39 protein-coding genes, 1 tRNA gene, 13 pseudogenes and 2 riboswitches are annotated in these 48,027 nt (G+C 32.6%); of the genes and pseudogenes, 18 read left to right on the top strand and 35 right to left on the bottom strand.

The features are described from left to right. Positions 1-17 precede the first annotated feature (17 nt). The 11 genes and pseudogenes from typA to JCM7501_RS07210 form a co-directional block, all read right to left on the bottom strand. Positions 18-1,841 carry a translational GTPase TypA gene (typA, locus tag JCM7501_RS07265; RefSeq protein WP_012994901.1) on the bottom strand — a complete coding sequence of 608 codons (1,824 nt, stop codon included), beginning with the start codon at positions 1,839-1,841 and terminating at the stop codon, positions 18-20. 117 nt (positions 1,842-1,958) lie between these two features. Beyond that, positions 1,959-2,878, bottom strand: a pseudogene (locus JCM7501_RS07260) (C40 family peptidase). A gap of 5 nt (positions 2,879-2,883) precedes the next feature. After that, a riboswitch (cyclic di-AMP (ydaO/yuaA leader) is annotated at positions 2,884-3,016 on the bottom strand. Positions 3,017-3,175: 159 nt separating this feature from the next. Further along, positions 3,176-3,260: transfer RNA gene (locus JCM7501_RS07255), tRNA-Leu, on the bottom strand. Positions 3,261-4,007: 747 nt separating this feature from the next. Beyond that, positions 4,008-4,259 (bottom strand): hypothetical protein, encoded by a 252-nt coding sequence (locus tag JCM7501_RS07245; protein ID WP_054644832.1) that lies wholly within the window; start codon positions 4,257-4,259, stop codon positions 4,008-4,010. A 91-nt stretch (positions 4,260-4,350) separates the two neighbouring features. Next, positions 4,351-5,934 carry a peptide ABC transporter substrate-binding protein gene (locus JCM7501_RS07240; RefSeq protein WP_028991506.1) on the bottom strand — a complete coding sequence of 528 codons (1,584 nt, stop codon included), beginning with the start codon at positions 5,932-5,934 and terminating at the stop codon, positions 4,351-4,353. Positions 5,935-5,953: 19 nt separating this feature from the next. Further along, the gene (locus JCM7501_RS07235; protein ID WP_012994897.1) at positions 5,954-6,988 is read right to left on the bottom strand and encodes a nicotinate phosphoribosyltransferase; all 1,035 of its coding nucleotides are present in this window, start codon (positions 6,986-6,988) and stop codon (positions 5,954-5,956) included. Between the two features lie 83 nt (positions 6,989-7,071). Further along, positions 7,072-7,626: pseudogene (locus tag JCM7501_RS07230) on the bottom strand (lytic transglycosylase domain-containing protein). Positions 7,627-7,649: 23 nt separating this feature from the next. Next, on the bottom strand, positions 7,650-8,246 hold the full coding sequence (gene coaE / locus JCM7501_RS07225) for a dephospho-CoA kinase (RefSeq protein WP_028991508.1): 597 nt from the start codon (positions 8,244-8,246) through the stop codon (positions 7,650-7,652). 11 nt (positions 8,247-8,257) lie between these two features. Beyond that, positions 8,258-10,876 carry a DNA polymerase I gene (gene polA, locus JCM7501_RS07220; RefSeq protein ID WP_028991509.1) on the bottom strand — a complete coding sequence of 873 codons (2,619 nt, stop codon included), beginning with the start codon at positions 10,874-10,876 and terminating at the stop codon, positions 8,258-8,260. Between the two features lie 150 nt (positions 10,877-11,026). Then, the gene (locus tag JCM7501_RS07215) at positions 11,027-12,052 is read right to left on the bottom strand and encodes a DUF4349 domain-containing protein (RefSeq protein ID WP_256201263.1); all 1,026 of its coding nucleotides are present in this window, start codon (positions 12,050-12,052) and stop codon (positions 11,027-11,029) included. Beyond that, the gene (locus tag JCM7501_RS07210) at positions 12,052-12,627 is read right to left on the bottom strand and encodes an RNA polymerase sigma factor (protein WP_012994892.1); all 576 of its coding nucleotides are present in this window, start codon (positions 12,625-12,627) and stop codon (positions 12,052-12,054) included. The genes JCM7501_RS07215 and JCM7501_RS07210 overlap by 1 nt, the downstream gene beginning before the upstream one ends. 298 nt (positions 12,628-12,925) lie before the next feature. Between JCM7501_RS07210 and JCM7501_RS07205 the strand changes: the two genes are divergently transcribed. Further along, positions 12,926-13,924, top strand: a complete 999-nt coding sequence (locus JCM7501_RS07205; RefSeq protein ID WP_256201262.1) for an amino acid permease — start codon at positions 12,926-12,928, stop codon at positions 13,922-13,924. Further along, positions 13,896-14,246 (top strand): hypothetical protein, encoded by a 351-nt coding sequence (locus tag JCM7501_RS14675; RefSeq protein WP_256201261.1) that lies wholly within the window; start codon positions 13,896-13,898, stop codon positions 14,244-14,246. Before JCM7501_RS07205 ends, JCM7501_RS14675 begins: the two co-directional genes overlap by 29 nt. A gap of 102 nt (positions 14,247-14,348) precedes the next feature. Here JCM7501_RS14675 and JCM7501_RS07200 read toward each other — a convergent pair whose 3' ends face one another. Next, positions 14,349-14,765: a PspC domain-containing protein gene (locus tag JCM7501_RS07200; protein ID WP_012994890.1), complete on the bottom strand. Its 417-nt coding sequence runs from the start codon at positions 14,763-14,765 to the stop codon at positions 14,349-14,351. Positions 14,766-14,797: 32 nt separating this feature from the next. Beyond that, on the bottom strand, positions 14,798-15,079 hold the full coding sequence (locus JCM7501_RS07195; RefSeq protein WP_012994889.1) for a LiaI-LiaF-like domain-containing protein: 282 nt from the start codon (positions 15,077-15,079) through the stop codon (positions 14,798-14,800). Between the two features lie 107 nt (positions 15,080-15,186). On the opposite strand from JCM7501_RS07195, the gene JCM7501_RS07190 reads away from it, so the two are divergent. Next, the gene (locus JCM7501_RS07190) at positions 15,187-16,110 is read left to right on the top strand and encodes a glycosyl hydrolase family 18 protein (RefSeq protein ID WP_012994888.1); all 924 of its coding nucleotides are present in this window, start codon (positions 15,187-15,189) and stop codon (positions 16,108-16,110) included. Positions 16,111-16,187: 77 nt separating this feature from the next. Continuing rightward, positions 16,188-18,325, top strand: a pseudogene (locus JCM7501_RS07185) (YcdB/YcdC domain-containing protein). A 65-nt stretch (positions 18,326-18,390) separates the two neighbouring features. Here the strand turns inward: JCM7501_RS07185 and JCM7501_RS07180 are convergent. From JCM7501_RS07180 to JCM7501_RS07160, 6 genes are all read right to left on the bottom strand, one after another. Then, entirely contained in the window at positions 18,391-19,059 is a 669-nt protein-coding gene (locus tag JCM7501_RS07180; RefSeq protein ID WP_012994886.1) for a hypothetical protein, read from the bottom strand. Then, positions 19,052-19,708 carry an ABC transporter ATP-binding protein gene (locus JCM7501_RS07175; RefSeq protein WP_012994885.1) on the bottom strand — a complete coding sequence of 219 codons (657 nt, stop codon included), beginning with the start codon at positions 19,706-19,708 and terminating at the stop codon, positions 19,052-19,054. Before JCM7501_RS07175 ends, JCM7501_RS07180 begins: the two co-directional genes overlap by 8 nt. A 22-nt stretch (positions 19,709-19,730) precedes the next feature. Further along, entirely contained in the window at positions 19,731-20,117 is a 387-nt protein-coding gene (locus tag JCM7501_RS07170) for a hypothetical protein (protein WP_012994884.1), read from the bottom strand. Positions 20,118-20,163: 46 nt separating this feature from the next. Next, a complete protein-coding gene (locus JCM7501_RS14670; protein ID WP_256201260.1) occupies positions 20,164-20,616 on the bottom strand; it encodes a hypothetical protein in 453 nt (150 codons plus the stop codon). A 131-nt stretch (positions 20,617-20,747) separates the two neighbouring features. Further along, positions 20,748-21,005, bottom strand: coding sequence for a hypothetical protein (locus JCM7501_RS14665; RefSeq protein WP_256201259.1), 258 nt, complete (start codon positions 21,003-21,005; stop codon positions 20,748-20,750). 366 nt (positions 21,006-21,371) lie between these two features. Beyond that, positions 21,372-21,977 (bottom strand): TIGR01440 family protein, encoded by a 606-nt coding sequence (locus JCM7501_RS07160; protein ID WP_054644831.1) that lies wholly within the window; start codon positions 21,975-21,977, stop codon positions 21,372-21,374. Positions 21,978-22,180: 203 nt separating this feature from the next. Between JCM7501_RS07160 and JCM7501_RS07155 the strand changes: the two genes are divergently transcribed. After that, entirely contained in the window at positions 22,181-22,777 is a 597-nt protein-coding gene (locus tag JCM7501_RS07155; protein WP_012994880.1) for a superoxide dismutase, read from the top strand. Positions 22,778-23,010: 233 nt separating this feature from the next. Here JCM7501_RS07155 and mntA read toward each other — a convergent pair whose 3' ends face one another. From mntA to JCM7501_RS14645, 4 genes and pseudogenes are all read right to left on the bottom strand, one after another. Further along, the gene (mntA, locus tag JCM7501_RS07150) at positions 23,011-23,466 is read right to left on the bottom strand and encodes a type VII toxin-antitoxin system MntA family adenylyltransferase antitoxin (RefSeq protein WP_012994879.1); all 456 of its coding nucleotides are present in this window, start codon (positions 23,464-23,466) and stop codon (positions 23,011-23,013) included. A 90-nt stretch (positions 23,467-23,556) separates the two neighbouring features. Beyond that, a pseudogene (gene sppA / locus JCM7501_RS15880) lies at positions 23,557-24,475 on the bottom strand (signal peptide peptidase SppA). Positions 24,476-24,485: 10 nt separating this feature from the next. Then, positions 24,486-24,734: a hypothetical protein gene (locus JCM7501_RS14650; RefSeq protein WP_028991512.1), complete on the bottom strand. Its 249-nt coding sequence runs from the start codon at positions 24,732-24,734 to the stop codon at positions 24,486-24,488. After that, positions 24,724-25,098, bottom strand: coding sequence for a hypothetical protein (locus JCM7501_RS14645; protein ID WP_054644830.1), 375 nt, complete (start codon positions 25,096-25,098; stop codon positions 24,724-24,726). The genes JCM7501_RS14650 and JCM7501_RS14645 overlap by 11 nt, the downstream gene beginning before the upstream one ends. A gap of 259 nt (positions 25,099-25,357) precedes the next feature. Between JCM7501_RS14645 and JCM7501_RS07125 the strand changes: the two are divergent. Beyond that, positions 25,358-26,509, top strand: a pseudogene (locus JCM7501_RS07125) (amidase domain-containing protein). A 21-nt stretch (positions 26,510-26,530) separates the two neighbouring features. On the opposite strand, the gene JCM7501_RS07120 reads toward JCM7501_RS07125, so the two are convergent. The 3 genes from JCM7501_RS07120 to JCM7501_RS07110 form a co-directional block, all read right to left on the bottom strand. Further along, positions 26,531-27,007 (bottom strand): HDIG domain-containing metalloprotein, encoded by a 477-nt coding sequence (locus JCM7501_RS07120; RefSeq protein WP_012994876.1) that lies wholly within the window; start codon positions 27,005-27,007, stop codon positions 26,531-26,533. Positions 27,008-27,397: 390 nt separating this feature from the next. Then, positions 27,398-27,598 (bottom strand): hypothetical protein, encoded by a 201-nt coding sequence (locus tag JCM7501_RS07115; protein ID WP_012994875.1) that lies wholly within the window; start codon positions 27,596-27,598, stop codon positions 27,398-27,400. Between the two features lie 21 nt (positions 27,599-27,619). Continuing rightward, positions 27,620-27,871 carry a YkuS family protein gene (locus tag JCM7501_RS07110; RefSeq protein WP_012994874.1) on the bottom strand — a complete coding sequence of 84 codons (252 nt, stop codon included), beginning with the start codon at positions 27,869-27,871 and terminating at the stop codon, positions 27,620-27,622. Positions 27,872-28,104: 233 nt separating this feature from the next. Between JCM7501_RS07110 and JCM7501_RS07105 the strand changes: the two genes are divergently transcribed. Both JCM7501_RS07105 and JCM7501_RS07100 read left to right on the top strand, forming a co-directional pair. After that, complete coding sequence (locus JCM7501_RS07105) at positions 28,105-29,010, top strand: M23 family metallopeptidase (RefSeq protein WP_012994873.1); 906 nt, start codon at positions 28,105-28,107, stop codon at positions 29,008-29,010. A gap of 1 nt (position 29,011) precedes the next feature. Then, positions 29,012-29,410 carry a bactofilin family protein gene (locus JCM7501_RS07100; RefSeq protein ID WP_012994872.1) on the top strand — a complete coding sequence of 133 codons (399 nt, stop codon included), beginning with the start codon at positions 29,012-29,014 and terminating at the stop codon, positions 29,408-29,410. A 21-nt stretch (positions 29,411-29,431) separates the two neighbouring features. On the opposite strand, the pseudogene pdxR reads toward JCM7501_RS07100, so the two are convergent. Next, a pseudogene (gene pdxR, locus JCM7501_RS07095) lies at positions 29,432-30,864 on the bottom strand (MocR-like pyridoxine biosynthesis transcription factor PdxR). 132 nt (positions 30,865-30,996) lie between these two features. Here pdxR and iadA point away from each other — a divergent pair. After that, a pseudogene (gene iadA / locus JCM7501_RS15875) lies at positions 30,997-32,171 on the top strand (beta-aspartyl-peptidase). A gap of 20 nt (positions 32,172-32,191) precedes the next feature. On the opposite strand, the gene JCM7501_RS07085 reads toward iadA, so the two are convergent. The 3 genes from JCM7501_RS07085 to JCM7501_RS07075 form a co-directional block, all read right to left on the bottom strand. Beyond that, complete coding sequence (locus JCM7501_RS07085) at positions 32,192-32,764, bottom strand: ANTAR domain-containing response regulator (RefSeq protein ID WP_028991517.1); 573 nt, start codon at positions 32,762-32,764, stop codon at positions 32,192-32,194. Positions 32,765-32,784: 20 nt separating this feature from the next. Next, positions 32,785-34,119, bottom strand: coding sequence for a type I glutamate--ammonia ligase (gene glnA / locus JCM7501_RS07080; RefSeq protein WP_012994868.1), 1,335 nt, complete (start codon positions 34,117-34,119; stop codon positions 32,785-32,787). A gap of 158 nt (positions 34,120-34,277) precedes the next feature. Further along, complete coding sequence (locus JCM7501_RS07075; protein WP_012994867.1) at positions 34,278-34,559, bottom strand: hypothetical protein; 282 nt, start codon at positions 34,557-34,559, stop codon at positions 34,278-34,280. 96 nt (positions 34,560-34,655) lie between these two features. Between JCM7501_RS07075 and JCM7501_RS07070 the strand changes: the two are divergent. The 7 genes and pseudogenes from JCM7501_RS07070 (at position 34,656) to dapD (ending at position 42,611) form a co-directional block, all read left to right on the top strand. Next, positions 34,656-36,406: pseudogene (locus JCM7501_RS07070) on the top strand (ABC transporter ATP-binding protein). A gap of 13 nt (positions 36,407-36,419) precedes the next feature. After that, entirely contained in the window at positions 36,420-38,225 is a 1,806-nt protein-coding gene (locus JCM7501_RS07065; protein WP_028991519.1) for an ABC transporter ATP-binding protein, read from the top strand. 42 nt (positions 38,226-38,267) lie between these two features. Continuing rightward, positions 38,268-39,086: pseudogene (locus tag JCM7501_RS15870) on the top strand (hypothetical protein). 152 nt (positions 39,087-39,238) lie between these two features. Next, positions 39,239-40,228 (top strand): aspartate-semialdehyde dehydrogenase, encoded by a 990-nt coding sequence (locus tag JCM7501_RS07055; protein ID WP_012994863.1) that lies wholly within the window; start codon positions 39,239-39,241, stop codon positions 40,226-40,228. A 13-nt stretch (positions 40,229-40,241) separates the two neighbouring features. Continuing rightward, on the top strand, positions 40,242-41,135 hold the full coding sequence (gene dapA, locus JCM7501_RS07050; protein ID WP_028991521.1) for a 4-hydroxy-tetrahydrodipicolinate synthase: 894 nt from the start codon (positions 40,242-40,244) through the stop codon (positions 41,133-41,135). After that, positions 41,135-41,889: pseudogene (gene dapB / locus JCM7501_RS07045) on the top strand (4-hydroxy-tetrahydrodipicolinate reductase). The gene dapA and the pseudogene dapB overlap by 1 nt, the downstream one beginning before the upstream one ends. 6 nt (positions 41,890-41,895) lie before the next feature. Next, positions 41,896-42,611 (top strand): annotated as a pseudogene (gene dapD, locus JCM7501_RS07040) (2,3,4,5-tetrahydropyridine-2,6-dicarboxylate N-acetyltransferase). A gap of 26 nt (positions 42,612-42,637) precedes the next feature. Here the strand turns inward: dapD and JCM7501_RS07035 are convergent. From JCM7501_RS07035 to JCM7501_RS07015, 5 genes and pseudogenes are all read right to left on the bottom strand, one after another. Next, on the bottom strand, positions 42,638-43,165 hold the full coding sequence (locus JCM7501_RS07035; protein WP_028991523.1) for a cob(I)yrinic acid a,c-diamide adenosyltransferase: 528 nt from the start codon (positions 43,163-43,165) through the stop codon (positions 42,638-42,640). A gap of 36 nt (positions 43,166-43,201) precedes the next feature. After that, positions 43,202-43,850: pseudogene (locus JCM7501_RS07030) on the bottom strand (single-stranded DNA-binding protein). A gap of 93 nt (positions 43,851-43,943) precedes the next feature. Continuing rightward, positions 43,944-44,504, bottom strand: coding sequence for a UDP-N-acetylmuramoyl-tripeptide--D-alanyl-D-alanine ligase (locus JCM7501_RS07025; protein ID WP_028991524.1), 561 nt, complete (start codon positions 44,502-44,504; stop codon positions 43,944-43,946). A 97-nt stretch (positions 44,505-44,601) separates the two neighbouring features. Beyond that, complete coding sequence (locus tag JCM7501_RS07020; RefSeq protein ID WP_012994856.1) at positions 44,602-45,210, bottom strand: cell wall hydrolase; 609 nt, start codon at positions 45,208-45,210, stop codon at positions 44,602-44,604. Between the two features lie 171 nt (positions 45,211-45,381). Continuing rightward, positions 45,382-46,721: pseudogene (locus JCM7501_RS07015) on the bottom strand (sigma-54-dependent transcriptional regulator). Positions 46,722-46,782: 61 nt separating this feature from the next. Beyond that, positions 46,783-46,870: riboswitch (cyclic di-GMP riboswitch) on the bottom strand. Positions 46,871-47,427: 557 nt separating this feature from the next. On the opposite strand from JCM7501_RS07015, the gene JCM7501_RS13155 reads away from it, so the two are divergent. Both JCM7501_RS13155 and JCM7501_RS07010 read left to right on the top strand, forming a co-directional pair. Further along, positions 47,428-47,577: a hypothetical protein gene (locus JCM7501_RS13155; RefSeq protein ID WP_173571586.1), complete on the top strand. Its 150-nt coding sequence runs from the start codon at positions 47,428-47,430 to the stop codon at positions 47,575-47,577. Next, positions 47,577-47,885, top strand: a complete 309-nt coding sequence (locus JCM7501_RS07010; protein ID WP_173571585.1) for a hypothetical protein — start codon at positions 47,577-47,579, stop codon at positions 47,883-47,885. Before JCM7501_RS13155 ends, JCM7501_RS07010 begins: the two co-directional genes overlap by 1 nt. The last annotated feature ends 142 nt before the right edge of the window (positions 47,886-48,027 follow it).

Below are 48,027 nucleotides of genomic sequence, written 5' to 3'. Positions count from 1 at the left end.
GGATCCATAAAGCTCCTTTATTTGTTATATTTTGCACTTTTATACCTCTGTTGAGAATCCAAAATCTTTTTTCGTATTCTAATGCTTTGAGGAGTAACTTCAACTAATTCATCATTGTCTATAAATTCTAATGCTTCTTCTAACGACATCTTTTTTATAGGTGATAGCCTCAAAGCCTCATCTGCCGTCGCAGACCTTAAATTTGTCACATGTTTTTTCTTACATACATTTACATCAATATCTCCACTTCTTGCATTAATCCCCACAACCATCCCTTCATATACCTTTGTACCTGGCTCTATAAAAAGTGTTCCTCTCTCTTGCGCGTTGTAAAGCCCATACGTTGTCGCAACGCCTGTCTCAAAAGCTACAAGAGCGCCTCTTCCCCGAGAAGGAATGTCTCCTTTATAAGGTTCATAATCATAAAATACCGAAGTCATTATCCCATTTCCTTTGGTATCTGTTAAAAATTCAGAACGATACCCTATCAAGCCTCTTGTAGGTATTTTAAACTTAAGCCTTACAGTCCCCGGTTTCAATGTGTGCATATCCATCAACTCAGCTTTTCTCGGCCCTAATTTTTCCATTACAACTCCCATATATTCTTCTGGGATATCTATTGTCAAAAGCTCAATAGGTTCCATCTTTACTCCATTTTCCTCTTTAAAAATTACTGTAGGCTTAGAAACCTGCAATTCATACCCTTCCCGCCTCATAGTCTCAATTAAAATAGAAAGATGTAACTCTCCTCTTCCAGATACTTTAAAAGAATCAGGAGAATCAGTTTCTTCAACACGCAACGCTACGTTTGTCTCTAACTCCTTAAAAAGCCTTTCTCTTAAATGCCTTGAAGTAACGTATTTACCTTCGGTTCCTGCAAAAGGACTGGTATTTACACTAAAAGTCATAGTAACTGTAGGCTCTTCTATTCGAACAAAGTCTACCGCTTCAGGATTATCCCTATCTGCAATGGTTTCTCCAATCTCAATATCGCTTATGCCAGAAACTGCTACAATATCTCCTAAACTTGCTTCTTCTACTTGCACTCTTTTTAGTCCTTCAAACTGATATAAATTATTTATGTGAACTTTTTGTATCGACCCATCTCTTTTACATATGGCCGCTTCTTCTCCTGAAATTATCTTCCCTCTAACTATTTTTCCAATGGCAATTCTCCCAATGTAATCATCATAATCTAAAGTAGTCACTATAAGTTGCAGGGGGGCTTCAATGTTTCCTGAGGGAGCAGGAATATACTCTAAAATCGTATCAAAAAGAGGTCTCAAGTCATGAGATTCTTCATCTAAGCTTAATTTTGCTATACCTTCTTTTGCAGAAGTGTAAACCACAGGAAAATCGATTTGGTCATCATTTGCTCCTAATTCAATAAATAAATCTAAGACTTCGTCAATAACCTCCTCTGGCCTTGCATCAGGTCTATCAATTTTATTTATAACAACTATAGGTTTTAAATCTAGTTCCAAAGCTTTGCTTAACACAAAACGGGTCTGTGGCATAGGTCCTTCAAAAGAATCCACCAACAAAAGTACCCCATCTACCATTTTTAATACTCGTTCTACTTCACCGCTAAAATCCGCATGTCCTGGGGTATCCACTATATTTATTTTCACATCTTTATATCGTATAGCAGTATTTTTTGCAAGAATCGTTATTCCTCTCTCTCTTTCTAAATCGTTAAAGTCCAAAATCCTTTCCTCAACTTTTTCATTTGACCTAAAAATACCGCTTTGTTTAAGCATAGCATCAACCAAAGTAGTTTTTCCATGATCAACATGAGCAATAATGGCTATATTTCTTACATCTTCTCTTACAAATTTCATAAGGTATCTCCTTCCATAAAATAGGCTGTATCGCATGTACAGTATTATATAATATATTAAAGGATAAAAATAGTCAATATAAAAAAGAGCGCTCTCTAGAGCACTCTTTTATCATCGTCATTTTATAATTCTTCTTGCTGTAACATAATGTTCTTTATAATAACCTTCATTTAAAGAACTTATTATGACCTTTCCTCTACCTGAAGAGCTTTGTATAAACTCCCCATTGCCAATATATATTCCTGAATGGTTTATCACACTACTCCCCAATGTTTTAAAAAATACCAAATCGCCTGGTTGAAGGTCACCGTAACTCACATATTCTCCTACAGTAGATTGGTCCTTCGCCGTTCGTGGCAAATCAAAACCAAAATTTTTAAATACGTAATAAACAAAACCGGAACAATCAAATCCTTTTGGAGTTGAGCCACCATAGACATATGGAGTCCCCACAAAAGACTTAGCAAAATCTATTAATCTATCCACTAAACTCCTATCCACTTCACCTCTTGAGATATTTGAAGTGCTCCTTACCGCTAAGTACTGTCCGTAAATCCATCCTTCTCTTCCGTCAGAAAGCTTTATCTTGTACCACCCATTTTGCTTATCTAATACAGTCACTGTAGTGTTCTTGTTAAGCTGGGTTATGATACTCCCTGATAAGCTTCCTTTACTTCGCACATTTACATAATTACCTGTCACTATACCAACACTTAAATTTTCGGTATCTCCTCTTGAAACATTTGAAAAACTTCTTACAGATAAATATTCACCAAAAACCCATCCTTCTCTTCCATTCGAAAGCTTTATTTTATACCATCCGTTTTGCTTATCTAATACAGTCACTGTGTCATTCCAATTTAGCTGGGTAATAACACTTCCTGCTAAACTTCCTTGGGTCCGCACATTTACATAATTACCTGTAATTTTTCCAATTCCTAATCCTTCCGCAAACACTGGCTCAAAAAAGAATTGCCAATCAGCGTTGCACCAAACACAGAAATTCCAAAAATCATTTTTCCCAGTCGCCTATCCACCGCAAATCTCCTTCCTTTATTGCCTCCGGAGTTAGCTGTCGGGTGCGGGACAGAAGGCATCCCTACTGTAGCTTAAAACTACAGATTAACCCCCAAAAGCGGTTCCTCCGTACCTTTCGGATTCGGCAAGATTGCATACTTTGTCCTTTTGTTTTATCTTATCATATACTACAGTCAAAGTCAATGTTTACATTAAATCTTTCTTAAACTTTTTAATCTTTTTTTAATATATTTTATAAAAAAATTAATAATTTGTGTGACAAAAAAATAAAAGGCTCAACGCCTCTTTCTCTTTTATGGTGCGGAGGGTGGGACTTGAACCCACACGGGAAACCCCATACGCCCCTCAAACGTACGCGTCTGCCAGTTCCGCCACCACCGCACGCTTTATTTAATTTCGTCACATTATGAATTATATAATCTTTTTAAGTCAGTGTCAATACCTATTTTTAGTCCTGTGTTATTATTTTGTGATATTGTCATATTAAAAGTATTCTGCTAATTTATTTCTTAGTCTTTCTTATTAATTATGAAAATTAACGAATACCCTGATACAACAGCTAGTGCATTAATGATATGCTCTGATATATATACTAGATAGAAGAAATCTAACGAAACAGGGTAAAAATAGGATAAAACTATGATAACTAAAGGTAAAATAAAAGTTAATAAATATTTATAATTTATCACCCATTTACCTTTTTCTTAGCTTCACTCAAAAAAAAGGGAATGGTTAATAATATCCCTAAAACAAAATAAAAAATTAGATTGCTCCATATAAGTATTATTTGGTTATATGTAATTTCCGAAATACGGTTCATCTTTTGAAGTAATATGTTACTTACAATTAAATAAGTATATATTAACAGTATAAAAACAATCTTAAACTTTACATTTTCTTTTTTCATTAACAATCTTCCTTTCTTTCATAAATAAAAAATGAACGCCTCTATCTTATTGTAATATATTTCAATTCTTTTAAGTTTTTTTGAATATTTTAACTTCAATTTCACTTTTATTCAATATCCTTTTACATATCCATTATTCAACATCAATACCCATTCGCTACTGGTTCCTCGATGAAGTGTTACCCATGAAGTAGAACCATATCCATGCGAAATATCTGTTCTTACAGGTAGCCATCCGTAACTTGAAAGATTGTAGTAATAATAGTTAGATGTTGGATAAAATATTTTGTATATGATACTAATTGCTTAGGATATCCTTCGTATCTTCCATTTTGTGACACATACACTTCCCTACTTGATAACCACACAGTGGGATCTTCTACTATCCAACCTCCAGATACGGCAGTTAAGGTTATGTGTTCATATCCATTTATATCATATGTTTCCCAATAAATTGTAGAATAAGCTTTCACACTTAGACTAGTATCCCAAACACTTTTCTTAATTTTTTATATTATATTCTCCCTTCTATTCATTTACTAAAAATTCTACGATAACTTTACACTACTTTTTTATATACCATTTTTCTATATTATTGAAAACATTAAATCCAGTAGGGTCAATACCTTTTACCTTGTTATATGCCATAACTGCTCTTTCAATATAGAAAAGGCCAATCACAGGTTGTTCCTCTAAAAAAACTTGTTCCAAAGCTTGATAATCTGTTTTTAAAGAATTCTCTTCTAAATCATAAAAAATTCTACTATATATTTCATCAACTTTAGAATTACTATAACCTATAAAATTGTCTTTACCTTTTGTTATAAACATTTCAGACATATCTTGATTATAACTTAAATTCCACTCCATTAGTACTAAATCAAAATTACCCGAATACACAGTACTTAGTAAATTATCCCAATCTTTCGGTACAATATTTATTTCAATTCCTACATCTTTTAAATTATTCTTTATAATTTGAGCAACCTTAATTAAATAAGGATTATTTGCATTTACTATCAAATCAAATTTGAGCTGATAAGTTCCATTACTCCTTATTCCCTTAACTAAATTCCAACCACTTTCCTCTAATATTTTATTTGCTTCTTTTATATCATAATTATGAGATACTATTTTATTGCTATAAAGCCATGAATCAGGACGGACTGGAATACATGTTTTTAGGCCATGACCAAAATATACATCTCTTAAAATTTTGTCAGTATCTATTCCATAACACATAGCTTTTCTAACATTTGAATCTTTTAAAGCTGGATTTCGATAGTTAGGTGCTATAAGTACATAATCTTGAATAACATATTTATAAATATTTACATTTGAAATTTCTTTGTATTTATCCCAGTCTATGTCACTTAAAAAAGTAAAATCTGCCTCCTTGCTTTGAAAAGATGTTATCATCGCATTTTCATTAGGTACAATTTTAAAAACTATACTATCTATATAAGGTTTGTCGTCTCTATAATAAGGATTTCTTTCAAAAATAACTTCTCTGCCAACTCTGTAAGAATATATTTTATATGGTCCTGTACCGATAGGTACAATGTCTTTATTTAAAATATCTTTTTCATCTTTGAATTGATGTTCGGCTAAAATAGGAAAAGTAAATAAAGCTATTGGATTTGCAACAGGTTTATTTAAAACAACTTCAAATTCGTAATCACCATTTGTTTTATAAGAGGAGAGATAGTTAATGAGAATATCCCTATAAGGACTTTTCACTTCCTTATTTTTAAAAGAATCAAAAGTAAATTTTACATCATGAGCCGTAAAATTTACTCCATCCTGCCATTTAACATTCTTTTTTAAATAAAATTTTATATTAAGTCCATTTATTTGCCACTCTTCTACTAATTGAGGAATAGGTTTTAAAGTTTTATCTATAGTAACTAATCCTTCCAATGACAAATTTAACATTTGCCTTACTCGTTCATCGCTGTTTAAAAAAGGATTTAACGTCTCAAAAGAAGTAATATTTACTCTTAAAGTGCCACCCTCTACTGGCTTTTCTTCTTCAATATTAATTTTATCTTCAGAGGCTTGCGGCAAATTTACTATATTTTGTGAAAATGTTTTGCATCCCGTAAAAATAAACAGCAAAATGAAAGATAATATAATAAATTTTCTCATTAACTATCATCTCCGAAAACTATTTTATCTTTTTCAACTTTTTATTTTCTATAATACCTGGAATTCTTCCTCTTTTAGCAATAGGTACTCCTTCCACTTCTTTTATATCCATTGTCATATCAATAGGTTGAGCATCAGATATGTAACTTCCTACACCAAAAGCATCCGCCCCACTTTCAGAAAGTTCTGCAACTTTCTCAGGATTTAAACCTCCGGAAACTATAATTTTTACGTTTGTAAATCCCTTTTGATTCAACCTTTGCCTCAACTCATATACCAATCCAGGTGTAACTCCCCCTCTTTCTGATGGAGTATCAAGTCTTACTCCATATAATCTATCCCCTAAAAATTCAGCAACTCTTAAAGCCTCCTCCACTTCGTCTTTAAAAGTATCAACTAAAATGGTTATTCTCTCATCAGGTGGAGTTATATCTCTGTATGCTCTTGCTACCTCAAGTGTATCCCCCGTAATCAAAAAGGCAGCATGAGGTACCGTCCCTTTAGGATCTTTCCCCATTAATCTTGCACCTAAAATACAGCTGGCATCATCTGCTCCTCCAACGAGTGCCGCTCTTTCCATAACAGGTGCTACAGCTGGATGAACATGCCTTGCCCCAAAACATAATATTGGTTTGCCATTGGCAACTTCTTTAAGCTCTCTTGCTGCTGTTGCCCAACCAGAAGAACTTGCAAGAATTCCTAATATTGCCGTTTCATAAATTCCAAATTCACTATAAGGTCCTTTTATTCTCATTACCGTATCTTTAGCTTCAAAAGTATCTCCTTCTTTCAAAGACCATACTTCCACATTTTTGTCTTTAAGTAAACTCATTACTTCTGGTAATCCTGCAAAAACTCCTTTTTTTCTTGGAAATATCTCTGCAGTAACTATTTTATCCTGTACACCAAGATATGATAAAATATCTTGGGTTCTTAAAAAATACACATCTGTAGTCCAAGCATTTTTTATTTCTTCATGAGTGGCTGAGAAAAACTCCCTATCTCTTTCGATTTTTACTTCCTTTAAGTCTTTTAAATGTTTCAACGGTTTCATTTGTGTCCTCCCTTTTTATTTTCTTTTTAACGATACTATTATACCAATTTTTCAACTTTTTTTTGTATATAGTAATCTTCATATCAATTTTTAGTTTCATATATGAACTTATAGATCTCGTAAACTGCTAATACCTTTTTTATATATTTATTTGTCTCAGGAAAAGGAACAATATGTAGTTGTTTACCATCTTTAGAAAATCTTTTATCTTTAAGCCATGCATCTACATTTCCACTGCCTCCGTTATAGCCGCTAGAGCCAATTTAATATTTCCATTAAAAGTTTTAAGAAGATAAGTCAAATACCACGTTCCCATTTGAATATTATATTTAGGTTCAAAAAGCATACTATCGCTGTAATTTTTTATCCCTATTTCTTTAGCAATCCATTCTCCAGTTTCTGGTAAAATTTGCATTAACCCTCTAGCATTTTTGCTGGAAATTGCATCGCTTTTAAAATTACTTTCGACTTTATCACAGCAAAAATAAGATAGGGTCCATGCCATACTCTTTTGCGTAATAAAATACATAATTATAGTATTTACGAGGATAAATTTTTTTTAAAAAATAATGAGTATTTAACTCGTAAGTAAACAATAGACTTAATAGTATTAAGATTGCCGCAACTTTTTTTCTCAAAGTAACTCCTCCGATATCATGATTTACGTTGCAAATCTTCCCCAAAATAGTGTAACTTGTTTTTCCATAGCTTTAAAATCTTTGCTATTGTTTATTATAAAATCTGCGTACTTCATTTTTTCGTCCAAAGGCATTTGGCTTTTTATTCGGTTTATTGCATCCTTATAAGAAAGCTTATCCCTTTCCATAACCCTCTTTATTTGAGTTTTTGAGTCTACTACTACTAACCAAACCTCATCTACCATTTTATAAAGTTTCATCTCAATTAAAAGAGCTGCATCTAATACAATTGCCTTTTGCTGATTTTTTTTTCTTTCTTCTTCTATTTTTTCTTTTATCCTCTCTATTATTATGGGATGAGTAATTTCATTTAGTTTTTTAAGCTTTTTTCTGTCAGCAAACACAATATTGCCTAATTTCTTTCTGTCAATTTCGCCGTCTTCCTTTAAAATTTCTTTTCCAAAATATTCTACAATTCTATTATATGCTTCTGTTCCTTTTACCATTATTTCTCTTGACACAATATCTGCATCAATTACCACAGCTCCCATCTTTTTTAATAGCTTGGATACAGTACTTTTACCTGAGGCAATGCCGCCAGTAAGTCCAATTACTTGCATTTTTGCACACCTCACTTGGCCAAAAACCAATTAGGCCCTACGCCAATTTCAACAACCAGAGGAACTTTTAATTGCACTACATTTTCCATATTTTCTTTAAGTATCTTTTTTATGATATCTACTTCATCCTTATAAGTATCCACTACAAGCTCGTCATGAACTTGCAATATAAGCTTAGACTTAAGCTTTAATTTTTTTAAATCGTTGTATACCTTAACCATTGCCATTTTTATTATATCAGCCGCACTTCCCTGTATCGGAGCATTCATTGCTAACCTTTCGGCCTGCGATCTTTGAGTAAAATTTCTTGAGTTTATTTCAGGAATATATCTTCTTCTGTTCATTATTGTAGTCACATAGCCATTTTCTTTTGCAAATCGTACTATTTTTTCAATATATTCTTTTACTCCTTTATATCTTTCAAAATAATTATTTATGTACTCTTTTGCTTCTTTTCTTGATATTTTAAGGTCTCGAGAAAGCCCATAATCGCTTATGCCATATATTATGCCAAAATTTACGGCTTTTGCTGCTCTTCTCATCTCCGGTGTAACTTTTTCCATAGGAACTTTAAAAACCTCCGAAGCTGTCCTTAAATGTATATCTTCATTATTCATAAAAGATTCTATTAGCTTTTCATCTCCCGAAACATGTGCTAAAACCCTCAGTTCAATCTGAGAATAATCTGCTGAAACAATATATCCATCTCTACTCCTCGGAATAAAAGCCCTTCTAATTTGTCTGCCAAACTCTTCTCTTATAGGTATATTTTGTAGATTTGGCTCGGTGCTGCTTATTCTACCTGTAGCAGTAACCATTTGTTTAAAATTAGAATGTACTCTATTGTTTTCATCCATAAGAGGCAAAAATCCATCTATATAAGTAGATTTAAGTTTTGTAAGTTGCCGATACTCTATTATATCGCTGACAATATCATTATAAGGAACCAATTGTTCCAAAACTTCAGAATCCGTAGAGTATCCTGTTTTTGTTTTCTTTATTACTGGTAAGTTTAACTTTTCAAACAAAAATTCACTTAATTGCTTAGGTGAATTTACATTAAATTGATATCCTGCCTCTTTATAAATTTTATCTAGTATTTCTCCTATTCTATCATCTATCTTTTGTGAAAGCTCTTTTAGAACTTCTTTATCCAATGTAAAACCACTTACCTCCATTGATTTTAAAACTTCTACAAGAGGCATTTCTATTTCTAATAGAAGTTTTTTCATATCCATCTCTTCAATAAAATTCATCAGCTTTTCTTTTAAATCAAATAGATACACACATCTACTGCAAATATAATCAGCAAGTATGTTTTCGTCAATCTCTTCAATTTTCTTTTTATCCCTACCTTTGCCAAATATTCCTTCATAAGAAGGCACATCTACCTTTAAATATTTTTTTAGCACACGGTCTAAGTCATAGTTAGACTCAGAAGGATTCAGAAGATAAGCCATTACAGCAGTATCTATGTACTTGCTTTTACACTCTATTCCTTTATAAGAAAGCCTCACTAAAAAATCCTTTATTTCATGGGTTGTAAATTCAAAATCTTCTTTTTCAAAAATCTCCTTTAAATCTTCTGTTTGGAAAACGTCAATATAAACCGTATCCTTTCCAAAAGAAAAGGCTATTTTTTTTATTTCCCCTTCATAAATTAACGGGTAAAAAGCAATATTTCTGTTATCTTGCAACAAAGTTACTAATTCTTTTATATCTACTTTTGACCATTTTTCAACTTTATGATTATCTACAATCTCTATGCTACTTTTTTTCTTTATGTTATCAATTAAACTAAAGAATTCTAATTTATTAAAAAGCTCTAAAAGCTTCTCCTCATTAAATTTTTTTACTTTATACTCCTCAAAATCTATCTCAATGGGAATGTCTCTTTTTATAGTAGCAAGCCTCTTACTCATTATAGCTAACTCTTTATTGTTTTCTATATTTTCTTTTATTTTACCTTTAAGCTGAGAAAGATTTTGGATCAAATTTTCAATTGTTCCAAAATCCTTTAATAGCTTAATCGCAGTTTTTTCCCCTATATTAGGTACTCCAGGGATATTATCAGATTTATCTCCCATAAGCCCTTTTAAATCTATAAACTGCTGAGGAGTTATTCCATACCTTTCTAAAATAGCCTTTTCGTCAAACTCTTCCATCTGAGTAATACCCTTTTTAGAAATTTTTATCTTCACTTTATCTGAAACTAATTGAAGAGCATCTCTGTCTCCTGTAACTACAAGCACTTCCATTCCTTTTTCCTCTGCCAGCTTTGAAATAGTCCCTATAATGTCATCAGCTTCATAACCTTCTAATTCTAATGTCTTTATATTAAAGCCATCTATAATTTCTTTCAAATAGTCTACTTGTTCAGCAAGTTCTTCAGGCATAGCTTGTCTTGTAGCTTTGTAGTCTTGATATTCTTTGTGTCTAAAAGTAGGAGCTTTTTTGTCAAAAGCAATAGCTATGTAATCAGGTTTTTCCTCCTCGATAAGTTTTATAAGCATCATAGTAAAACCATACAGAGCATTTGTAGGCAATCCCTCACTTGTAGTAAGCATGGGCAAGGCATAATAGGCTCTGTACATGAGGCTACTTCCATCAATTATTAAAAATTTATACATTAAATCACTCCCATTTTTATTTCTTTGTATTTTAATATACCGCAAAAAAAGAAGATGTAAATTGTCATCTCCTTTTTTTGAAATAGATATACACTTTATAACCGATTAAAGCCAGTACACTATAAGGCAAAATTATCACCAATATTATTATCAACTTTTTATAAAAAATATTAAAAAATTCATATTATTTATAAATGCTTCTTTTATACCTTTACCAATTCCCTTAAAAGAAACTATAGCTAAAGGTTTCTCATCTTTAGGTATCTCTTTTATTGAAAGATTTATGGTTGCCAGACTCGTAAGATTTTCCCATAATTTTAGCTGTCCTTCCATTGACTCTATTTCACTTCTTATCCTGTTTATTTCAGATTCTACTTCAAGCATTTCCTTGACTGTAGTAGCCTTATTCATGATGTCTTGAAGCTTTTGTTCCTCTACTTCCAAATTTTTTAGCCTTGCTTGTAAGTCATAATACTGGTCTGTAATGTCTTTGCTGTCAATCCTTAAAGCTGTTACTTTGCCAAAATCTTTAATTTGAGAAATCACACTTTCAAATTTATCTTCCCGCACCTTCAAAACAACATTTACCCTTTTGATATTATCACTGGATACTGTTTCCTCAGAAGTTTCAATAAAACCTTCTGCTTCTTTTACTAACTGAAAGACTTTATCATAACATCCATTGACGTCTTCTACTTCCAAGGAAATGGTTGCATTCTTTGTAATTTTCCTTGAAGTTCCTGCTGGCAATCCTCTTTCATTATTAGCTCCTTCTTTCTGAGGTAAGCCATAACTCTGTCCCATTTCAATGTTAGCTAAAGGAGTATTAGACTCAATTTGTAAGGATTTATTAAATGTATTCACTATAAATACTGTCATAAATATTAAAGATGTCGCAATAGCTACTATTGTTAACGTCTTTTTTAGCCTTTCTTTTTTCTTCTCTAAAAAATTTTTATGATAAATCAATTTTTGATGTAATTTTTTATTAAAATCTTCAGGAAGTTCTATAGGAGGCATATTTTTTAAATTTTTTATTATTTTCTTCTGCAGATAATATTCCTTTTTGCAACTTTCACAGCTTTCAAGATGCTTTTCTAATTCTTCTTTTTGTGCTTTATCCAATTCATCGTCTACATATTGTGGTATAAGCTCAAGTACCTTTTCGCATTCCATCATAGCTGCCCCCTTTCTTCTAATGATAAAAATTCTGATAATGACTTTATTCTCTCTTTTAAAAGATTTCTTGCCCGCCATAATCGAGACTTTACAGTACCCAAATTTAAATTCATTATCTTGGATATTTCTTCATAGTTTAAGCCTTCTATATCCCTTAAAATCAAGACAATTTTATAATCTGCAGGAAGTTTGTTTATTTCTCTCATTAACATTTCTGCAGTTAATCTTTTATCTAACACCTCTTCAGGAGTTTCAAAATCTTTTATTTCATTCTCAAATTCTTCTATTTCTTTAAAATTACTTTTTTCCACATTTCTTTTTCTTAAATAATCTATAGCGCAGTTTATAGCAATCCTATAAAGCCATGTCCTGATACTGCTATTTCCCCTAAATTTTTTTATATTTAAATACGCTTTAAGTAAAGTCTCCTGAGTAAGGTCTAATGCTTCTTCCTTGTCAAAAACAATTTTCAATATTACGTTATATATGTATTTCTGATGCTCACTTACAAGAATTTCAAAAGCCTCCGTCTCCCCTGCTTTTGCTCTTCCCAACAAGTCCTCCCGTCCCACTTTCCAACCTCCCTTTTATCAATTTGGACGTAAAAAAATAAAACTTGTTCCCAAATATAAAAATGGCACTATAGAGAAAATACATTTTGTAAGAAAAGGTCAATTTTGATTGATACATATATTAATAATACGACATAATTTTACTTTATCCTTCTAATTTTGAAAATTTTTGATAATGAAGTGAACAAATAGATATGATTATAGATTCTACAGTAAAATGGAATGGCACGAAATAAAGTAATAATAATAAACTAAAACTAATTTGCTAATAATAATATTAACAAGCGGAGGTGTAAATATGGAAAAAGGTGAAATATCTGTAAATGAATTAGTGCTTATTGGTGTCGGAGGAATTTTGGGAGCAGGATTTTTTTTGGCCAGTGGCATTGCAATTCATACTGCTGGCCCTATTGTCATACTCAATTATGCTGTATCAGCTTTTATCATGTCACAAGTTTTTTATGCATTGTCACAAATGATTACTCACAAACCGGTAGAAGGCACTTTTAGAGTGTATGCAGAAGAAATTTTAGGCGATATTGGAGGTTTTTTAAGTGGCTGGGTGTATTGGACGGCAGGCGTTTTCATAATGTCCAGTGAAGTTACTGCTTCAGCTATATTTACTAAATATTGGTTTCCAGAAATGCCCCTTTGGTTTTTTGCATTTGTTTATTCTATACTGGTCATAGGTATCAATTTGATGGGAACAAAAAATTTTGGAGAAATTGAATCATGGTTTTCTACTATAAAAATAATTGCTTTATTTATTATCGTCATAGTGGGAATTCTTACAATAATGGGCTTTTTTACAAAAACCCCCACTGTAGGAATTAAAAATCTCTATGCTTACGGCGGATTTGCACCTCACGGAATAAAAGGATTTTTAGGTGCGATGCTCATGTCATTAATTCCCTTTGGCGGCGTAGAAGTTGTAGCAATGTCAGCAGTAAAAACCAAGGATCCTCAAAAATATGCTCCAATAGCTTGTAAATACATAGTATTTTTTCTTACAATACTGTATATTTCCTCAATAACTTTACTTCTAATGATAATACCATGGAACCACATTTCTATTAGAGAAAGTCCATTTATAAATCTTTTGGCTTTTACCAAAATTCCTTTTATAGCTTCAATAATGAACTTTGTAATACTTACAGCAGCTTTAACTACAATGAATGGTGCAATGTATGGAGTTACACAGGTACTTTACTCCTTAGGACAAGGTAGATTTGCTCCAACTTTTTTAACAAAAAAAAACAAAAAGAGATGTGCCCATATATGCTCTTGCCTTAAGTAGTTTTGGGCTTTTCCTAGCAGTTGTTCTTTCCTACATACTACCAAAAAACGTCTACGAATACATAACAAGCGCTACGGGATTTATACAATTTTTTAACTGGATAATAATACTTTACACATTTATAAAGTACAAACCTATTATGGGATATACCTCATCTTCAAAAAAAGAATGGTTTACAATAATTCTGTTAGTGATAGTATTGTTTTCTTCATTGCTAATACCAAAACAATCAATTGGATTTTTCGGAGGAACTATAATACTCCTAAGCCTCTTTTTCTTATACTACATAAGCAAAAAACTTAATCTTTTTGATGTATGGTAAAATCGCCAACAATATATCATATTTTTTGAAACTCTGTCACTTCTCTTATGTCTACTTATAAGGAAATAGCCACCTTAATATGACGAAAATAAAACCAACTCCCTACGTTTTTTTTAATAAAATCCCTAAACCAATTATGATCAGCAAAACAGGCCAAATAATTTTAAAACTCAACCAAGGTAATAATCTATCTAGCAAAAGCAATGCTCCTAAAATCACCAAAGCCCAACCTAAAACTTCGTTTACTTTGTTAGAATTATCTTCTGCTTCTACCGTACTATCTTGTTGGTGTTCTTCGGCTTTAGGCTCTTCTTCTACAATTTTTCCTTTTAATTGATAAGGATTTTCCGGTATTAATATCCAAGCAATGATATACGGAATCAGTCCAATACCACTAAATATCGCTAAAAGGCAAATAATTCTTACTAAAGTCACATCAATGTCCAAATACTCCGCTATTCCTCCACAGACTCCTCCTACCATTTTTTCCACCCTAGACCTGTACAATTTTCCACTCATATTGTGACCTCCAATCCAATATACTCTACTTATCATAAATCAATAAAATTCAAAGGAAACAAATAGAAAAACTTACCCGTAAAAATTAAGATTAAAATCGCCAATAATATAACTCCTATGTTAATATCACTCTTTTCATTTCCATATAATTTACTGCTAAATATCAGTTCTAAGCCCAGCAAAATAAAAAATATTGGCCATATCATTTTGTAAACTAAAGAAGGTATAAATACATTAAAATTCGGTAAAAGTAACAAAATCCCCATAAATATAAGAGAAAGTGCACTGGCTAAAATTCCTGTCCTTCTTTTCATTTTTACCATGCCTCCTTTACTTCACTCTATAAAACATTATACATATTATGAAAGTATAAAGTCAAAATAAAAAATTTTTATAAAAAATATCTTTGGAGGTGGTAATAATGGATAACAAATGGTATTTTGATATAGCTCCCGGCGCTGTTGATGACTTAAAAGCCCATGCAAAAGACATAACAACTCTCATTCCTTTTTGGTATGGAGTAAAAGAAGATGGAACCTTAGCCGACATGTCTTCAAATGAAGTCAAAAAAATCGCCTCTGATAACAATTTGCCTCTTTATCCTATAATCCACAATTATTCGGACCCAAAAAAGTCACAACTAATACACGACTTATTATCCTCTACCACTTTGAGAGATACTTTAATTGCAAGTATTAGAGATATGGCAGTTGCAAACAATTACCCCGGTATAAATATAGATTTTGAGTTTGTTCCCCCTGAAGACAGGTCAAATTTAAACACTTTTTTAGAAAACCTTTATACTTCCTTAAAAGCGGTAGGAAAAATTGTTACAATATCAGTGCCAGCAGAATTAAGTGATAACCCTCAGCATCCTTTTTCAGGTGCTTTTCAATATTCCTTTATCGCTCAAAATGCAGACCAGATATACATTCTCGCATACGATGAACACTTCTCACAGCCAGGGCCTATTGCTTCTATAGGCTTTGTCACAAATGTTTTAAATTATGCCGTAACAGTTATTCCACCTGAAAAAATATGGCTAGGAATGGCAGTATATGGCTACGACTGGACAGAAGGAATAAACTATCCTCGCACCCTCACATATGAACAGGCTGTAACTTTAGCTCGAAATCTTGGAGTAACTGTAATATATGATGAAACAGCACAAGAGTCCACTTATACCTACGTTTTAGACGGAAAAACCCATACAGTTTGGTTTGAAGATTCAAGAAGTTTTTCTGCAAAATTAGCTCTTGTAGACAGATACAAACTATCAGGAATAGCAATTTGGCGATTAGGTCAAGAAGACCCTGCTATATGGAATATTTTAAAAGAAAGGTAATTTTCTTTATCTTTTCAGGAACTTTTTCGATTTATTTACGTCTAACTAGAAAAAGATACTAAAAAAGGAGGTTTTTTATGAAAAAATTTACATCTCTTGTTATTGTCCTTGTTTTCCTGTTTGCACTTATGATGCCATCAAACACGGCATTGGCACAAGCTGATACAAAGATAAGTTTAAAGCAGGCAATTGAGATAGCAAAAGAAAAACTCGACATAAGTAACAGCGGCTATGACTTTAATTCCAACTATTATGAATACAATAATAAGAAATTCTGGAACCTTATGTGGAGCTCTTCAACTAAAGGCGATATAAGCGTCACAATTGATGCTGACACCGGTGAAATTACCAACTATTACAGTTGGAGCCCCATTGCGCAAGAACAGCCTAAAATCCCAAAATATACCCGGGATGAAGCAAAAAAAGTGGCAATTGAATTCTTACAAAAAGTAGCTCCTGAAAAATTTAAACAAACAAAAGAACAAATTAACAATAATAACTATGGTTACAATGAATACTATTCTTACGATTATAACTTCACGTTTGAAAGAGTAGTAAACGGTATGCCTTTCCCATATAACGCCCTATACGTCACAGTAAACAAAAACACTTTAAAAGTTACCTCTTACTCACTAAGTTGGGAAGATTATTCCTTCCCTGACCCTAAAGCCGCAATATCTAAAGAAGAAGCCATAAAAATATTTAAAGAAAAAATAGGTTTAAAACTTCAATACAACTTAGTTTACAACCAAGTGTACGGTAATGAACCTCAAGTAATACTAGTTTATGGTATATACCAAAACGCTCCTATTGATGCTATTACAGGAGAAGCAAAAACAAATGAATATTACTATATACCAATGTATGGCGGTGGAGGCGGAGGTAGCGACGCAGGAAGAGAAATCTCACAAAAACTCTCTCCGGAAGAACAAAAAGTAATCGAAGCCTCAGAAAAATATATATCAAAAGATAAAGCTATTGAAATAGTGGAAAAAAGCCTTCCTTTTTCAATAAGCGATTACAAGTTAACTAACGCAAACTTATATACTGGTTATGATTATCCTCCTGCTAAATCTAATCCTGTGTGGTCTTTTAACTGGACCTTAAACAAAGAAGATAAATATTACTATGTATATGCTACAGTTGACGCTGTCACAGGTGAACTTAAATCTTTTAACAAGGGCAGTCCTGATATAGATAATGTGCAAGGAAAACAATCTTCATACACTAAAGAGCAAATGAAAAAAATCGCCGAAGAATACCTTAAAAAAACAGTTCCTGATAAGTTCAGTAAACAGAATATCAAGAGGTAAATCTTCCCGAAGATTCTAAAATGATTAAAATGCCGACATATCCTTTCAGATATGTAGAAGTAGCAAATGGAATTTTGTGCTCTTTTAACACAATAAATGTTAACGTAAGCCCATATACGGGTGAAATAGTTGGATACTCAATCAATTGGACTTCTGTAAAGTTACCTTCCCTAGAAAACATAATAAGCCTTGATGAAGCTTATAAGATAATGTTTGACAACTCTGAATTTATATTAACGTACATTCCAGACTATGACCATAAATCTCCAGATAAACCGCCAACCATACGACTTGCTTATCAATCAAATTTTTACAACTATATAGACGCAAAAACTGGCCAAATTATAGATTCCAATGGAAAACCTGTAGTAAAAAAATCAGAAACTATTTTCACAGACATAGAGGGCAACTGGGCAGAAAAAGATATAAAACTTTTAGTACAATATGGCATTATTGACACTAAAGAAGATAAATATTACCCAGATAAGAACATACTTCAAAAAGACTTCATAAAAATGTTAATAAAAGCAATACAGCCTCCTTATTATGACCCGATACCAAAATCCCCAGATGATTATGACACCTACTACAGCATAGCTATAAACAAGAAAATTATAACAGAAAAAGAAAAGAATCCTGATGCTATAATGACAAGGCAAGAAGTAGCAAAGCTTCTTGTGAAAAGCTTAGGAGTAGGTTATATAGCCGACATTCCAAATATATACACAATAAGCTTTAAAGACAAAGATAAAATACCTAATAACATGATTGGATACGTAGCAATAATTACAGGCCTTAAAATTATGAACGGCTCAGGCGGTTATTTTCACCCACAAGGCCATCTAACAAGAGCACAGGCAGCAGCAGTAATCGTGAGATACCTACAATTAGATAAAATATAATTTAAAGGCACGGTCTTTCCGTGCCTTATAGTTTGTCTGCAAAGGTAAATCAAAGAGCTTCTAAATCATTTGTTGATATTTAAAAACTTTTCTAAAATTTGTTTTTTAATTTCATTATACCTGTTTAATTCGTCTTTACTATAGGCAATAACTTCATACTCTTCTATCTCCCTATAATAATATTCTTGTTCTGAAGAGAGAATTTTATCAAAAAAGACATTATTTGTGTTGTATTTATCAATACCACCATTGTGCGTCAACATATATATGTCTTTGTTTTTATAAAATGGATTATATTTCATATATTCAAGGTATGGCCATTTCTTTAAAAACAAAATGTATTCATCTCCATATTTCATAAAATTATATCCATTGTGAATAATAAAAAACTTATTTTTAAAGTTAAAAAAAGATGGTTCAAAAATATATATAGTTTTATTTTTTAAACTATCATTCCCTTTGTAAACAGAAACTACTCTAAACCCTACCAGAGTACTTAGATGTAAGAACTCTCTTTCAAGAGCTGTTCCTTTAACTATAACTTCTGAATCCTCTACCAAGTCTGAAAATGAGAAATTTTTCTCATAAAACCACGGTCCTCCCATTACTTTATACTCCATTAAATCATCCAAACTAATTTTTTGAGTATCAACAAAAGAAGCACGGACTATACCCCCAACAATCACCGCTATAATAATAGTGATGACTATAACAATGACATATATTTTATTCATCTTTAATTACACTCCCTACAGGATACACCCTTCCGGCCTCTACTTTAAACTTCTCATCACTTAAAATTTCTATATCTTCTTTAATATGACTGGCAATGAGGATTGTCGCTCCTCTTTCTTTCTCTTCCAGCAATATATTTCTTACTAGTTTAATGCCTTCTTCATCAAGAGAGTTAGTGGGTTCATCCAGTACAAGAAGTTGGGGTTTCTCCATTATCGCCTGTGCTATACCAAGCCGTTGCTTCATGCCAAGAGAGTATTTTTTGTAAGGTCTTTTATCATTAGGGTCAAGTCCTACTCTTTTTATGGCAGTTTTAATATCTTCGTCTGTAATAATATTTTTTATAGAAGCTAAAAATTTCAAATTCTGAAACCCTGTCCACTGCTCCCAAAAACCTACATTTTCTATTATTAAACCTAAGCTTTCAGGAAATGAAACATCTTCTCCAATTTTTTTGCCAAATACCTTAACCTCACCGCGAGTAGGTCTTATAAGACCACAGATGGCTCTAAATAACATTGTTTTACCAGAAGCATTCCTTCCAAAAAAACCATATATTTTTCCTTTTTCAAGTTCCAAGTTTATATTATCTAATATTGTTTTCCCTCCGATTATTTTAGTTAAATTATGTATTTTCACAGCTATCATCCATAATCCCCCTAATTTTCAATTATTTCCTATCAATTATCTCAACCGTTTTTATCATTTTTATCCCTGCCAAAATAATCAAAGCCAAATACATCCCTAATATAAGTAAAGACCAATAAAAGTTAAATCCCGGTATTACAGGAGCATCCAAAGGTTTAAGATATTTTTGCAAAAAACCGTCATTATGCCACACTAACACTGCTTGTAACACAGGATTGATTTTTATCAATAAATGTTGCAATGAATCACTTAATTTAATAAAAGCTGGAAAGTACATAAAAGTATACACAAGTAAAGTTATAAAAAGAGATATTTCAGTATTCATTATGTATAAAGACAATATATTTGTTAACAAAATAACTATTAGTATAACTATCACATTTAAAACAACGCTTACAGTACATATCAACGCTTTTTCCTCCCTATTGAAAACAGCATTTTATAAAACCACAACTTTAAATCTCTTCCCCTTTCGCATTTAATACAATCATAAACAGACTTGCTATCAACACTCCTAGTATTGAGTATTCAAATACCTTATAATCTAATCCTCCTATGCTGGGAGAAACATTTAAATAATAGCTCAAACAATAATTCGTCTTCCCTAATAGGGCAAATATAAAATTTTGAGTAAGAAATAAGATTGTAGGTAAAACAACAACTATATATCTGTTTACTTTCTTAAAAAATGATACAGCATAAGAAAGTACTGCGATTGTACCACCAAAAAAACCATCTAAAAAAATGTATAACAGGTTATGTAAATAGGGATTCAAGGTATGCAGGTTTTTAAAATAGATCTGTGTAAGATAATACTTATCATAAACAGGGTTACCGGCATTTACTTCAGAAATCGCATATAAAGGAAAAGCAATTATGTAAAGAAGTTGATCCAATAATAAAGGCAAAAAAATTATAATAAAACCCGAAAAAAAGACTACAATACCTTTACTTAAAACATATAAACTTTTATCACAGCGTGTAATAATGAAGTTAAGTACATTTCCTTTTTTATCTTCTAGATATGTATCTGCAAATACTATGCTAGCAGGTAGCGTGAGAAAAAAAGATAGTATATATCTCCTATATAACTAAAGTCTATGAAACGGACATTAGAATTAATATATCCTATCCACATTTGATAAGCAGAAGGCAACTCCGAAGTAGGAGCCTTATAGTAAGTCAAAGCCCTTAAGTCAAAAAGAGTACAAATTAACACAATCTCTAATGTCAACACCATGTTAAACTCTTTTTTTCTGAAAAGCTTAATAAATTCGGTTTTTAAAACAGCAGGCAATATAATCCCCCCTTCCACATATTAACTTTGCCACTGTGGTAAACCACAGTAGCAAAGTTAAGTCACTTGTTTTTAACACTCCTTTTGTTTTTCATTATACTATCCCCCTTTTTTCTTGAAATTCCTAGAAAATTACCTTACACTCTCCATTTTTAGAATAACATTCATCAAAAAATTAATCAAATATATACAAGTCTTTTTTTTTTCAAAATCGCCTTTTTAGGATAAAATACCCAATGATTTTCTAATATTTTTCAATAATACTTAATATTGCTCTTTTTTCTACCAAATCCTTAGGATTTATCTTTGCAATAAAATTATGTAGAATATATAAATATTATAAAAAGTTTACTTAAGACCCCCTTCTTAACCTCTGAAATATATAGAACTGCTAGTAATTTCTAGCAGTTCTATATTGCTACATTTTTTATATCTTGCCCTTTCTCCACCTATTAACTTAGGCCTTGTCCTTGCTGCAACAATTGTTGCCTCCCCTATTTTATTGCGACTCAATCTTACAGGAACTACAACAGGTCTTAAATGCATTCCTATGAGAACAAGCCCAATGTCAAGACCTGCATGACCTAATCCTTTTAAATTCTCTACCATTACAGGATTTTTATACTGTTCATAGGCATATGACTGCAAAGACCCACCAGCATGCTCATGAGGAATAACATTTACCACTTCAAGGCCGTATTTTTCTTGTGCCTCTTCTTCCAACAAAAGTGCCCTGTTTATGTGCTCACAACCTTGTACTGCAAGGTAAAGTCCTTTTTTATGTATTGCCTGCAGAATCGGGTCCATTACTGCTTTTGCCACATCAAGACTTCCTGCAGTTCCCACTTTCTTGCCCAATATTTCACTTGTACTTCCTCCTAAAACAAAAAGGCTTCCCGGTCTTAAATTCGCTATTTTCAATAACTCTTCTACAACCTCAGCGGTTTGCCTTGAAATTTCATTTAAATCCATTTGCCACACCTCCTAAACCTTATCCAAGTATCATTATAACACATTTTAATTTAAAGAAAGTGTAGTATTATAGATATATCTGTCTCAGATTTTGTAAGCAAATGTGTGAGTAGTTGACATTTTGCATCTATTAAAATTTTATATGTACCAATGACATATATCTTCACATATATTAAAATTAGATATGCAAAAGGAGGCATAGCATGGATAAGCTTGTAGCAAAAAAATATAACTTGATGTTGAGGGGAATATCCCAAAGAACTCTTGAAGAGCATTACAAATTATACAACAGATATGTAGATAAAACAAATGAAATACGTGAAAAACTAAAAACAGCCGACCGCTCAAAAGCAAATGCCAGTTATAGCGAATACAGAGAACTCAAATTAGAAGAAACCTATAATTTAGATGGAGTCAAACTCCACGAACTGTATTTTGAAAACTTAGGAGGGCCAGGTGGTACCCCAGATGACATAATAGCATCAATGATTACACTTGACTTTGGCTCCTTCGAAAACTGGAAACAGGACTTCATAGCTTGTGGAATGGCCTCCCGCGGTTGGACTGTACTTTGTTTTGACCCTATAGACTTAAAACTTCACAACTACCTTCAAGACCTTCACAACCACGGTATAGTGTCAAGAAGTGTACCTCTTCTCGTCCTTGACACTTATGAACACGCCTATTTTATAGATTATGGCACTGACAAAAAAAGCTATATAAATGCTTTTATGGACAATATAAAATGGGAAGAAGTAAACAGAAGAGTAACCTCTTGGATATACATGCATCCATTTTGATAAAACTACACAGGATTCAAAATTTCCGGATCCTGTGTAGTTTTTAAATTATTAAGCATTATTTACTCCTCTTTGATCATTAATATTTTTCTATAACTAAGCGAACTTTTCAAGATAAAATTTCAAATAAAGCTTCCCAATCTAAATCTCTCAAGGCTTTTATACCCTCAGCGCAAATATAGTGTACCATTTTTATGCCCCATCTTTATGCAGGTAGAAGTTGTTTTATATAATTAGAAAGACTTATCAATTTGCGGCGGATGACATCTTTGTAATTCATTTTTTATCCCCTTTTTTAAATAATTTTCTTCCAATTTTCTTAACTTTTTTACATCATCATAACTTTTGACAGAATACAAATAAAAATCTATATATGCTTCAGAATAAGCTTGATACAGCACTTTACAACTAGTTATAATTTCAAAACGCAAAAGTGGATCAGCATAGTTTAAAACTACAACGTCAATATCTTCCCTGTTGAAAATTTCTACAAGTTCTCTTAATATTGAGCTATACAGATTCATATCTATATTTTTATCAAATTTTATTCCAATGTCTAAATCGCTTGATTCACGGGCTCTTCCCTTTGCATAGGAGCCAAATATCAATATTAGTGAAATATTATACTTATTAACAAACTCTTTTAGCTTTTTTTTATCATAGAAAATACCATCTACTTTATAAAACATTTACTTCCCCTCACATAACAAATAATACAAAACATCTAGTCATACCATACACTCCTCAAGGTGAGATTTGTAAACTATCCTTTAAAGTTATTACTTATAATTCAGACTGTATTTATCAATAAACAAAAGCCTTAATATTTCAACTCCTATGTCTTCTAAATTGCTTTTTGCACCGCTTCCAAAAAGTATACTCAATGGAGTTGGAGTAGCGTAATATTTTAATACAGGCTTACCTTGCATACCTGCCTCTTTTGCAGCGATATCTACAGCGTCATAAAAATCCCCCAGTTTATCCACAAGGCCAACTTTAAGTGCCTGCCTTCCTGTAAATATTCTTCCATCTGCTAATTCTTTTACTTTATCTATAGGCATTTTTCTCCCTTCAGATACAATCTCTAAAAATTGCTGAAAAGTATCTTCTATAACTCCCTGCAATATCTTTTTCTCTTCAGGAGTTAAATCTCTTGTGGGTGAACCTATGTCTTTATAAGGGCCACTTTTTATCGTTATTTCTTTTAAGCCCAATTTGTCATACAACCCTTCGTAGTTAGTGTATTGCATTATAACGCCAATGCTTCCAGTTATAGTAGCAGGATTTGCCACTATTATGTCCCCTGCAGCAGCCACCATGTATCCCCCCGAAGCAGCAGCATCTCCCATTGAAACTATAATTTTTTTGCCAGTTTTTTTTAAGCTTTTTAAGCTCTTTATAAATCTCTATTGATTTTGCTGCAGAACCTCCTGGACTATTTATTTTAACTACAACTGCTCTTACAGCATTGTCTTCTTGAGCTTTTCTTATCTGTTCAACTGGGTCGTTTATATTTTGTGGAATTCCTAATATGTTTGTTGTCTGCCCTATAACTCCCTCAATCATTATAACACCTATGGTATTTGAAGCAGTAGCCACACCTTTATCCTGTTGTGGCATTGAAACAAACATTGATACTATTGAAGTTACAATTATCAATCCAATAACAATCAATCCTATCAAGGCTTTTTTACTCATTTTTCCTCACCTATTCTCCTTTATATAATCTTTTTACAAAATTTTTTGCCATTAAATATCCCGCAATATTTAACAAAATAAGCAAAATCTCTACTATCAAACTAATTATCACTTCACTAACGTAAAACCTTTTAAGAAACAAAGTCATTCCAAACATGCAACCTATCAAGAAAATAGTTGCTATCATGCTAAAAAGTACATTATTTAAATTCCCCTTCATAGCCTTTTGTGGATTTTCCCATTCAAAACTAGGCCTCAACTTCCTGCCCTAAAATCACTGCTTTAAAATACATTCTTTGCGCAAAAACAGCCAAAGCAATTGTAAATATTGCTGATATACCGATAAACAAAAGAAGGTTTAAAAAACCTGATAAAGTTTTGTAATCCGTTATAGATACGGCTCCCCATAAAGCAGGTGGAAAACTTTTAGATATTATTTTTGCAACATTGATATTCTGCAAAATAAAGCTAAACAATGTAACATAAAATTCCTGCCTGGCACCAATGCCATATATAAAGATTGCTGGTAGCATTAAAAATGCCAACGTAACATATTCATTCAATAAAATTATGCTATATTTTGACAAAACTATTTTATAAGGCTGTATAGGAAGAGGAAGCAAAATATTTATATCATAAGATGCCTAAAAATCCAAATATTTCACCAGGATTTACAACAAGGTCAATGTTGTCAACAGCTTTTATTTTACCTTTGTTATAAGATTTTGAAACACTTTTTAATTCTATCAAGTTTTACACCCCCATTTTCTCACTTTTCTATTATAACATAAAATTGCTCAAAATTTACCAACAAATATAGTATTAAAAAACTTTTAACCTTCATATTATTATTTTGAATTACATTAGCGAGGAGGAGAGCAATTGGATATCAAAAAATATCATAAACCAATTGGTCTTTTACTGGCATTAATTTTTTTTAACTTATTTTTCTGTATCTTTTTTTAATAAAACCGTGCAGACAGTTTCCGAAAACAAAGAAGAGATAAAACCAGTATTAGATGAATTTTTTAAAAAAAGAGGAAGTGTACTATTAAGTGGGGACTTAAAAGAAATAGAAGGTTTTTACGATATATCATCTACATATGGTAAATGGGCATTGGACCATGAAAGAAGAAGAATTGAATATGTTAAAGGATGGTCAGAAAAGAGAAATCTTAAGTTCACAGAAGCAGAATCCTTTTACAGGATAAAAAGCATAAAAGCTGGTGAAAGTTCAATTTGGGTGTATCTTGTAGAAACTATGAAAATGGGTTATGCCTACAATGCAAAAAGCGATATAATAAATTATATGGGTCTAGGTATAAGGCATTCAATACAACTTGTAAAAGTCGATGAAAAATGGCTTATAAGAAGAGATTGGTATTATGACCCTCTTGATGAAGATTCAGCTTATATAGACGCTTCTCCTGCCGAAGGAATACTTCCTGAAATTGCTCCTGCTTCTTCAAACCCACAAACCGAAGAAGAAAAAAAACCTGAAAAGAAAGGTAAATATGACAGGGAAGGAGCAGTAGCTTATGCCGATAAATACGCAGGAGCCGCTTGGGGAAGTGGTAATAATTATGAATATAATCCAAAATACAGAGATTATAACGGAATAGGGGGAGACTGTACTAATTTCGTTTCCCAAGTATTACACGAAGGTGGAGGACTTCCTATGGATTATGTATGGTTTTTCGACGGAAAAGACTCCTCCACTGCCTGGGCACAAGCCCCCTCTCTTTTTAACTATCTCATTTATACAGGGAAAGGTAAATTAATTGCAAAAGGATATTATATAGATATGGTAAAAGCTACTGAACAGCATCCAAAAGGAGCTATAGCAGAAATTGAAAAAGGAGACTTAATCTGCTATGAAGAAAAAGGAGAAATAGTTCACTTTGGAGTAGTTACAGGCTTTGATTCTATGGGGATACCTGTTGTAAACACTCACACTTCTGATAGATACCATGTTCCTTTGATTTGGGATGGGATAAAAGGGTAATTTATAGGTTTATACATATAAACGATTAAAGATAGAGAAAAACTCTATCTTTAATTTCTTTCATCTGCTTCTTGAAGTTTTATAATGTCTTCGTCTTTAGGAATTTTGTCATGATGATGCTTTACGATGTCTATTATTCTTTCATTTAGCCCAATTTCTTTACAGATTTGTGCACTATATTCTGTATGGTTATTATATATTTTTAGAAAATAAAAGTACCTTTCTAAAAAATTAGCCAAAAGAGGGAATTTATTAAAAATAACCGCTATTGCTTTTTTGAAAGGAGTAATTTCTGCTTTTATTTTCCCAATATCATGAAAAATAGCGGCCTTTAAAAGGTCATGCTCCTTTATCCCGTATTTATCAATTAGATAATAGCACACATCTAAAGAATGTCTCTTTTCATAAACAGGCAATTTTTTAAAGTATTCCAACTCTTTATCGTTTAAAAAATTCATTAAAAATTTATAGTCTTTTTCATAAATTTTGGCCCTTTTCGCTTTAAAATACTGTTTTATTCTATCCACAAAATCACCTTTATTCTAATATTATGTCTATCTCTTCAATTGTCTCCAATGCTTTACCTGTTTTTTATAATATCAAAACAAGTATTTATGTCAATATAAAGTTTCCTATTCCATTTCCTTTTTTAAAACCTTCTCTATACTCCATTGCCTGCAAAGCTGCTATAAGTTGTGTCGCTGCAACCCTTGTAGCGTTCTCTATTACTTTCCTCCCCTTTTTTACGGCAACAACCCATACTCACGCTTTTGAACCCAAAGCAGCAGATTTTTACGTTAATTCTTTGTCGCAATAAAACAAAAATGCGAGAGTTTTTCCTCTCGCATTTTTCCACTATTTTCAGTCCCGCACTTACCCATTTATTATTAAAAAAATCCTTTTAAAATTTCAAAATACTATGTTTGATCAAGGCTTGATAAAACTTTGTCAAAAACTCCTATTCGGCAAATTTTCTTGTTCCCATCCCAATGTCGACATATTTCGCAGCTTCTTTCTTGTAAAGATACAGACATAGTCAAATTATTTCCATAGCGAGATGGATCTAACTCAAAATCCTCACAACTTCTTCCTACAGCTTTCAATTGCTCAGTACTCACTACAGAATCACCACCTATAACTTATAGTCTTTTTATACTTTCTTCTACATCAAAGGGAGTCATTCCCGTCGCATCTATCACCGGGATATTTGTCAAAACATCATCTATGCCTAACATATTTCTACTTTGCCCCGTTATGACTATAGCATCATAGGCATTCAAATCATTTTTTTCTGAAAGAGTTTCTTTTAATTCTACAACCTCATATCCTTTTTGCTTTAAATAATCTTTAATATTGGAAAGCTGACTTTCTACTGCTATTCTTTTTCCCATCTCAACACCTCCTGTGATTCATTCAAATAGTAGTATTCTCCACATCGATTATTTTATACCTATAACTGTTTCTCCGAGTAAGAAACTAACAAAGATAAAAGCTACATTATTACCCAAACTAAAAAAGAATTTATCATAACATTATAAAAATTTAAAATTTGATTTTTTAGCAGGATTTTGATACTTTTGTATAGAATAAATATAGTTGTCCATTTTTTAGGGTGGAGGTACAAATGAAAAAGAGAAAAGAGAAATATCTCAATATTATGATTATTCCTGATTCAACTCAGCAAATCAAAAACTTTAAAATCTCTATTCCCCTTATAAAAACAGCAGTAATAGTAGCTTTTTCAATAATTATGGCTGCTACAGCTTTTTTAGTTTATTTTAGTAAAACAACTTTTTATTTATACAGTGTGATAGCGGAAAAAGAAAAAAAAATCGAGCAATTAACTTCCCTTATAGAAGAACAAGACAAAAAAATAGCTACTTTAGACAAAAATGCTCAACTGGTCAATGAAAAAATTAAAGACTTAAACGAATTAGAAGAAAAAATAAGACGCATGGTTGGATTATCAACTCCTACTACAAGCCGTGGCAGTATATCAAGAAGCATTAGATCCGATGCTAACATTTCCTTTGATAATGAAGTAACAGCCGAACTTATTTCACAAATAGATCAAAAAACACAAGATTTTCAAGACCTTATTACAAAAGTGTCAGCTAGACTTGATTATCTGGATTCAATACCCAGTGCTTATCCAGTATATGGTACCATAACCTCCATTTTTGGAAGGAGAAAGTCTCCTTTTGGCTCTGGAACTGAATTTCACGCTGGAATGGACATATCTGTACCTACAGGAACTCCAGTAAAAGCCGCTGGAAAAGGTGTAGTTACATATGCAGGATGGTTATCAGGATATGGTAAGGTAGTAATCATAGACCATGGGTATGGGATTAAGTCCGTATATGGTCATAATTCTGAAATTCTTGTCAGAGTAGGCCAAAGTGTGAAAAGAGGCGATATAATAGCAAAGTCGGGGAATACTGGAAGAAGCACTGGCCCTCATGTTCACTTTGAGATTAGAGTAAATGGCAATCCTGTAAATCCAATGAAATATCTCGCAAAGGAGAATTGATATGTTTCAAAAAAAAGAACAAATTATAGAAATTAATACTGACAAAATTGACACCGTCATAGGAAAAAATTCAGCTTTTGAAGGCACAATTAAATCAGAAGGAACTTTAAGGATAGATGGCAATTTTACAGGTCAAATAGAAACAAAAGGCAATATTGTAATAGGTGAGTCAGCAAAGATAGAAGCTAATATAAAAACTGATAATATAATCATTTCAGGCGAAGTAAAGGGAAATATATTTGCCAAAGGCCAGCTACAACTTACTTCTAGTGGAAAACTTTATGGAGATATAGAAGTACAAAACTTGATAATTGAAGAGGGAGCTATTTTTGAAGGAAAGTCTAAAATGACAAAGTCTTCTCCTTCGGATTTTAGCAAAAAAGATGAACAAGCAAAATAAAAAGGCCGCCTTACGGCCTTTTTATATTATAGGAAGATATATCCCGTTTTCATTAGATTCTCCTTCTAAAACCTCTTTCAGTATATCTACCCCCTTATCTATCTCCTCCAACTCACAAGAGGCAAAACTTAATCTCATAAAATTGGTCTCTTTTTTTATTGCAAAAAACATATCCCCTGGAACTATAAGTAATTTTCTCTCTAAACATTTAGAATACAAATTTTTAGCAGAAATATTGTTTTTAAGCCTTAACCAGTAGTAAAAACCTCCTTTAGGATATTCAAATTCTACATAATTTTTTAACATCTGAAGTCCATTACCCATATTTTCAAACCGTTTTTTCATTACTTGCTTTATTTCCTCAATATGATTTTTCCAAATATTTTCTCTAAGATATAAATCAAAGGCTCTTTGCATCAAACCTGAAGTAGATAAATCTGTCACATATTTTGCTTTTAGGAAACTGCTTACTAGCCTTTGTGGAGCAATTATAAAACCTAACCTCAAACCCGGCATGTATATTTTTGAGAAGCTTTTTATATAAATGACTCTGTCATATTTATCATAAGCTTTAAGTGGCAATATCTTTTCTTCAGTAAAGCTTAAATCACTGGCAAAATCGTCTTCTAAAATATAAGTTTCATATTTTTCTGCCAACTCTATCAGTTTCTTCTTTTTTTCCTCACTGTAGACAATGCCGGTAGGATTATGAAAATTAGGTATTGTATATACGAACTTTGGCTTAAATTTCCTTAACTTATCCTCCAATTCCTCTAAATTTATTCCATCTTTTTCTAAATCTACTTCTAAAATCTCTGCTCCTCTCGATTCAAAAGAGGCTAAAGCCCACGAATAAGTGGGTCTTTCAACAATTATGCTATCTTCAAAATTTATTAACGCTTTTGATACTACATCTATACCTTGCTGTCCCCCAGAAATTACTTGTATATTTTCAACATCAGTAAATATTTCATCTTTTTTTACAAATTCTTTTATAGATTCTCTTAATGGTTTATATCCTCTCGTGTCTTGATACTCAAAAGCATATCCTCCATCTCTTCTCAATACTCTATTGATTAAATCGCCAAAGTCCTCCACTGGAAAAAGCTCTGGATTTAAAGAGGAAGAAGCAAAATTTATAATTCCTTTCTTTAATGGAATTTCTCCTTGGTCTGTTAATTTAAAGCTTTCATCAAGGTCCTCCTCTTTTTTATATCTTCACAGACATAAGTACCGCTTCCCACCTTAGTATATACATACCCATTTTGTTCTAAAAGCTTATAAGCATTTATCACTGTAATATTGTTTACCCCCAACTCCTTTGCAAGGCTTCTTATAGTGGGAAGTTTATATCCACTTGGCAGACTGCCATTCTCTATAAATCTCTTTATTTGACTGTATAACTGAATATATAAAGGCACATTTTTACTTTTATCAATTGTTATTTTATTCATATCCATCCCTCACAAAATTGTATCGCTACAATTATTATACCATTATTATGACAAAAATTCTTTCTAATTTTAAAATGTATTATAATGGATTGGAAGAAAAAATAATATAAAGAAACCAAATGAGGTGAGATCATGTTTTTACTTTTAAAAGGTGGAGAAGTTTACTCTCCTCAGCCTTTAGGTAGAAAAGATATTTTAATCTGCAATGGAAAAATAATAAAAATTGCTGATGAAATAAAACCTATAAAGGAATTTGGAAATGTAGAAATTGTAGATTTACAAGGCTTTACCATAGTTCCAGGTTTCATTGACCAGCACGTCCACATCGCAGGAGGCGGTGCAGAAGGAGGACCAGTCACAAGGACGCCTGAAATAACTCTATCTGATATTACAAAAGGTGGAATAACTACAGTTGTAGGCCTCTTGGGAGCAGATGGAATAACCAGAAACATGGCTTCTCTTCTTGCAAAAGCAAGAGCTTTAGAGCAAGAAGGTATAACTACTTACATATATACCGGTGCTTATGAACTCCCCACCCGCACTTTAACAGGAAGTGTAAGGTCTGATTTAGTTTTAATCGACAAAGTAATAGGTACTGGAGAAATCGCCATTTCAGATCACAGGTCTGCACAGCCAACTATTGAAGACTTGACAAAACTTGCTGCAGAAGCGAGAGTTGGAGGACTTTTAGGGGGTAAACCTGGAATAGTTCACCTGCATGTTGGAGATGGAATAAGAGGATTATCTCCCTTGTTTGAAATAGTAGAAAACACTGAAATACCTATTACACAATTTATTCCTACTCATATAAACAGAATAGGACGTTGTTTGAACAAGGATTAAAATTTATAGAAATGGGTGGCGTAATTGACCTTACTTCTGATATAAAGCCGGACGCCCATACAAAAACTGCTTTAACTCCAAAAGAAGCAATTAAAAAAATCGTAGAAAGCAAATTACCTATAGAAAAAGTTACTATGAGCTCTGATAGCAATGGTAGCATTCCTGTATTTGATGAAAATAAGCGATTGGTTAAGGTTATGGGAGGAAGCGCACAAACTCTATACCGCGATTTAAGAGAAGTTATAGTGGAAGGAATACTGCCAATAGAACAGGCAATTAAAATAATAACAGAAAATGTAGCAAAAGTGTTGAATTTATATCCAAACAAAGGATGTATCAGTGAAAAATCAGACGGGGATATAGTAGTATTAGATGGCAATTTAAATATTCATTCTGTTATTGCAAAAGGAGTATTCATGATAAAAGATAAAAAAATAGTAAAAAAAAGCATGTTTGAAGAATAAAAGAGGCGGTCTCACGCCTCTTAGTCTTTATATTCTTGTAATATCATTTCAGCTATTATCTCCATTGGAATAGACAAATCCATGCTCATCTTTCTCATAATTTTATAAGCTTCGTCTTCGCTTAATCCTTTAGCTTTCATAATATATCCTTTTGCCTTTTCAATCTTTTTCCTCGCTTCAAGTTCATGCTTTAATTTTTGAATTTCCTCTTTCATGTTCCTAAACTTTTTGTAATTTTCTATCACAAATTCAACTGTCGACAAAAGTACCCCTCTATCTACTGGTTTTAATAAATAAGAAAATACAGAATATTTCCCTATTTCATCAAGAAAATCTCTTTGAAGAGTAGAAGTCATCAAAATTACAGGTGCTATGTCATCTTCATTTATAATACGTCCCACTTCATAGCCATTTATATTGGCAAGATTCAAATCCGCTATAACTAAATCAGGAGCGAGAGCGCGACAAAGCCTTATAGCGCTTCCGCCATCTCTCGCTTCATAAACTAGATGTCCATTTGCCAACAAAACATTTTTTATAAACTGCCGTGACAAATCACTGCTGTCAGCTAAAACAATTCGCCATTGGCTCATCGAGACACCTCTAATTTAACTTAGAATTTAGAAAGATATTGATCTAATTCCCACTGAGTAACGTATATTTTGTACTCATCCCATTCTGCTCTTTTAGCCTCCAAAAATTTTGTATACACATGATTGCCTAATGCTTCTTTTATAACTTCATCCTTTTCTAACTCGTTTAAAGCTTCTTCTAAAGAGCCTGGCAGTCTTTCAATTCCTAAGCTTTCTAATTCTTCTTTATTCATATGATATATATTTGCATTTACAGGTGGTGGCGGTGTTATATTATTCTTTATACCATCTAATCCTGCTGCCAATGCAACAGCCAAAGCAAGATAAGGATTGCTGGTTGGATCAGGACTTCTAAGTTCTATCCTTGTAGACTCTCCTCTTTTGGCAGGAATTCGTATTAAAGGGCTTCTGTTTCTTGCAGACCAAGCAATATTTACAGGAGCTTCATAGCCTGAAACTAGTCGCTTATAAGAATTAACAATAGGGTTAGTGATAGCTGTCATAGCTTTTGCATGTTTTATAATTCCTCCTATATAGTTATAACATACTTTACTTAACCCTAGAGGGTCAGAAGGGTCATAAAAAGCATTTTTACCATCTTTTGTTAGTGACATGTTCATATGCATTCCAGACCCTGCAATGCCAAAAACCGGCTTGGGCATAAAGGTAGCGTGCAACCCATGTTTTTGAGCAATAATTCTTACCACCATTTTAAAAGTCATCACATTGTCAGCAGTAATTAACGCATCGTCGTATTTAAAATCTATCTCATGCTGTCCAGGCCCTACCTCGTGATGGGATGCTTCAATTTGAAAGCCTAATTGTTTTAAAGTTGATACCATTTCTTTTCTCGCACTTTCTCCTAAATCTACAGGTGCCATATCAAAATAACTTGCATTATCTTGTGTTACCGTCGTGAAGTTACCTTTTTCATCTGTCAAAAAGAGATAAAACTCACATTCAGGACCTACATTAAACTGATACCCTAATTTTTTTGCTTCTTCTAAATTTCTTTTTAAAACATACCTGGGGTCTCCCTCAAAAGGAGTCCCATCGTAATTGTAAATGTCACATATAAGCCTCGCTTCTACCCCTGAGTTTGTCCTCCATGGAAAGACCACAAAAGTATCAGGGTCTGGTCTTAAATACATGTCCGATTCTTCAATTCTGACAAAACCATCAATTGAAGAACCGTCAAACATAATTTCATTGTTGAGAGCTTTATTTAGTTCTTCTACTGGGATAGAAACATTTTTCATGACCCCAAAGATGTCACTGAATTGAAGATGTACATATTCCACTCCATACTCATTTGCCAGTTTTAAAACATCCTCTTTGCTATATTTTTTACCCATAATCTTCCTCCTCTAATAAATTAAGGGCGCACTCAAATAGGGTGTCACTACCCATTTGAAGACGCCCTTGCCTTCCCTCTAAATCATTATTAAATTTTAACTAAGAAATATTATATCACATTTTTTTTCACAGTGCAATACAGTTTTAATAATTTTTTCTATTTTTTCTCTACTAGTATGTCAATACCATCAATCCAGCCAGAAACTACATTGAAAAGCCATGCTCCAAAAGCACTAACTATAGAAAAAATTATGCCATAAACTATTCCGCCAATGAGGCCGCCAATTATTCCTGCGCCAAAAGCTCCAAAACTGCTTGCAAAAAGTCCACCAAATAAGCCACCAATAAGTCCCAGAATTAGGCCTATCACAATTCCGTAAATTAAAGTAAATTTAAAAACCGATAAAACGGATATTTTTTTAAGTTTATAATTCCACATCTTCACCCCTCCTTTTTTGAAATTATAAAGATTTACGTTATAATTATATTACATTTAAAAATAATTATGCCTGTTTGTAGTTTTAGGGGGGATTTTATGAAAAGTTTTGCAACAGTTATCCCATTTATAAAAAAACACAAGTGGAATTACATAATAGGTATAATTTTTTATTAGCAGTAGACATACTTCAAATGATAGTTCCCCATTTATTAGGTTCAGTAACTGATTTATTTAAAAGTAAAGACTTAACTCCAAAGGTATTGTTAACGTATTCTTTTTGGATAATAGGTATAGCTATTTTGGTATTTGCTTTTAGATTTATTTGGCGTATGAAAATAATGGGGTTGTCAAGGCTTTTGGAAAAAGAGCTAAGAGAAAAACTTTTTTTTTAAATTACTTGAGCTTTCACCACAATATTATAACGAACACAAAACAGGTGATTTAATGGCTCATGCTACAAATGATATCAATGCTGTAAGAATGGCACTAGGACCTGGAATCATAATGTCAGTAGATGCCTCATTTTTAGCTATATCTATAATACTTATAATGATATTTACAATCGAGCCAAAACTTACTATTTTAGCTTTACTGCCCTTACCCGTTATTGCACTAATAGTTACTCGTTTTGGCAAAGTCATTCACTCAAGATTTTTAAAAGTTCAAGAGGCTTTTTCCTCTTTAACAGATAAAGTTCAAGAAAGCATATCTGGCATAAGAGTAATTAAAGCTTTTGTTCAAGAAAAAGAAGAAATAGAAAACTTTAGAAAAGAAAATCTAAAAAATTTTAAGGCAAATATGGATATGATTAAAATCTGGGGATTATTTGACCCTACTGTCCAATTTTTAGCAGCATTAAGTTTTACAATAGCTTTGCTTTATGGGGGAATACAAGTTATAAAAGGAATAATCACTTTAGGTGACTTTGTAGCATTTACCAGCTACTTAGGAATGCTTATCTGGCCTATGATGGCATTTGGCTGGGTGATAAATATTTTTCAGAGAGGCTCTGCTCCATGGAAAGGCTAAATATAATTTTCAATGAAGAACCTGAGATAACAGATAATTACGCTGATCCAAATATTACAACGATTGAAGGAAATATAGAAATAAAAAATCTCACATTTTCTTATAAAAAAGGCCTACCTCCTGTTTTAAAAAATATAAACATAAGCCTTCCAAAAGGAAAAACTCTAGCTATAATAGGCAAAACCGGTAGTGGTAAAAGTACTCTTGTAAATTTACTTGCAAGGCTTTATAAAGTACCGCAAGATACCATATTTATTGATGGGCACGACATCAACGAAATACCCTTAAAAGTTCTAAGACAAAGCATTGGTTTTGTCCCTCAGGACAATTTTATATTTTCAGATACTATAGCCAATAATATAGCCTTTGTCAAGGAAGAATCTCTAGAAAAAATACAAGAATTTGCTACAATGGCAGATGTCCATAAAGATATAATGGATTTTCCGCAGCAATATCAAACAATTGTAGGCGAAAGAGGAGTAACTCTCTCAGGCGGTCAAAAGCAAAGGATAGCTATCGCAAGGGCTTTAATAAAAGAACCAAAAATCCTCATTTTGGACGATAGCCTTTCTGCTGTAGATACAAACACAGAAGAAACCATATTAAACAATTTACGCGAATATATGAAAAATAGAACAACTATAATTGTCTCTCATAGAATCTCTACTATAAAAAACGCTGATGAAATCATAGTATTAGATAATGGGGAAATAGTTGAAAGAGGCACCCATGAAGAGCTTATTAAGTTAAAAGGTCTCTATAACAGTATTTATGAAAAACAGCAAATGGAAGATGCAATATTAAAAGAAGAAGTTTAAGGCGGTGATAAAGGTGGAATATCAGCAAGAAGAAGTAATGACCAAACCTTTCGACATCAAAATAATGAAAAGGCTTTTGACATACGCTAAACCTTACTGGTTATACATTTTTATAGCAGCTGTAAGTATATTCTTAGTAACAGCATCAAACCTTTTACGACCATACCTCGTCCAAAAAGCCATTGATAACTATATAAATAATCCTAACATTCCTAAAGTAGAAGCAATAAATGGCATTACCCATATAGGAATTTTGTATTTAATAATCATAACTGTAGCCTTCATCATAAATTATGGACAGATTTATTTGATTCAATACACAGGTCAAAGAATAATTTTTAACTTAAGGCAACAAATATTTGAACATATACAGAGTTTATCATTATCATTTTTTGATAAAAACCCTGTAGGAAGATTGGTAACACGTGTTACAAACGACACAGACACTTTAAATGAAATGTACACAAGTGTCATAGCAAATCTTTTTAACGACATCTTTATAATATTAGGAATAATCATTGCCATGGTAAGTTATAATGTAAAACTTGCATTAATCAGCCTCTCTACTACTCCGTTAATTATTGGAGGAATGTACATATACAGAAAATTAGCTTCGCAAGCTTATAGACTTGTAAGAGTTCGCCTTGCCAGAATAAATGCTTTTCTTTCAGAACACATAAATGGAATGAAAATTGTACAACTTTTTGTAACAGAACATAAAAAAAGCAAAGAATTTGAAAAAATAAATAAAGATTATTATAACGCTAACATGAGGCAGCTTACAATTTTTGCAATATTTCGTCCTTTTATGGACGTAATATATTCTTTAACTCTGGCTCTTCTGATCTGGTATGGTGGAAAAGATATAATATCTCACAAAATTGAATTTGGCGTACTTTACGCTTTTGTAAATTATCTGCAACAAATGTTTCACCCAATTTTTGATATATCAGAAAAATATGATATACTTCAATCGGCAATGGCTTCAGCAGAAAGAATTTTTATACTTTTAGATACAAAAGAACAAATAAAGGACCCTGAAGAACCTATTCCTCTAGAAGACATACAAGGAAAAATAGAATTTAAAAATGTCTGGTTTTCTTACAACGGAAAAGACTGGGTATTAAAAGATGTAAATTTTGTAGTCAATCCTGGCGAAACAGTAGCACTTGTAGGGGCAACTGGTGCAGGAAAAAGCTCTATAATAAGCCTTTTAAGTCGATTTTATGACATACAAAAAGGAGAAATTTTAATTGACGGAATTGACATAAGAAAAGTAAGGCAACAAGATTTGAGAAAACATATAGCTGTTGTATTGCAGGATGTCTTTCTTTTTACGGGAGATATTAAATCAAACATAAGACTAAGCAACAAAAGCATAACAGACAACGACATTTACACGGTAGCAAGATATGTAAATGCTCATCATTTCATAAAAAAACTTCCAGAAGGCTATGAGTCAAAAGTAACCGAAAGAGGCTCTACTTTGTCAGCCGGTCAAAGACAACTTTTAGCTTTTGCAAGAGCTTTGGCCTTTAACCCTAAAATACTCGTACTGGACGAGGCAACAGCAAATATCGACACAGAGACAGAAATGCTCATACAGGATGCTTTAAAAAAGCTCACAAGAGGTCGCACTACTATTGCAATAGCCCATAGATTATCAACCATACAGCATGCAGATAAAATAATTGTACTTCACAAAGGACGTATCAGAGAAATGGGCACTCACAACGAACTTTTGCAGAAAAAAGGCTTATACTACAATTTATATATGCTGCAGTACAAAGACCAATTAGTAGAAAGAAAAGCTAACTAGAATACTAAAATTTAAGATGGACATACTATTTGAGGTGATAGTATGAGAAAATACTCTAAAATAGTATGTACCATTTTTATTTTTGTTGCTTTTATTTAACTTGTCAGGTTGTAAAAATAAACAACAAAATAAACCTCAAAAAAAGCCTCAAACAAGTCAAAAAACAGAAGTACCAAAAGAAACTATCTAAAATAAGAAAAAGATATAGAAAAAATAATAAAAGAAGCACAGAAAATAAAGGAAAATCCGCAAACTGATCAGGAAAAACAAAGTGATAAAGAAAAAAAAGATAAAAAGGAAGAGGATAAAAAAGCACTAAAGAAAACTCCTGAAGATAAATCTTGGGAAGAAATTAACAAAGCAATAAAAAATATTCATACAGATTGGAACTCATTAACTCCTTTAGTTATCAAAAAAGGAGCAAACTTAAATCTAATAAATAGTATGAGTGCTGCTATAAATGACCTTACCGTTGTAGCAGATAAAAAATCAAAAATTGATGTTTTAATATATGCAAATAATGTGTATAAATATATTCCTGATTTAGAAGACCTCTTTCAAACAGATACACCTACTGACATAAAAAGATTAAAATTTTACGCTCAAGATATCGCTTTTAAAAGCGAAGTACAAAAGTGGGAAGAAATTTCAAAAGATTTGATAGATATAAATTCTGTGTGGCAAACCTTAAAGCCAAAACTTCCTAAAGAAGCAAAAAATCCAGCTGACAAATTTGAAGTAGGAGTTACCGAATTACAAAAAGCAATAAAATCTCAAAATAAAGTTTTAACTAAAATAAAGACAGAAGTACTTCTACAAGATATAAAATCTCTTGAAAAATCTGCAAAGTCTAAAAAGTAATAACTACTTTTTAGGCTTTTTGTTCATCTGTAATCCTTATTTTATTGACTTCATATAATAATAATGATATATTTTAAATTAAATAAACCTGCTTTAATCCAGCATATAAATGAAATATTGTCATAATCTTAGAACTTTAGAGGAGGATAATAATGGGAGTTAATGTAGCAATTGTAGGAGCTACCGGAATGGTAGGTAGGACTTTTCTTAAGGTAATGGAAGATAGAAATTTCCCAGTTGACAAACTTTACTTATTTGCTTCTTCCAAATCTGCGGGTCAAAAGATCACATTTAGAGGTAATGAATACATTGTAGAAGAACTTACTGAAGAAAGTTTTAAAAGAGACATTCAAATAGCTCTTTTTTCTGCTGGTGCAACTATAAGCAAGCAATTCGCTCCAATAGCTGCTTCTCATGGCGTAGTCGTAATTGACAATTCCAGCGCTTGGAGAATGGATGAAAATGTACCTTTGGTTGTCCCTGAAGTAAATCCCCAAGACATTTCATGGCACAAAGGAATAATAGCAAATCCCAATTGCTCTACCATTCAAATGGTAGTTCCTTTAAAGCCTCTTCACGACAAATATAAAATAAAAAGAATAGTGGTATCCACCTATCAAGCAGTGTCTGGAGCAGGTAAAAAAGGTGTAGATGACCTTGAAAGAAGTTTAAGAGGAGAACCATGTCAAGTATTTCCTCATCCTATTGCAAACAACTGCATTCCTCACATTGATTCTTTCGCATCAAATGGATATACAAAGGAAGAACTAAAGATGATAAACGAAACCAAGAAAATCATGGGAGATAGTTCAATAAAGGTATGTCCTACAACAGTAAGAGTACCTGTTGCAAACTCTCACAGTGAATCTGTCAATGTAGAATTTGCAAGGCCTTATGAAATGGAAGAATTAATAGAGGTCTTAAAACATGCTCCAGGAGTTGTTGTACAAGACGATCCTCAAAATAATATTTATCCTCTTGCAACTTATGCCACAGGAAAAGATGAAGTTTTTGTAGGTAGAATAAGACGAGATGAGACAGTTTACAGCGGTCTTAATATGTGGATTGTAGCTGACAACATAAGAAAAGGGGCAGCTACAAACGCCGTTCAAATAGCAGAACTTTTAATTAAAAATATGTGAAAGGAGAATAATTATGCCTGTTTTTAAAGGGTCAGGTGTCGCTATTGTTACTCCATTTAATGAAGAGGGCGTAAATTTTGAAAAACTTGGCGAGCTTATTGAATGGCATATCAAAGAAGGAACTGATGCAATCATCATATGTGGTACCACTGGTGAAGCCTCTACAATGACACAAGAAGAGCAACAAGCGGCAATTAAATTTACCGTTGAAAAAGTTGCCGGAAGAATACCAGTAATTGCAGGGACCGGTTCTAACAATACAGCCCATGCCGTTGAAATGAGTGAATATGCTCAATCTGCAGGTGCTGATGCTCTTTTAGTTATAACACCATATTACAACAAAACAACACAAAAGGGATTAGTGGCTCATTTTACTGAAATAGCAAGACACGTAGATATACCTATTATTATCTATAATGTCCCAAGCAGGACATCTCTTAATATGTTGCCAGAAACTTATCTTGAATTAAGTAAACATGTAGACAACGTAGTTGGGGTAAAAGAAGCCAGTGGTGACATTGTACAAGTAGCTGAAATTGCCCGTATTATGGGTAAATCTTTCGAAATATACTCAGGAAATGACGACCAAGTAATACCAATAATGTCTTTAGGGGGCTTAGGCGTAATATCTGTCACGGCAAATATAATCCCGGCAAAAATACATGAGATGACAACCGCTTATTTAAATGGGGACATTGAAAAGGCAAGAAACATGCAATTAGAACTTAACCCTCTGAATAAAGCACTTTTCGTAGAAACAAACCCTATTCCTGTAAAAACTGCTATGAACTTAATGGGATTCAACGTAGGACCTTTGCGCCTCCCACTTGTTGAAATGAGCGATAAAAACTTAGAATATCTGAAATCTGTTCTTTCAAAATACGGTTTATTGAAGGAGGCAAATTAATGATTAGAATAATAATTCACGGCTGTAACGGAAAAATGGGAAAAGTCGTAGCAAAGTTAGCAGCAGAAAGTCCCGATTTTAAAATAGTAGCAGGAGTAGATAAAAACATCTCTCCTCTTGACTTTCCTGTTTACAGCGATTTAAAAGATGTAAAAGAAGAAGCGGATGTAGTAATTGACTTTTCATACCATGAAGCTGTACCTAATTTAGTAAAAGCCGCTCTACAAAAGAAACTTCCTGTAGTCATTGCCACAACAGGACTCAGTGAAGAAGAATTAAATGTCATAAAACATGCATCAAAAGAAATACCAATTTTCAAATCTGCAAATATGTCCCTTGGAGTGAATATTCTTATAAACCTTGTAAAAGAAGCTGCAAAAATATTGCAGCAAGATTTTGACATAGAAATAATAGAGAAACATCACAATATGAAAAAAGATGCTCCAAGTGGCACTGCGTTAATGATTGCAGATAGCATAAACCAAGTACTAAATGACAAAAAAGAATACGTGTATGGACGCCATACTAAAACTGAACAGAGAAAAACGAATGAATTAGGGATACATGCAGTAAGGGGAGGCACAATTGTGGTGAGCACCAAGTAATTTTTGCTGGTCACGATGAAGTAATCACCATAAGTCACTCTGCCCAATCCCGCGAAATTTTTGGCTATGGCGCCCTACATGCTGCAAAATTCATAGTAGGTCAAAAACCTGGGTTATACAGCATGGAAGACCTTGTAAAGAAAGGATGATAGTATTTGAGTACAAATGATAATTTAACAAATCCTTATGAAATCGCAAGATACATTAAAGAGGCAAAAAAGTCAACGCCCGTTAGAGCTTACATACAAGGAATATAGAAATTAAAGAAACCGAAGAATTAGAAGTATATGGCTGTGATAACTTTAAAGTTATTTTTGGAGAACTAGATGTCGTTGAAAAATTGATTGAGGCAAACAAAGATAAAATAAAACATTATCATCTAGAGTATGATCGCAGAAACTCTGCAATTCCTTTACTGGATATTAAGCATCTTGACGCGAGAATAGAACCAGGGGCAATAATTAGAGATAAAGTCAAAATAGGCAAAAATGCTGTGATTATGATGGGAGCAGTGATAAATATAGGTGCAGAAATTGGTGAAAATTCTATGATAGACATGAACGCGGTGATAGGAGCGAGAGGAATCATAGGCAAAAACGTCCATGTAGGAGCTGGAGCTGTAATAGCAGGTGTATTGGAACCTCCTAGCAGCGTGCCGGTCGTACTTGAAGATAACGTACTTGTCGGAGCAAATGCAGTCATATTAGAAGGAGTAAGAGTAGGCCATGGCGCTGTTGTAGCAGCAGGTTCAGTGGTGACAGAAGATGTACCACCTAACACAGTAGTCGCAGGAGTTCCAGCTAAAATTGTAAAAGTAGTAGATGACAAAACTCGTGAAAAAACAAAACTCATGGAAGACTTAAGAGGTTAATTAAAACACCCGATTTTTCGGGTGTTTTAGTATTCTATACCGTATCTTGCTGGTATTCCCTTTTCAAATGGATGTTTAATTGCTTTCATTTCTGTAACCAAATCGGCCCTTTCAATAATTTCTTGAGGAGCACTTCTACCTGTCAAAACAAGTTCCATCTCTTTAGGTTTCATATCTATTAATTTTAACACATCCTCTACAGCGTACATCTTGCTATGTATTGCCGCCATTATCTCATCTAAAATAAGAACATCACATTTTTTGTTTTTAAGCACATCTACTACAAAGTCATAGGCTTTTTTCATGTCTTCCGCGAGGATTTTTTTCTCTTCTTCCGTCAATGTCCAAAAAAATTTATTTGTGGACTGAAACCTAAAAACCTTAAAATTTTCAATATTTTTAAGTGTATGAAGTTCTCCTGTATCTGCTCCTTTTAAAAATTGTACCATATATACTTTAAATCCTCTTCCCACTGCCCTTATGCCAAGACCAATAGAAGCGGTAGTCTTCCCCTTGCCGTCTCCAGTATAAACTTGTATAAGTCCTCTTTCCAAAATTCATTCCTCCTTTTGACCTCCGTTACTCCCATTCTAACTCTTTTGCAATTCTTTTTCAACCACTTCCATTCTTGTAATAGAAACCTCATAAGCTACCTTTGTAGCCACTTCATCGCCCAGTTTTTTCTGGTATTCCCTACTCTGTACTCTTCCCCACAAGCGTATACGATCCCCTATTTCCAACTTCTCAGAAAACCTCGCATTTCTCCCCCACGCTATAACAGGTATGTAATCAGATTTGTTATAAGGCCTATTTACAGCAATTAATAAATCGGTTATTTCTCTTCCTAAAGGAGTAGTTCTATAAACAGGTTTTTTACAAATAAAGCCATCCAAAAAAATTTCATTCGGATTTTTTACTATTTCCTCTTCCGACAATGCCATTATATCTCGAGCAAATATGGTTAAAATCAACTTATTTTTCCCCTCTTCTGGTGATTTCCTATTGTAAGACCTTAATTGCCCCTCAATCTTTATCCTTGTACCAACCTCTAAATTCATACCTTCGAATAAACGGTTAGAAATAGTGACAGGAAGATAATCTTTCGTCTCACTCAATCTTGGAACTTCCAAAATAAAATTAAAAAAATTTTTCCCCATATAGTTGATGGCTATACTCTAAATCAGTAAAAATTCTCCCCACCACTACAACTACGTTGTTCTCCAAAAAGTTGCCTGCCATGTGTTCACTCTCCCCTTCCCCTTATGTATCTTCTAAAAATATATATTAAAATTAGAAAGCATTTATGACAGGTAGTAAAAGTAATTTCTAAAATTAATTTTTAAAAAATTGCCACTGTCCACTATCTTTAAAGGTTTTAACTACATTTTGTATATCTTTTATTTCATTTCCTAAAATCAATAATACAGTTATTACAAACAATGAGTCATATATATTATACTGTTCAGAAACTTTTATTTCAACAGGTATTTCCAATGGCTCTATCAATTTACCCTTTAAATTAAAAAAAGCCCTTTGTACGCAATAATTAAATTCATAGCCCTCTTCTTCATAAGATATTGAAGAAGCAGTAATGGAAGATTTTGGATTTAAACCGCATGTAATAAGGGTAGAATTTATTCCTTTTGAAAAGAGTTTATTTGATAGCTCATCATCTCCATTTGTTATTATAATGCTGCTTGGAAAGCTATAAATATAATTTTTAAACTTGTTAAAATCTTCCTCGTTTAAAATATCAGAAATAATCAAAATATCTGCTCTCTCGTTATAATTTTTTAACTGTCCTATTACTGCTTCTTTAGAATTTACGCAGTAGGATAAAAATCTTATAAGCAAACTTTTTTCCGAACTTCCTCCTACAAAAATATATACCATATGATCAGCTCCTATTTTTAGTACTATTCTTATTCTTTTACAAAAGTAAAATTTTATAATGTAAAATACATGCAATATAGAAAGGCAGGACGCCTTTCTATATTGCAAACCAGTGGTTCCCTATGACATTAGTAACTGTCCTTGTCCATATCCACCAAGAAGTTGAAGTAGCCGGATTGAAAAAGTATAGTGCTCCACCCGTTGGGTCCCATCCAGCTAAAGCTAAATCTGCCGCTTTAAAAGCTGTAAGGTCAGGCTCGTGATTGAAAAACTCGCCATTTGTTATAGACTCAAAAGCATCTGACTGATATATAACTCCTGCTACAGTATCTGGGAAAATATTACTTTTTACTCTATTCAAAATTACCGCACCTACAGCTACTTGGCCTTCCAAGCTTTCTCCTCGAGCTTCAGCATAAATCATTTTTGCAATTAAATATCTATCAGCAAGATAATTGTAATAAGCAGTGTTTACGTTTACTGGCACAACTAATTTTTCACCGGGATATATCAAATCACTCCATTTTCCATTTACCTCTTTTAGGCTATTTACATCACTTCCATACCATTTAGCTATTAAATATAGCGACTCACCTTTTGAAACAACGTGGATTTTGTCGTAAGCGTATGCCGAAGTAATTCCTCCAAAAATCATAATAAAAATCATTAAAGATAGTAGAGTAATTTTCAAAATTTTATTTTTCATCGCGGATTTCCTCCTTTCTATTCCGTTACCGTAATAGCAGGAGTTAATTCGATTACAATTATAAACTTTTGTATCAATCCTGTCACCCTTCATATTTCCTGATAATTCACTATTAATTAAAAATATCTCTATGATGATATATTATACTGATATATTCTTAGTTATACTAATCTATAAGTGGTTTCCATTTTTTCTAAAATTATCTTCAAGAATACTTTCCAAAAAGTTGTTAATATAATCGATTATTTCCTTTTTAAGTAACATTCCTTTAATCCCCTTTTCTTTTAATTCATGATATTTCATAGCAATAAATTCATAAAAATCATATTTATCGATTTTCTTTTCTTTTTCAGGAGAAATGATTAAAAATTTATCAAAGACTAATCTGTCGCTTCTATCGTCCCAACCCAGTCCCAAATAACTACGGTTTAACAAAGTAAGATCAATTTTTAAAAAATTCCTCTTTGCCACGTAATTCATTAAAAAAGCTTTAGAACAAATCAATTGAAGGAGGGATTTCAACTCCCCAATATTTCCTTCATATTGCAAAGACAAAAGCAAAGAAATTACTTCCGGATGTACCACAATATTTAAGTTTAGCCGTTTGGCTTCTTCTTTAAAAAGGTAAATAATTATCTCAATTTTTTCATTTAAAGGTCTTTCCTCAAAAGATGGCAATTGGATGATAATTGGTATCCGTCTCATAAAAGTTTTTAAAAGAAAAGAATCGGGTTTTTCTGTAGTGGCTGCTATAATCATTAAGTTAGCCTTTCTTTCAGCAGTATCTCCCAATCTTCGATATACTCCTTTGTCAATAAGGTAAAAGAGCATTTCTTGACCTTCTGGAGGCAGCCTGTGTACTTCGTCAAGGAATAGTATCCCTTTATCGGCTTTTTCTACTAAACCTATTTTATCCGTATCTGCCCTGTATAGGCTCCTTTTACATGACCAAACAAATGAGACATAAGAAGTTGAGGATTATTATAATAATCCGCACAGTTTAAGACTTCAAATGGCCCTTCCCTACCATTTTGAAGGCTAAATTTGTGCATCATCTCTGCGAAAAAAGATTTACCAGAACCCGGTGGTCCTATGATAAGGGTGTGAAGCCCATAAGGAGGATATAATACAGCTGCTTTGGCCTGCTCTATCTGCCCTTTGAGACTACCATCATGTCCTATTATATTTTCAAAAGTACATTCTTTTTCTTCCTTTAAGTGCAAAAAATCAATCAAGTCTTTTAAAAGCATTTCTTCCTTAACGTTTTCTTCTAAAAAATAAGCTAATCTATTTTTTTCAATATAATATACAGGTTTTGAAATAATTTTAACTATTTTTCCTTCTTTTACAAGACGATTTAAAATAAAAGATACATTGGGTCGAGCTATTTTTAAGAGTTGCGCTACTTCTTCTGTAGTAACCCCACCTTTTCTACTTATCAGAAAATCTTGAAGGTTAAACTCTCTACTTTTTTCTAAAATGATATTATAAATTTTTTCTTTATTAGTCATATAAAACACCACTTTCTTGCTTAATAACCTCCTACCAAAAGGCAGGAGGTTATATATAATTGTTGGCAGCCCGGCTGTCATAGCAAGATTATTGCTTTAGACCCGTGGCTTTGCGTCCCCGCCTTTCGACGAGTTTGCCTTTTTCAACAAAGTCTATTTAATTTCTCATATTACTATTTCGATATAAATAAGGAATTTCCTTCTATTCTTAAAAAGATCTTTTCTACATATTTCGCTAAATTTATACTAATTTTTACCCGCTTTTTGTTCTAAGTTTTACTATCTTTCTGAACACTCATCCTTTAATTTTAGAAATTTTATAACAAAATCGTAAAATTAAGGTAAATATGGAGCTTTATAATTATTTTTTAAGCACTTCAATCTTGTTATTACATCCTTTTATGATGTTATTTGCATAAGACAGATCAAATGCATTGCCTATTTCTTCGATTCAATGTGTAAATACTTTTTCAAGTATATTATCTTTGGCAAAAATTAATTGAGTATAAAAAACTGTATAAAAAATTATACACATTAAAAATTTTTATAAATTTTGGCTATATACAGTGAATTGGTACAAAACTTGCTTAAATATTATTGTAGAAAATAAATTTTACAAAAAGAAATAATCGGCAAAAACCCACTTAGCGACTAGAAGGGCTGGCTTAAGTTTTAAAAAATATTAATTTTTGAGGAGGTAACAAAAATGAAGAGTCGACAAATGTTAAATGTTTTACTGACCCTTATTTTAGTTGTAGTGTTGATGTCGCTAAGTGACCAGGCTCAGCCCAACTTAACAAATTTGCCCATTTTCTTCCCAACAAAAAATTACTTACCTCAAATTCAAAATTTTTGATGAATGACTTTAACAAAATTAAGGTTTTTGGCCTTTTAGAAGCAAGAATTGCCGAAAGTGAAGAATCCCCTGTTATAATTACCTTCAGCAAAAACATAGAACAAATAAACGTTTCATCATCACTTCATGGGTCTCATTACAGCGATATTTGGACATTTAATGTGACAGACACCTCACATCCTATAGAAATAACTTTCATAATACCTGATTGGGCAAACTCTAGTTCTGATTTCGATATATACCTCTCTATGACCTTACTAATACTCTTATCAAAAGTTCAGCTAGAACATAAAGGCAAGAAGCAATAACATATATTCCAACACATGGAGGAACTTATTGTCAAAGTATATTCATATTTATTACTTTAAATTCAAATGTTCAGGAATGGTATAAAAATTAAACTTCCGTATAGGTAAACAAACTTAAAGTTTTTTAGCTCTTTAAGTGGTA

The organism is Thermoanaerobacter thermocopriae JCM 7501, from assembly GCF_001310975.1.
Taxonomy (GTDB): Bacteria; Bacillota; Thermoanaerobacteria; order Thermoanaerobacterales; family Thermoanaerobacteraceae; genus Thermoanaerobacter; species Thermoanaerobacter thermocopriae.
This window is presented reverse-complemented; position numbering and strand designations above follow the sequence as displayed.

Excerpts from the sequence above, each read along its gene's own strand:
- JCM7501_RS07010 (WP_173571585.1), top strand. The coding sequence starts at position 47,577 with ATGAATGACTTTAACAAAATTAAGGTTTTTGGCCTTTTAGAAGCAAGA.
- JCM7501_RS07240 (WP_028991506.1), bottom strand. The coding sequence starts at position 5,934 with ATGAGAAAATTTATTATATTATCTTTCATTTTGCTGTTTATTTTTACG.
- JCM7501_RS07205 (WP_256201262.1), top strand. The coding sequence starts at position 12,926 with ATGGAAAAAGGTGAAATATCTGTAAATGAATTAGTGCTTATTGGTGTC.
- JCM7501_RS07110 (WP_012994874.1), bottom strand. The coding sequence starts at position 27,871 with ATGGGAAAAAGAATAGCAGTAGAAAGTCAGCTTTCCAATATTAAAGAT.
- JCM7501_RS07175 (WP_012994885.1), bottom strand. The coding sequence starts at position 19,708 with ATGATAGCTGTGAAAATACATAATTTAACTAAAATAATCGGAGGGAAA.
- JCM7501_RS07195 (WP_012994889.1), bottom strand. The coding sequence starts at position 15,079 with ATGAAAAGAAGGACAGGAATTTTAGCCAGTGCACTTTCTCTTATATTT.
- JCM7501_RS07020 (WP_012994856.1), bottom strand. The coding sequence starts at position 45,210 with ATGAAAAATAAAATTTTGAAAATTACTCTACTATCTTTAATGATTTTT.
- JCM7501_RS13155 (WP_173571586.1), top strand. The coding sequence starts at position 47,428 with ATGAAGAGTCGACAAATGTTAAATGTTTTACTGACCCTTATTTTAGTT.
- JCM7501_RS07180 (WP_012994886.1), bottom strand. The coding sequence starts at position 19,059 with ATGAATAAAATATATGTCATTGTTATAGTCATCACTATTATTATAGCG.
- JCM7501_RS07025 (WP_028991524.1), bottom strand. The coding sequence starts at position 44,504 with ATGGTATATATTTTTGTAGGAGGAAGTTCGGAAAAAAGTTTGCTTATA.
- JCM7501_RS07160 (WP_054644831.1), bottom strand. The coding sequence starts at position 21,977 with ATGGATTTAAATGAAATTTCAAGGCAAACCGCTGAGGTTGTAGAAGAG.
- glnA (WP_012994868.1), bottom strand. The coding sequence starts at position 34,119 with ATGGGTAAAAAATATAGCAAAGAGGATGTTTTAAAACTGGCAAATGAG.
- dapA (WP_028991521.1), top strand. The coding sequence starts at position 40,242 with ATGCCTGTTTTTAAAGGGTCAGGTGTCGCTATTGTTACTCCATTTAAT.
- JCM7501_RS07190 (WP_012994888.1), top strand. The coding sequence starts at position 15,187 with ATGGATAACAAATGGTATTTTGATATAGCTCCCGGCGCTGTTGATGAC.
- JCM7501_RS07055 (WP_012994863.1), top strand. The coding sequence starts at position 39,239 with ATGGGAGTTAATGTAGCAATTGTAGGAGCTACCGGAATGGTAGGTAGG.
- JCM7501_RS07200 (WP_012994890.1), bottom strand. The coding sequence starts at position 14,765 with ATGAGTGGAAAATTGTACAGGTCTAGGGTGGAAAAAATGGTAGGAGGA.
- JCM7501_RS07155 (WP_012994880.1), top strand. The coding sequence starts at position 22,181 with ATGGATAAGCTTGTAGCAAAAAAATATAACTTGATGTTGAGGGGAATA.
- coaE (WP_028991508.1), bottom strand. The coding sequence starts at position 8,246 with ATGCAAGTAATTGGACTTACTGGCGGCATTGCCTCAGGTAAAAGTACT.
- JCM7501_RS07100 (WP_012994872.1), top strand. The coding sequence starts at position 29,012 with ATGTTTCAAAAAAAAGAACAAATTATAGAAATTAATACTGACAAAATT.
- typA (WP_012994901.1), bottom strand. The coding sequence starts at position 1,841 with ATGAAATTTGTAAGAGAAGATGTAAGAAATATAGCCATTATTGCTCAT.
- mntA (WP_012994879.1), bottom strand. The coding sequence starts at position 23,466 with ATGTTTTATAAAGTAGATGGTATTTTCTATGATAAAAAAAAGCTAAAA.
- JCM7501_RS07215 (WP_256201263.1), bottom strand. The coding sequence starts at position 12,052 with ATGGAATGCGAAAAGGTACTTGAGCTTATACCACAATATGTAGACGAT.
- JCM7501_RS07085 (WP_028991517.1), bottom strand. The coding sequence starts at position 32,764 with ATGAGCCAATGGCGAATTGTTTTAGCTGACAGCAGTGATTTGTCACGG.
- polA (WP_028991509.1), bottom strand. The coding sequence starts at position 10,876 with ATGTATAAATTTTTAATAATTGATGGAAGTAGCCTCATGTACAGAGCC.
- JCM7501_RS07235 (WP_012994897.1), bottom strand. The coding sequence starts at position 6,988 with ATGAAACCGTTGAAACATTTAAAAGACTTAAAGGAAGTAAAAATCGAA.
- JCM7501_RS07075 (WP_012994867.1), bottom strand. The coding sequence starts at position 34,559 with ATGTGGAATTATAAACTTAAAAAAATATCCGTTTTATCGGTTTTTAAA.
- JCM7501_RS07105 (WP_012994873.1), top strand. The coding sequence starts at position 28,105 with ATGAAAAAGAGAAAAGAGAAATATCTCAATATTATGATTATTCCTGAT.